The sequence below is a fragment of the Aeromonas sp. 603757 genome, assembly GCF_049171255.1.
Lineage (GTDB): Bacteria > Pseudomonadota > Gammaproteobacteria > Enterobacterales > Aeromonadaceae > Aeromonas > Aeromonas veronii_A.
In genome coordinates, this window is the sequence record NZ_JAAKOE010000007.1 from 1 (window position 1) to 56,507 (window position 56,507).

General features: G+C 61.1%; 51 protein-coding genes and 1 pseudogene. 22 read left to right on the forward strand and 30 right to left on the reverse strand.

Annotated elements, in window-relative coordinates:
* The first annotated feature begins 469 nt into the window (after positions 1–469).
* Entirely contained in the window at positions 470–787 is a 318-nt protein-coding gene (gene tmaR, locus G5332_RS08470; RefSeq protein WP_005336024.1) for a PTS system regulator TmaR, read from the forward strand.
* Between the two features lie 208 nt (positions 788–995).
* Entirely contained in the window at positions 996–4,079 is a 3,084-nt protein-coding gene (locus G5332_RS08475) for a transglycosylase domain-containing protein (protein WP_075116006.1), read from the forward strand.
* Between the two features lie 109 nt (positions 4,080–4,188).
* Here the strand turns inward: G5332_RS08475 and yidA are convergent, their stop codons facing one another.
* The 4 genes from yidA to G5332_RS08495 all read right to left on the reverse strand — a co-directional run bounded on the left by yidA (position 4,189) and on the right by G5332_RS08495 (position 9,457).
* A complete protein-coding gene (yidA, locus tag G5332_RS08480; RefSeq protein WP_005363212.1) occupies positions 4,189–4,998 on the reverse strand; it encodes a sugar-phosphatase in 810 nt (269 codons plus the stop codon).
* A 101-nt stretch (positions 4,999–5,099) separates the two neighbouring features.
* A complete protein-coding gene (locus G5332_RS08485) occupies positions 5,100–6,767 on the reverse strand; it encodes a DUF342 domain-containing protein (RefSeq protein WP_201937921.1) in 1,668 nt (555 codons plus the stop codon).
* 249 nt (positions 6,768–7,016) lie between these two features.
* On the reverse strand, positions 7,017–8,165 hold the full coding sequence (locus G5332_RS08490) for a competence/damage-inducible protein A (protein ID WP_201937852.1): 1,149 nt from the start codon (positions 8,163–8,165) through the stop codon (positions 7,017–7,019).
* Positions 8,166–8,218: 53 nt separating this feature from the next.
* Positions 8,219–9,457, reverse strand: coding sequence for an HD-GYP domain-containing protein (locus tag G5332_RS08495; protein WP_201937853.1), 1,239 nt, complete (start codon positions 9,455–9,457; stop codon positions 8,219–8,221).
* Positions 9,458–9,601: 144 nt separating this feature from the next.
* Here G5332_RS08495 and metA point away from each other — a divergent pair, with 144 nt between their 5' ends.
* The gene (gene metA, locus G5332_RS08500; RefSeq protein ID WP_042053667.1) at positions 9,602–10,549 is read left to right on the forward strand and encodes a homoserine O-acetyltransferase MetA; all 948 of its coding nucleotides are present in this window, start codon (positions 9,602–9,604) and stop codon (positions 10,547–10,549) included.
* On the opposite strand, the gene G5332_RS08505 is transcribed toward metA, so the two are convergent.
* A complete protein-coding gene (locus tag G5332_RS08505; protein ID WP_421311224.1) occupies positions 10,550–11,068 on the reverse strand; it encodes a cyclin-dependent kinase inhibitor 3 family protein in 519 nt (172 codons plus the stop codon).
* A 143-nt stretch (positions 11,069–11,211) separates the two neighbouring features.
* Here G5332_RS08505 and G5332_RS08510 point away from each other — a divergent pair, with 143 nt between their 5' ends.
* Entirely contained in the window at positions 11,212–11,682 is a 471-nt protein-coding gene (locus G5332_RS08510) for an Lrp/AsnC family transcriptional regulator (protein ID WP_421311225.1), read from the forward strand.
* 91 nt (positions 11,683–11,773) lie between these two features.
* Here the strand turns inward: G5332_RS08510 and G5332_RS08515 are convergent, their stop codons facing one another.
* Entirely contained in the window at positions 11,774–13,738 is a 1,965-nt protein-coding gene (locus tag G5332_RS08515; RefSeq protein ID WP_421311226.1) for an LTA synthase family protein, read from the reverse strand.
* A 258-nt stretch (positions 13,739–13,996) separates the two neighbouring features.
* Between G5332_RS08515 and G5332_RS08520 the strand changes: the two genes are divergently transcribed.
* Positions 13,997–14,254 (forward strand): DUF2442 domain-containing protein, encoded by a 258-nt coding sequence (locus tag G5332_RS08520; protein ID WP_005335997.1) that lies wholly within the window; start codon positions 13,997–13,999, stop codon positions 14,252–14,254.
* A 17-nt stretch (positions 14,255–14,271) separates the two neighbouring features.
* On the opposite strand, the gene G5332_RS08525 is transcribed toward G5332_RS08520, so the two are convergent.
* Positions 14,272–14,511: a hypothetical protein gene (locus G5332_RS08525; protein WP_421311227.1), complete on the reverse strand. Its 240-nt coding sequence runs from the start codon at positions 14,509–14,511 to the stop codon at positions 14,272–14,274.
* Between G5332_RS08525 and G5332_RS08530 the strand changes: the two genes are divergently transcribed.
* Both G5332_RS08530 and G5332_RS08535 read left to right on the forward strand, forming a co-directional pair.
* Entirely contained in the window at positions 14,500–16,467 is a 1,968-nt protein-coding gene (locus G5332_RS08530; RefSeq protein WP_421249516.1) for a TonB-dependent copper receptor, read from the forward strand. The genes G5332_RS08525 and G5332_RS08530 overlap by 12 nt on opposite strands.
* Before the next feature lie 109 nt (positions 16,468–16,576).
* The gene (locus G5332_RS08535; RefSeq protein ID WP_421249517.1) at positions 16,577–18,205 is read left to right on the forward strand and encodes an alpha-amylase family glycosyl hydrolase; all 1,629 of its coding nucleotides are present in this window, start codon (positions 16,577–16,579) and stop codon (positions 18,203–18,205) included.
* 83 nt (positions 18,206–18,288) lie between these two features.
* Here the strand turns inward: G5332_RS08535 and G5332_RS08540 are convergent, their stop codons facing one another.
* On the reverse strand, positions 18,289–19,728 hold the full coding sequence (locus G5332_RS08540; RefSeq protein WP_201982819.1) for a RimK family protein: 1,440 nt from the start codon (positions 19,726–19,728) through the stop codon (positions 18,289–18,291).
* 186 nt (positions 19,729–19,914) lie between these two features.
* On the opposite strand from G5332_RS08540, the gene G5332_RS08545 reads away from it, so the two are divergent.
* From G5332_RS08545 to G5332_RS08555, 3 genes are read left to right on the forward strand one after another with little or no spacing between them, the layout of a single operon-like run.
* Positions 19,915–20,436, forward strand: coding sequence for a GNAT family N-acetyltransferase (locus tag G5332_RS08545; protein ID WP_005363198.1), 522 nt, complete (start codon positions 19,915–19,917; stop codon positions 20,434–20,436).
* A 31-nt stretch (positions 20,437–20,467) separates the two neighbouring features.
* Complete coding sequence (locus G5332_RS08550; protein ID WP_042053656.1) at positions 20,468–20,713, forward strand: DUF3624 family protein; 246 nt, start codon at positions 20,468–20,470, stop codon at positions 20,711–20,713.
* Positions 20,714–20,769: 56 nt separating this feature from the next.
* Positions 20,770–21,516: an SDR family oxidoreductase gene (locus tag G5332_RS08555; RefSeq protein WP_064335364.1), complete on the forward strand. Its 747-nt coding sequence runs from the start codon at positions 20,770–20,772 to the stop codon at positions 21,514–21,516.
* A 61-nt stretch (positions 21,517–21,577) separates the two neighbouring features.
* Here the strand turns inward: G5332_RS08555 and G5332_RS08560 are convergent, their stop codons facing one another.
* Entirely contained in the window at positions 21,578–23,050 is a 1,473-nt protein-coding gene (locus G5332_RS08560; RefSeq protein ID WP_421249518.1) for a C69 family dipeptidase, read from the reverse strand.
* A 474-nt stretch (positions 23,051–23,524) separates the two neighbouring features.
* On the opposite strand from G5332_RS08560, the gene G5332_RS08565 reads away from it, so the two are divergent.
* Positions 23,525–23,980 (forward strand): hypothetical protein, encoded by a 456-nt coding sequence (locus tag G5332_RS08565; protein WP_150389782.1) that lies wholly within the window; start codon positions 23,525–23,527, stop codon positions 23,978–23,980.
* A 143-nt stretch (positions 23,981–24,123) separates the two neighbouring features.
* The gene (locus tag G5332_RS08570) at positions 24,124–25,275 is read left to right on the forward strand and encodes an iron-containing alcohol dehydrogenase (RefSeq protein WP_421172279.1); all 1,152 of its coding nucleotides are present in this window, start codon (positions 24,124–24,126) and stop codon (positions 25,273–25,275) included.
* A gap of 89 nt (positions 25,276–25,364) precedes the next feature.
* Here G5332_RS08570 and G5332_RS08575 read toward each other — a convergent pair whose 3' ends face one another.
* The 4 genes from G5332_RS08575 to G5332_RS08590 all read right to left on the reverse strand — a co-directional run bounded on the left by G5332_RS08575 (position 25,365) and on the right by G5332_RS08590 (position 29,056).
* Entirely contained in the window at positions 25,365–25,823 is a 459-nt protein-coding gene (locus G5332_RS08575) for a methylglyoxal synthase (RefSeq protein ID WP_287975221.1), read from the reverse strand.
* A gap of 88 nt (positions 25,824–25,911) precedes the next feature.
* The gene (locus tag G5332_RS08580) at positions 25,912–28,023 is read right to left on the reverse strand and encodes a DUF885 domain-containing protein (RefSeq protein WP_227341873.1); all 2,112 of its coding nucleotides are present in this window, start codon (positions 28,021–28,023) and stop codon (positions 25,912–25,914) included.
* Between the two features lie 202 nt (positions 28,024–28,225).
* A complete protein-coding gene (bfr, locus tag G5332_RS08585) occupies positions 28,226–28,705 on the reverse strand; it encodes a bacterioferritin (RefSeq protein WP_005335967.1) in 480 nt (159 codons plus the stop codon).
* 144 nt (positions 28,706–28,849) lie between these two features.
* Complete coding sequence (locus G5332_RS08590; protein WP_421267754.1) at positions 28,850–29,056, reverse strand: bacterioferritin-associated ferredoxin; 207 nt, start codon at positions 29,054–29,056, stop codon at positions 28,850–28,852.
* A gap of 136 nt (positions 29,057–29,192) precedes the next feature.
* On the opposite strand from G5332_RS08590, the gene G5332_RS08595 reads away from it, so the two are divergent.
* Positions 29,193–29,504, forward strand: coding sequence for an HlyU family transcriptional regulator (locus G5332_RS08595; RefSeq protein ID WP_421267755.1), 312 nt, complete (start codon positions 29,193–29,195; stop codon positions 29,502–29,504).
* Positions 29,501–31,567, forward strand: a complete 2,067-nt coding sequence (locus G5332_RS08600) for a tRNA(Met) cytidine acetyltransferase TmcA (RefSeq protein ID WP_421311228.1) — start codon at positions 29,501–29,503, stop codon at positions 31,565–31,567. The genes G5332_RS08595 and G5332_RS08600 overlap by 4 nt, the downstream gene beginning before the upstream one ends.
* Here the strand turns inward: G5332_RS08600 and G5332_RS08605 are convergent.
* The gene (locus G5332_RS08605) at positions 31,554–32,273 is read right to left on the reverse strand and encodes an SDR family NAD(P)-dependent oxidoreductase (protein WP_227341876.1); all 720 of its coding nucleotides are present in this window, start codon (positions 32,271–32,273) and stop codon (positions 31,554–31,556) included. The two genes, G5332_RS08600 and G5332_RS08605, sit on opposite strands and share 14 nt — an antisense overlap.
* Positions 32,274–32,474: 201 nt before the next feature.
* On the opposite strand from G5332_RS08605, the gene G5332_RS08610 reads away from it, so the two are divergent.
* The 3 genes from G5332_RS08610 to G5332_RS08620 all read left to right on the forward strand — a co-directional run bounded on the left by G5332_RS08610 (position 32,475) and on the right by G5332_RS08620 (position 34,779).
* Entirely contained in the window at positions 32,475–33,491 is a 1,017-nt protein-coding gene (locus tag G5332_RS08610; protein ID WP_227341877.1) for a chemotaxis protein, read from the forward strand.
* Positions 33,492–33,667: 176 nt separating this feature from the next.
* Positions 33,668–34,147 (forward strand): hypothetical protein, encoded by a 480-nt coding sequence (locus G5332_RS08615; protein ID WP_421249519.1) that lies wholly within the window; start codon positions 33,668–33,670, stop codon positions 34,145–34,147.
* Between the two features lie 17 nt (positions 34,148–34,164).
* Positions 34,165–34,779 carry a superoxide dismutase gene (locus G5332_RS08620; RefSeq protein WP_064341604.1) on the forward strand — a complete coding sequence of 205 codons (615 nt, stop codon included), beginning with the start codon at positions 34,165–34,167 and terminating at the stop codon, positions 34,777–34,779.
* 83 nt (positions 34,780–34,862) lie between these two features.
* On the opposite strand, the gene G5332_RS08625 is transcribed toward G5332_RS08620, so the two are convergent.
* The 9 genes from G5332_RS08625 to G5332_RS08665 form a co-directional block, all read right to left on the reverse strand.
* Positions 34,863–35,810 carry a SanA/YdcF family protein gene (locus G5332_RS08625; protein WP_227341879.1) on the reverse strand — a complete coding sequence of 316 codons (948 nt, stop codon included), beginning with the start codon at positions 35,808–35,810 and terminating at the stop codon, positions 34,863–34,865.
* A gap of 185 nt (positions 35,811–35,995) precedes the next feature.
* Positions 35,996–38,755 carry a collagenase gene (locus G5332_RS08630; RefSeq protein ID WP_421249520.1) on the reverse strand — a complete coding sequence of 920 codons (2,760 nt, stop codon included), beginning with the start codon at positions 38,753–38,755 and terminating at the stop codon, positions 35,996–35,998.
* Positions 38,756–38,973: 218 nt separating this feature from the next.
* Positions 38,974–40,401: an AMP-binding protein gene (locus G5332_RS08635; RefSeq protein WP_421172275.1), complete on the reverse strand. Its 1,428-nt coding sequence runs from the start codon at positions 40,399–40,401 to the stop codon at positions 38,974–38,976.
* Positions 40,394–41,323, reverse strand: a complete 930-nt coding sequence (gene menC / locus G5332_RS08640; RefSeq protein ID WP_216950106.1) for an o-succinylbenzoate synthase — start codon at positions 41,321–41,323, stop codon at positions 40,394–40,396. Before menC ends, G5332_RS08635 begins: the two co-directional genes overlap by 8 nt.
* Positions 41,323–42,183, reverse strand: coding sequence for a 1,4-dihydroxy-2-naphthoyl-CoA synthase (gene menB, locus G5332_RS08645; protein WP_005354934.1), 861 nt, complete (start codon positions 42,181–42,183; stop codon positions 41,323–41,325). Before menB ends, menC begins: the two co-directional genes overlap by 1 nt.
* Positions 42,176–42,301 carry a hypothetical protein gene (locus G5332_RS08650; RefSeq protein ID WP_258224330.1) on the reverse strand — a complete coding sequence of 42 codons (126 nt, stop codon included), beginning with the start codon at positions 42,299–42,301 and terminating at the stop codon, positions 42,176–42,178. Before G5332_RS08650 ends, menB begins: the two co-directional genes overlap by 8 nt.
* Positions 42,294–43,091, reverse strand: coding sequence for a 2-succinyl-6-hydroxy-2,4-cyclohexadiene-1-carboxylate synthase (gene menH / locus G5332_RS08655; protein ID WP_421311229.1), 798 nt, complete (start codon positions 43,089–43,091; stop codon positions 42,294–42,296). Before menH ends, G5332_RS08650 begins: the two co-directional genes overlap by 8 nt.
* Positions 43,051–44,808 carry a 2-succinyl-5-enolpyruvyl-6-hydroxy-3-cyclohexene-1-carboxylic-acid synthase gene (gene menD / locus G5332_RS08660; RefSeq protein ID WP_421172274.1) on the reverse strand — a complete coding sequence of 586 codons (1,758 nt, stop codon included), beginning with the start codon at positions 44,806–44,808 and terminating at the stop codon, positions 43,051–43,053. Before menD ends, menH begins: the two co-directional genes overlap by 41 nt.
* Before the next feature lie 32 nt (positions 44,809–44,840).
* Positions 44,841–46,163: an isochorismate synthase gene (locus G5332_RS08665; protein WP_374996365.1), complete on the reverse strand. Its 1,323-nt coding sequence runs from the start codon at positions 46,161–46,163 to the stop codon at positions 44,841–44,843.
* Positions 46,164–46,371: 208 nt separating this feature from the next.
* Between G5332_RS08665 and G5332_RS08670 the strand changes: the two genes are divergently transcribed.
* A complete protein-coding gene (locus G5332_RS08670; RefSeq protein ID WP_216980055.1) occupies positions 46,372–47,277 on the forward strand; it encodes a 1,4-dihydroxy-2-naphthoate polyprenyltransferase in 906 nt (301 codons plus the stop codon).
* A gap of 75 nt (positions 47,278–47,352) precedes the next feature.
* On the opposite strand, the gene G5332_RS08675 is transcribed toward G5332_RS08670, so the two are convergent.
* Positions 47,353–48,747 (reverse strand): PepSY-associated TM helix domain-containing protein, encoded by a 1,395-nt coding sequence (locus G5332_RS08675; RefSeq protein WP_421206075.1) that lies wholly within the window; start codon positions 48,745–48,747, stop codon positions 47,353–47,355.
* A gap of 268 nt (positions 48,748–49,015) precedes the next feature.
* Here G5332_RS08675 and G5332_RS08680 point away from each other — a divergent pair, with 268 nt between their 5' ends.
* On the forward strand, positions 49,016–49,423 hold the full coding sequence (locus G5332_RS08680; protein WP_337073192.1) for a hypothetical protein: 408 nt from the start codon (positions 49,016–49,018) through the stop codon (positions 49,421–49,423).
* Positions 49,424–49,450: 27 nt separating this feature from the next.
* On the opposite strand, the pseudogene G5332_RS08685 reads toward G5332_RS08680, so the two are convergent.
* The 3 genes and pseudogenes from G5332_RS08685 to dbpA all read right to left on the reverse strand — a co-directional run.
* Positions 49,451–49,543, reverse strand: a pseudogene (locus G5332_RS08685) (YkgJ family cysteine cluster protein); the annotation flags it as partial.
* A 52-nt stretch (positions 49,544–49,595) separates the two neighbouring features.
* Complete coding sequence (locus G5332_RS08690) at positions 49,596–49,886, reverse strand: YkgJ family cysteine cluster protein (protein ID WP_005363120.1); 291 nt, start codon at positions 49,884–49,886, stop codon at positions 49,596–49,598.
* Between the two features lie 89 nt (positions 49,887–49,975).
* Complete coding sequence (gene dbpA, locus G5332_RS08695) at positions 49,976–51,355, reverse strand: ATP-dependent RNA helicase DbpA (RefSeq protein ID WP_421311230.1); 1,380 nt, start codon at positions 51,353–51,355, stop codon at positions 49,976–49,978.
* 544 nt (positions 51,356–51,899) lie between these two features.
* Here dbpA and G5332_RS08700 point away from each other — a divergent pair.
* Positions 51,900–53,105 carry a NupC/NupG family nucleoside CNT transporter gene (locus G5332_RS08700; protein ID WP_216952829.1) on the forward strand — a complete coding sequence of 402 codons (1,206 nt, stop codon included), beginning with the start codon at positions 51,900–51,902 and terminating at the stop codon, positions 53,103–53,105.
* Positions 53,106–53,169: 64 nt separating this feature from the next.
* Here the strand turns inward: G5332_RS08700 and G5332_RS08705 are convergent, their stop codons facing one another.
* Entirely contained in the window at positions 53,170–53,670 is a 501-nt protein-coding gene (locus G5332_RS08705) for a metal-dependent hydrolase (RefSeq protein ID WP_216980260.1), read from the reverse strand.
* A 125-nt stretch (positions 53,671–53,795) separates the two neighbouring features.
* A complete protein-coding gene (locus tag G5332_RS08710; protein WP_005335916.1) occupies positions 53,796–54,245 on the reverse strand; it encodes a YaiI/YqxD family protein in 450 nt (149 codons plus the stop codon).
* A gap of 139 nt (positions 54,246–54,384) precedes the next feature.
* Between G5332_RS08710 and zntB the strand changes: the two genes are divergently transcribed.
* Positions 54,385–55,350, forward strand: a complete 966-nt coding sequence (zntB, locus tag G5332_RS08715; protein ID WP_162895478.1) for a zinc transporter ZntB — start codon at positions 54,385–54,387, stop codon at positions 55,348–55,350.
* A gap of 13 nt (positions 55,351–55,363) precedes the next feature.
* Positions 55,364–55,876, forward strand: a complete 513-nt coding sequence (locus G5332_RS08720) for a mechanosensitive ion channel domain-containing protein (RefSeq protein ID WP_005354921.1) — start codon at positions 55,364–55,366, stop codon at positions 55,874–55,876.
* Positions 55,877–56,018: 142 nt separating this feature from the next.
* Here G5332_RS08720 and G5332_RS08725 read toward each other — a convergent pair whose 3' ends face one another.
* Positions 56,019–56,432 (reverse strand): hypothetical protein, encoded by a 414-nt coding sequence (locus G5332_RS08725; RefSeq protein ID WP_216952830.1) that lies wholly within the window; start codon positions 56,430–56,432, stop codon positions 56,019–56,021.
* Positions 56,433–56,507: the final 75 nt, after the last annotated feature.

Here is a 56,507-nt window from a genome sequence, read left to right on the forward strand (position 1 = left end):
TTAGAATACCGGCCTGTCACGCCGGGGGTCGCGGGTTCGAGTCCCGTCCGCTCCGCCACTAATTTGAAGGCCTTCCCGATTGGGAAGGCCTTTTTGCTATGGGCGGTTTTACCCACTGACTCCGATGGTTGCACACCAGAATGAACGTCAAAGCCCAGTCTCACGACCGGGCTTTGGTGTTTTTAGCGTGTTAAACAGCCAGTGTTAGCATTTATCTGAAGGAAGAGAACTAAAACCCTGTTATCTCCTCCATTTTCTATCTATATCAAGCTCTTATCTGATGGATTACTGGCCATTTTAACTGGTTTACTTTTGGCCAAACTCTGTTCATGGCGCGCGATTAGGGTTGTATCTCGTTTATAACTCGGTAGAGTAAGGGCATCTTGAGTTTGCCTGTCCCGCGCTGAGTGTGTCGGGCTCCAGGTGTAACTTGGCCAGTTTTTATCAACCTTAAGTCAGTGGTATCGATATGGAACAAGTAAATAAGTCCACCTTCAGCGATGTACTGGAATATGTGCGTATGTCCCGTCGCCAGAACAAACTCAAGCGTGAAATTGCGGATAACGAGAAGAAGATCCGTGACAACCAGAAGCGCGTGCTGCTGCTCGACAACCTGAGCGACTATATCAAGCCGGGCATGAGCATTGATGATGTGCAGGCGATCATCGCCAACATGCGTGCCGACTATGAAGAGCGCGTGGATGACCACATCATCAAGAACGCCGAGCTCTCCAAAGAGCGTAAAGAGCTGAGCACCAAGCTGAAGGGCATGAGCTCTCACAAATAAGCGTTGCGCTTTCGCTTAAGAAACACCGGCCACTGGCCGGTGTTTTGTTATCAGCTCGGATCTCTGCCACTCCTGCAACAATCGGCTCCCCTTTTTAGAATTGCCCTGTTACCATCACTACAAAGCGGTCAATAGTTTCAAGCCATTGACTTGAAAAGACTAAGCTTGAGTGAAACACAATAAATTGCGCAACCATGGTGGGGCTGATATGGGCGCATCAGAACAGACGGATTTGACACAAGTGGCATCTCAAGATTCATCTGTCCAGACCTCGGACGGGAACCCAAAGCGCAAGCGTCGTCCCTGGTGGCGTTGGCTGTTCTGTTTTCTCTTTTTATTGTGCTTGGGGGCGGTGATCGCTCTGGTTGGCTATGAGATGAAAACCTCGAAGCTGCAATCTCAGGAGATCTCCCGCTATGCCGCCAAGCTCACCTATCAGGTCGAGCCAGGCCAGAGCAAGCAGATCGCTTTCCCTGAGGATGGCCCGTTCGACAAGCGGCTCGGCTATGTGCAACTGCCGATGATGCAGGAGCGTTTGCTTCAGCGGGGCTATGAAGTCAGCAAGCAGGTGCATTTCTCCGACGCGCTCTATGACTACGCCAGTCGTGGCTTCTTCGTGCCCTATACCGAGAAGGTGCAGGCTGGCCTGACGTTGCACGATTGCCGCGCAGAACCTTTCTATCAATTCAAGTATCCGACCCATCACTATCCGGATTTTGACTCCATTCCGCCTCTTGTCATCCAGTCGCTGCTGTTTATCGAGAACCGCGACTTGCTGAGCAACGAAGAGCCGTTGGCCAACCCGGCGGTCGACTGGCCCCGTTTTGCCAAGGCCGCGCTCTCTCAAGTGGGCAAGGCGCTCGATATGCAGGATCAATCTGCCGGTGGCAGTACCCTGGCGACCCAGGTGGAGAAGTACCGCCACTCGCCGGATGGCCTGACCCTGTCGCCGACCGAGAAGATCCGTCAGATGGCCTCTGCCAGCGTGCGGGCTTATCGTCTCGGGCCGGAAACCCTCGAAGCGCGCAAACTGGTCGCCTGGGCCTACCTCAACTCGGTACCGCTCTCGGCTGCGCCGGGATATGGTGAAGTGCATGGTCTGGGAGATGGTCTCTGGGTCTGGTTTGGTGCCAATGTCGATGACGTGAACCGTCTGCTGGACCCCGCCCGAAACCAGAACGCACCGCTGGCCGAACAGGGGCTTGCCCTGCGTCAGGTGGTCTCGCTGATGATTGCGCACCGCCGTCCCTCTTACTATCTGGCTCAAGGGCGAGAGGCATTGGCTACCCTGACCGACAGCTACCTGCGCCTGTTTGTGCAGGAGGGAATGATCACGCCACCTCTGATGGAGGCGGCGCTCAAGGCCAAGATTACGTTTCGTGACTTCCTGCAGTCCCCGGCTATCACCCGGGTGAACAACAACAAGGGGTTGCAGGTTGCCCGTACTCGCCTGAGCCGTCAGCTCGGAGTACAGCTCTATGACCTCGACCGGATGGATCTGACCGCCGATACCAGCCTCAACATGCCGCTGCAGAACGAAATCTCCCGTTATCTGCAACAGCTGGCCGACCCGACGTTTGCCGCTCAGGTAGGGCTGTTTGGTGAGCGCCTGCTCTCGCCGGAGAAGACCGGCGATGTGCGCTACAGCTTCACCCTGTTCGAGAAGTCGCCGGAAGGGTTCAAGGTGCGGGTGCAGACCGACAACACCGATCAGCCGTTCGATATCAACGAAGGTTCAAAGCTGGAGTTGGGCTCAACCGCCAAGTTGCGGGTGCTGACCACCTATCTGGAGATCGTGGCCGAGCTGCACGACAACTATGCCGGGATGCCGGTCGAGAATCTGCGCAAGCTGGCTGCCGTCTCTCAGGACAACCTCAGCCGTTGGGCCATCTCCTATCTGATGACGGCTCAGGACAAGAGCCTGCCTGTGATGCTGGAAGCGGCGCTGGATCGCAAATACTCCGCCAGCCCCAACGAAGGGTTCTTTACCGGTGGCGGCATGCACACCTTCAACAACTTCCGCCGCGAGGATAACAATCGTATTCCGACGTTGCGTGACTCTTTGCGTGAGTCGATTAACTTGCCCTTTGTGCGGCTGATGCGCGATATCGTGCGCTACAGCCTCTACAAGGAGGGCAACCGTGCCCAGTTGCTGAAGGATGACAAGGATCCCCGTCGTCAGGAGTATCTGGCCAAATTTGCTGACAAAGAGGGCCAGACCTATCTGCTGCGCTTCTGGCGCAAATATCGCGGCAAGACTCCCGAGGAGCAGCTCGATACCTTCCTTGACGGTCTCAAGCCGAGTGCGGTACGTCTGGCGGCGGTTCACCGCTACCTGATGCCGGAAGCCAGCGAAGCCGCATTTGCTGCCTTCCTGGCGGAGCGGTTGCCGCGGGAGAAGTTGAGCGCCAAGCGGGTCAATCAGCTCTATGTGAGCTATGGCCCGGGCAAGTATTCACTGCCGGATCAGGGCTACATCGCCCGGGTTCACCCGCTGGAGCTGTGGTTGCTAGCCTATCTCAAGGAGTTCGACAAGGCGACCTTTGCCGACGCGGTGGCGGCCAGTCGTGACGAGCGACAAGAGGTCTACAGCTGGCTGTTCAAGACCCGTCATCGCAGTGCCCGTGACAGCCGGATCCGCACCATGCTGGAGGTTGAAGCCTTCCTCGATATCCATCAGCGCTGGGCCAAGCTCGGTTACCCGTTCGACCATCTGGTGCCTTCGCTGGCGACCGCGTTGGGTAGCTCCGGCGATCGCCCGGCTGCACTGGCCGAGCTGATGGGGATTATCCAGAATGGCGGTGTCCGCTCGCCAACCCTGCGTATCGAGCACCTCTCGTTCGCCAAGGGGACGCCCTTCGAGACCGAGTTTGAGCCGCAGCACACCGAGGGTACCCGGGTGATGCCGGCAGAGGTGGCGGCCGCCCTGCGCAGTGCGCTTTCCAAGGTGGTTGAAGGGGGCACGGCAAGACGTATCGCCGGTGCCTTTACCCTGCCGGATGGCACTGTGCTGCAGATGGGGGGCAAGACCGGGACCGGGGATAACCGGATTGAAACCGTGGGTCGTTATGGCAACGTGACCAGCTCGCTGGCGCGCAACCGCACCGCGACCTTCGTTTTCTATCTGGGTGAGGATCACTTCGGTACCCTGACCGCCTATGTACCGGGTAGCCAGTCTGACAAGTTCCGCTTCACCTCGGCGCTGCCGGTGCAGGTGCTCAAGGGGATGGCTCCCCTGCTGACGCCTTACCTGCAACCGGGCTCCCATACCCAGTGTCTGGCGAACCAGTGATGTGAGCGAATTACCGCTCATCACGCAGATAACTGACCAGAAAAAACGGGGAGGCTGACAGCCTCCCCGTTTTTATTTCCTTATCGGACGCAGCGGCGCTCGATTGCGGTCAGGCGTTCAGTACGAACTGTTCGATCACCTGAGCTACGCCATCTTCATCGTTGCGGGCAGTGGTGTGCTGGGCGAGAGCCTTGATCTCGTCGGTGGCATTGCCCATCGCAACCCCGAGGCCTGCGTATTCGATCATGTGGCGATCGTTGCCCGCATCCCCGACGCAGATCACCTGATCGGCGGTCAGGCCAAGGTGCTCGGCCAGTGCGGCCACGCCGGTTCCCTTGTTGCTCTGCTTGTTCATGAACTCGAGGAAGAAGGGGGCGCTCTGTACCACGGTATAGCGCTCATAGAGCTCTGCAGGCAGTCGCTCGATGGCGCGGGAGAGCTGGGGCGGCTCGTCGATCATCATCACCTTCATGATCTGCTCGTCGGCAGGCAGGGTGGCGAAGTCGATCAGATTGATCGGCATGCCGATCAGGCGGGATTCGTGCTCGGTGTAGGTACTGACACGGGGACTGATGAGGCCCTGGGTGACCGAGAAACCGTGAACGTTCACCTCCAGCTCGTCAGCCAGTTTGGCGACGGCGCTGGCGTCACTGCCGGTCAGCAGCTGGCTGCGGATGATGCGCTGATCGGCCACCTGTTGCACCAGGGCGCCGTTGTAGCAGATGACGTAGTCATGCTCTGTGGTGAGGCCGAGCTCTTCCAGATAGCGGCTCATCCCTTCCAGCGGGCGGCCGGAGGCCAGCACAACGGTTACCCCTTTGGCGCGCGCGGCGCTGATGGCGGCGTGGGTGCGGGGAGTAATCTGGCCCTGCGGGTTGAGCAGGGTGCCATCCATATCCAATGCGATCAGCTTGTACATCTCTCACTACCTGAGTCTGGCTGGCCCACCCGGTGGGGCCAAGGAAGTGGCGAGTGTAGCGAAAATCGACGGCGGGATCACGGTCGATGCGGATGGTTCACCTAGCTGTGCCCCTCGTAAGGGGTCATCTCCAGCTGCTCGTCGTGAATAGTCAGGCGGGTAGGGCCTCGGGTAATGGTAACCTTGCGTTTGAAGCTGGCCATCTCGACCTCGATGCCGGAGTAGAGGTGCTGGGTGGCAATGACCTCCATCTGAGCCATCAAGTTTCGCAGCTCCTCCTGGTTGGCGGTGAGCTGCTCATCGAGCTGGGCCAGTTCGGCCAGCTGATGGTCCCGGATCGGTTTGAGCTTGCGCAGGGTATCCGGATTGCGCTTGTCACTGGGCAGTTGCAGCAACTTCATGACCAGCTCCTTGATTTTCTCCAGCTGGGCCTGACACGCCTGCTGGCGCAGCTTGAGCTGGTGTTCCTGCTCCTTGTGGGTGAAGTAGCCGCCAAGGATCTGCAGCCGGGTATGGTTGGCTGCCTCGGCCCCCAGGCTGGGGGCCATGATCAGGCGATTGGCAATGCTGGTGCCCCCTAGCAGAGTGCCTTTGCGCATGTTGCTATCGCCCACCTTGATGTCTTGTCCGCTGCGGGAGTAGCAGTGGCTGAGCTGGCTCTGGATCTGGATATCCCCCCCCGCTTCCAGCTGGGCATACTGGGCGTAGCTGGCGTGGATCTCCCCCTGCGCATTGAGTTGGCAAAGGTACTCCCCCTGCTCGTTGCGGCGGCCAATGATGCCGTGGCGTACCGTGATGCTGCCCCCTGCCTCGATCCAGCCCCCTTCGATAAAGCCGCCAATCACGATGTCACCGCTGACCCGGATCTTCATACCCGGGTTGACGTCGCCGCTGACGATTAAGCCCCCTTCAAAATCAATGTGACCGTGGCGGGCATCCACCTGTTTGACGCTGAGCACCTCGTCCACTTTCATGCCCGCTTTCTCCTGACAGGGCAGGCCCGCCCGACCGGCAATCAGCAGGTCGGGATCGTCGGGGGAGATGAAGGTGCCCTCACCAGCACTCATCGGACTGTCTTTACCATCCTTGGCGGGCAGGTCCTGACCGGTCACGGTAAAACCGGGCACCCCGACGGTGGCCGGATGACGGCGCATCAGCGGAGCGCCGGCCTTGACGGTGACGATGGAGCCGAGATCCCGCAGGTCGACCTTGCCATGACCCAGCTCCTGTGGTTTGAGGATCCGTTCGGCCGGGGTCTCCACCAGCCGCTCATAGCGAGTGTCCTGACCATTGACGGCTGGCTGGCCGTTGGCAATCACCAGCTTGAGCTGGCTGCCGGGGGCGGCTTCCTTGGCTGACTGGATGGCAGCGGTGAGCAGTTGCTCACTCACCCCCTGTTTGATTTCGCTGATGGCGATCGCCTCTTTCAGCTGTTCCAGCGTCACATACTTGCCCCCCCAGTCGGCAGTGATCTGGGCGATGGCGCTCATGCGATCCTTCTCCACGATTACGGCGAGTCGGGCATCCTGACGCTTGCCGATGGGGATGGGGTTGGCAGGGACGGGGGCGGCAGGGTTGGTGAGCAGGGTATTGAGCAGGCTGATGGCCTGTTTGATCCCCTCGGGCAGCGGCTGATAGCGGCGACAGTTGGAAGCGAGCAGCAGAGCCTGCACATCCTGTTCCGTGACAGGTTTGGTGAGACCGGCGGCAATCCGCAGGCAGACCAGTTCCATATCGCTTGATAGCAGCAACCACTCTTTGCTTAACACCGCATCTCCTTGCTGGATGAGAACGGAACGATCGGCTCGCTCCTCTACTGTCATTTAATCTCTCAATGATTAATAAAGCGAGTCGCCAACCCTGAGAGTGGGCAGTATTCAGATATTTCCTCTGAATGGTCAATGAATTGAAGTCAAATCGGTGATGGCGGCCAGATAAATGTGGGCGCTGTTTGGAAACGGAGTGAAAAGGCGGATCGCAGCGCCAGCGACATAAGGTCGCTGGCAGGGGGGGGGTTATCAGCTGCGCTGGGCTGTTCTGGCCAGGGTGAGGTAATCGCCGAGCACCGGCTCACCCAGCATATGGCGGCGCAGCATGTCGAGGGCGGCAAAGGCGAGGATCTTGCGGCGGCTCTCCGGGTCGGGGTGGCGGACCTTGACCGTCTGACCGATGTGCATGCCATCGGCACAGAGCAGCAGTGGTACACCCTCAGTGCCCTCGCGCCCTATGGTCAGTTGCAGGCCCGCATCGGCGGTCGGCAGTTGCGCCAGCTCATCGGCCAGTTGCGTGCTGAAGCGTGCTTCCAGCTGGGGATGGCCGTGACAAAGCGCCAGCAGCGCACCTCCACTCTCCCCCTCCAGCAGAGTCAGCGGTTTGTCTTGCAGCAGCGCAAGGATCTGCTGCGCCGGTTCCGTATCTCCGCTGCCAACCAGCCAGGGGCGGATCGTATCCAGCAGTCGGCGCTCGGCACTCTCCATATCAGCGGCACTGGCGCCGTGGCCGATCAGTTTCAGCTCGATAAGGGGCATGGAGGAGCGGTAACCCAGCTCGATGCCGGCTGGCCAGGGTTCGGCATCCAGCATATCGCTGAGGGCCGACTCCGAGATGCCGAAGGTGTAAAAGCGACGCAGCTCGGTATCGATCTGCGCACCGGCCAGCTGTTTGAGGCGCGGCAGAATTTGCTCACGCACCATCTGTTTGAACTCGAACGGCACGCCCGGGGTGAAGAAGAGCTGACTCTGGCCACTTCGCACCACAAAGCCGCAGGCGGTGCCGACCGGGTTGTCGAGGATCTCGCACCCCTGTGGCAGCCAGGCCTGTTTGGCATTGCTTTGTGCCATGGGGCGGCCACGGCTGGCGTAGCGCGCTTCGATGGTAGCGAGCCAGTCGGGGAAGAGGGTGAGCGGTTGGTCAAAGGCCTCGGCTGCCGCCTGAGCGGTGAGGTCGTCGGCGGTGGGCCCGAGCCCGCCACACACCAACACCACCTCGGCGCGGCGGGCACTCTCTTGCAGCACCGTTTTCAGGTCGGCGAGGTTGTCCCCTACCGTCAGGCGACGGCGCACCTGCCAGCCCTGCTCCAGCAGCAGAGCGCTGAGCCAGGCCGCGTTGGTATCCACCACCAGACCCGTCACTATCTCGTCTCCGGTACTGATGATCTCGATACGCATGGCAGGCTCCTTGGATTAAACGGGTGGCAACGGTTGGCCTTGGGCCAACACAATCAGGCTTTGTTGTGCTCGAAGTAGTAGCTGATCCGGGTACGCGGATTGAGGTACTCGAACACGGCGGGCGGCAGCCGTTTGGGGTGGATCACCTTGGCGATCGACAGTTCGGCTTGCTGCAGGTCGATGATGGCGGCTTCCTGACGGGGAATGCGCGGATCGTACACCAGCACCGAGGGGTAGAGCAGGCGGGAAGCGTTGACCGACATTACCAGCCCAACCTGACCGTTGGAGAGTTGCACCACGCTGCCGGGGGGGTAGATCCCCATCAACCGGATCAGCATGCTGAGGTACTCCGGATTGAACTGCGCCTTGCGCTGCTTGTAGAGGCCGCTCAGGGCCGAGTAGGGCACCTTGGCCTGCATGTGGCAGAGGTTATCGTACTCGTTGATCAGCGACACCATCTGGGTGAGCTGATCGAGCTGGCCGCCCTTGAGCCCTTCCGGCCCGCTGCCATCGAGATATTCGTGGTGGTGCAGCACTATCCCCTTCGCTTCCGACGGGAAATCCTTGGCCAGATTGAGCAGATCCAGCCCGTAGCGCGGGTGCTGGGCCATCAGGTTCTGCTCCGGCCTGGTGAGCGGCTCGGTCTTGCGCAGGATCTGGCTCGGGATCTTCAGTTTGCCGATGTCGTGGAACAGGGCCCCCATACCGATATGGCGGATCTGGTCGGCCGACATGTTGCACTCCTTGGCCAGCAGCATGCTGAGCACGCTGACGTTGAGGGAGTGGAAGTAGAGGTTGTTGCCATCCTCGCTGTCGGAGACCAGGTGCAGCACCATCTCGTCCACCGAGAGCAGCTGTTCTGTCATGGCGTTGACCAGCTCCTGCGCCTCGCCGATGGCATTGAGGGGGCGGGACTGGAGCTTGCTCATCACGCTGCGCACCTGGGCCAGCGACTGCTGAAACTGTTTCTCGCACTGCTGCAGGTTGCGACGATACTGCTGCAACTGCTCGATGCGGCGGTCCTTCTCCTGCTGCATCTGAGCCTGGCGCTGGGCGGCGTCTGCGCTCTCTTGTGGTTGAGGCTGTACCTGATTGAGGGGCTTGGGCGGAACGTCGCTCTTGTCGGGAATGATGGTGACCAGTTTCAGACCGAGTCGGCGGATCAGCTCGATCTCCTCTTCATTCTTGATCTTGAAGCTGGAAAACAGGAACGGGTGTTCGCGCCACCCCAGTGGCAGGGAGACATAGTTGCCGACTTGCAGTCGATCTACGGAAATCTTGATACCGGTCATTATCTTGGATGCAGGGGAGATACTGAGCCGTATGCTAGTCAAAGGCGAGAGTGAATACAAAAGGTATCTGATGACAGGGTGGGAGCTTTATTATAGGCTTCTGGATGTCCAGACATATTTACCGATGCAGTACAGGGAGTAAGCATGCCGATCAAGATCCCGGATCAGTTGCCCGCAGCCGAAGTGTTGGGGCAGGAGAACATCTTCGTGATGACGGAATCCCGGGCCGTCACCCAGAACATCCGCCCGCTGCGGGTACTGATCCTCAATTTGATGCCCAAGAAGATTGAGACCGAGATCCAGCTGATGCGGATGCTCTCCAACTCGCCGCTGCAGGTGGATGTGGATCTGCTGCGCATTGATGACAGGGAGTCAAAGAACACGCCGCAGGCCCATCTGGAGAACTTCTATCACGACTTCGAGCAGGTGCGTGGCAACAACTACGACGGCATGATCATTACCGGCGCGCCGCTCGGGCTGGTGGAGTTCGAGGAGGTGGTCTATTGGCCGCGTATCGTCGAGATCATCGAGTGGTCCCATCAGCATGTCACCTCCACCCTGTTCCTCTGCTGGGCGGTGCAGGCGGCGCTGAAAGCCTTGTATGGTATGGAGAAGCAGACCCACGGCGAGAAGCTCTCGGGGGTTTACCGCCACCATCGTCTCGATGAGCATGAGCCGCTGCTGCGTGGTTTCGATGACGAGTTCGTCGCCCCGCACTCCCGTTATGCGGCGTTTGATGGCGATCTGATCCGTGCCCAGACCGACTTGCAGATTTTTGCCGAGTCAGAAGAGGCGGGAGTCTATCTGGCGGCGACCAAGGATTGTCGTCAGGTGTTTGTCACCGGGCACCCGGAGTACGATGCCCTGACGCTGGACGGGGAGTATCAGCGGGATCTGGCGGCGGGGCTCGACCCGGCCATTCCGGTCAACTACTACCCGAATAACGATCCGAGCCGGACGCCGCGCGCCAGCTGGCGCAGCCACGGTCATCTGCTGTTTGCCAACTGGCTCAACTACTACGTTTATCAGCTCACCAGCTATCGGGTGGAAGATATCGGCAAGGTCTTTACCTACGACCAGGGAGGCAAGTAGTCAGTCGCCCTGCGCCAGCCGCTCGGCCAGCTGGTCGAGCCACTGGCGGTGGCAGGCCAGGGTAAACGCCTTGGGTCTGTGGGCCTTGATGGCGGCCATCGCCTCTTGCTGTGGCTGGCCGAGGGTCATCAGCAGCGCGGCGGCGACCAGACCGGTACGACCGCTGCCCCCTTTGCAGTGGATGACCAGATGTTTGCCATCTCCCAGCAGCTCGCGCAACTGCGGCAGCGCCTGTTGCCAGGCAGCCTCGAAGTCGGTGTCGGGGGCCAGATCATCCTCGATGGGCAGATGGAACCAGCGCATCCCTTCGTGTTCGACCTGCTGGCCGAGCTGCGCCAGTTCGAGTCGGCTCAACTCGGCGCTTGTCATCAGGGTCACCACTCCGTGGGCACCGGCCAACCGCAGTTGATCGAGCGCCAGGGTCAGCGGCACCTGCTGGGTGCCGGGGCAGGGGGTCAGCAGCAGCTGACCATCGACACGGGGAACCTCAAGGCTCCAGAAGGGGTGATACGGGTGCATGGCGGATCCTCGCGTGGTGGCCGCAGGGTTGCGGCCGGTGAATGGTGCCAAGGATAGGCGGGGCAGGGGGGATGTCAATGGCCGTTGTGTTTGCCCCGGTTTACGGGCAGAGTCTAAAAAATTGAGCGGTTCAAGGAGTTAAGATGAGAAACCTGGATCAACTGGATTTGGATATCCTGGCCCATCTGTTTCGGGATGCGGGCATGACCAACAAGGATCTGGCCGCGCTGGTCGGTGTTGCCCCCTCCACCTGTCTGGAGCGGGTGCGCAAGCTGCAGCAGGATGGCGTGCTCAAGGGAGCGCACTGCGAAGTGGATTATCAGGCCCTCGGTGGCCACATTCAGGCCATGGTCTCCCTGCAGTTTGCCCGCCACAGCCGCCAGATCATCGATGCCTTCCGAGATGCCATTCTGGCGCTGCCCGAAGTGATCAGTCTGTTCCACATGGGGGGCAAGGATGATTTTCTGGTGCACCTGTGTGTCTCCGATACCGAGCACCTGCGCAACTTCGTCTTTGATCACTTCACCTCCCGCGAGGAGGTGGTGCACCTCGAAACCTCGCTGGTATTCGAGCACAAGTTCAGCCGCTCCCTTCCCTGCTTTCCCCAGCCATAACGGCCAGTGGGCCGACAGTATGGATAGATAGAAAAAACCGCCAGCTGGCGGTTTTTTCCATTCTGCTATGGGTTGAAGCAGCACGAGCGGCTCAATTGGCTGCGGTGCGTTCATCCTTGGCCGTCTGATAGAGACTCTTCTGATAGGCCATGCTGCCCCACAGGGCAAGACCAAGCGCATCCTCCTTCAAGGCGTCCGGCTGCGCTGCCAGGGTCAGCTTCTCGCTGGCATTGTCGTAGACATAGCCCTCTGCCGCCCGCTCCGGTTGCAGGATCACCACATCCTTGCCGCGCATCAGGGCGAAGTTCTTGTCGTACTGCATGATGGCGCGCCCCGGCCAGTCGGCGGGCATGCGCGTCAGATCCTTGCCGAGCATGGGGTAGTCGGCACTGATCCCCATCAGGGAGAGCAGGGTCGGCGCCATGTCGATCTGGCTGACGATGCGCGGATCCTTCCTCGGTGCAATGCCGTCACCGATGATGACGCCGGGGATATGGAAGCGGGGGATGGGCACCAGACTGGCGCCACCGACCCGGCTGTCGTGGTCGGCGATGACCAGGAACAGGGTGTCTTTCCAGTATTCGGACTGTTTCGCCCTCTTGAAGAACTCGCCGATAGCGTAATCCGCATACTTGGCCGCGTTGTTGCGGGTCTGCTTGGGCTGCTCGAAGAGTTCGATCCGGTTGTCCGGGAATTCGAACGGATCGTGGTTGCTGGAGCTGAACACCAGACTGAAGAAGGGTTTGCCCTCCTTGTGCAGCGCCTTGAAGGTCTCGTCGGCCTTGGCCATCAGATCCTCGTCGGAGGCGCCCCAGGAGCCTTTGAATACCGGATTGTCGAAATCCTTCTGTTCGACAATGGTGGTGAAGCCGTTGCCGAGGAAGAAGCTGCGCATGTTGTCGAAGTGACTCTCGCCGCCATAAATAAAGCTGGTGTCGTAACCCCGCTGCTTAAGCAGATCAGCGATGGTGAAGAAGTTGGTCTGGCTCTTGCCGAGTTTGACCACCGCCTGTGCTGGGGTAGGCGTGAAGCCGGTCAGTACTGCCTCGATACCGCGCACCGAGCGGGTGCCGGTGGCGTAGAGCTGCTCGAAGGCCCAGCCCTGCTGCGACAGGGCGTCGATGTTGGGGGTAAGCGGCAGGCCGCCGAGGGAGCCGACAAACTGGGCGCCCAGGCTCTCCTGCAGCAGGATCACCAGATTCTTCGGTTTACCCTGGAAACTCGCCTCATTGAAGGTCTGGCTGGGCAGCAGCTCGGAGTTGAAATCACTGGCCGGACGGCCACTCTCCTTGCGCATGACCTCGAGCACCTTCTGCTCCGTCATCTCGCCGTAAAACTGGCCGGCATCCTCCTCGGCGCCCATCTGCTTGATGGCAAAGAAGAGGGAGTAGGCGGAGTTGACGGTGAGCGAGTTGACCAGCGGATCTTCGGCAAAGGCGACCATGGCCGGGTTCAGGGCGCGGTGGCCGAGACTGGAGCGGGCACCGAGAAAACCTATGGCCAGAATGAGCAGGGCGAAGGCAGGACGCAGATACCAGCGGGGGAAGCTGAGGCCACGCACCAGACGGCCGCTCAGCCACCAGCCACCGGCCAGCACGGCGCCACTGAAGAGTACCGCCAGCAGCAGCTCGGCTTTGCGGCCCGCCCACAGCATGGCGAACACCTCTTTTGGATAGATGAGGTACTCCACATAGAGGCGGTTGGGACGCACGCCATACTCGGTGACAAACGAGGGGGTGGAGATCTCGAGGAACAGCATCAGCCAGAGTCCGACGGTCAGCCAGACGCGCATCAGTTGCAGCCAGCCCCGGCCGATGGCATGGGGGCCTGCCAGCAGCAGAGTGAGCATGGCGGGGACACCCCAGACCCAGCAGAGGGTCGCAAAGTCGACCCGGATCCCTTGCAGCAGCATCTCCTGCCAACCGGCCACGGCATCCACCCGTTCCAGTTGCCAGAGACCGAGGGCGATTCGGCTGAAAGAGAGAGAGAAAAGCGCGAGCGTGCAGAAGATGGCGAAGGGCCAGAACGGGCCGAGTCGCTGTTTTAGATCTGTCATTTTTGTTCCTGAATGAGACTGTAAGCGCCTGTCCACAGACGTTTTTTACTTGTTGTGAGGTTATGACAGATCGAACTGGTTAAGGTTGCATTCAATTTTGTTAAAAGCCGGAATTAACACATTTATCATCTAAAAATGTGATGTCGCGCGCTTAATGAGCACAGCATAACCTGCTGGATAAAATGTGAGCCAAAGCGCGTATGGATGGGGGATGGGTGTTTATAATTGCCGCGAATTATCTCAATCGGAGCCGAAGGGATGCCGGTCTTTATCGATGTCGAGTATGTGCGGGGATGGCGCCTGTTTCTGGTGTTATCGGATGGCACCACGGGGGTGCTGGATCTGACCCCCTGGCGAACCCAGCCGCTGTTTGCAAAGCTGGAGAGCGAGCGTCACTGCGCCCGGGTCTTCATCAACCGTCACCACCAGCTGGAGTGGCCTGTTGGCTGCACGCTATCCGCTCATGAGGTCTATCACCTCATCTCTCCCATTGATGAGCGGGAAGCCTTCAGCTAATCCCCATTTTTTGTGAGCTAACTCCAGGTTCCTGTTACTGGAATGTTTGCCTGTTTGCCTTTCTGAGCCAACTTGGGTAAAACCTGCGCAACATTTTGCCAACTTGCCTTCGCTTCACCTGACAGAGGCTTGCCGCTTTCGCGCCGCAGGCCTTTTTTGCGGCCTGACGGCAAACCTTTCCCTTGCTGAAAGGTTTGATTGGTTGAATGAAAATAACAAAACAAACAAATACATAAGGAAAATGTATGGCTTGTCATATGCGCACACCCCTTGCCCTGCTGGTTGGTGGACTCGCCTGTCACGGCGCTGCCGGTCAGGAATCGGTGCAACAGCTGGATCCCATGGTGGTGGTGGCAACCCGCCCCGCCAGCACACTTGAAGTGACGCTGGATCCCAAGAAGCCCGGTTCCCCCATGCCCGCTGCCGACGGCGCCGGTTATCTGAAGAATGTCACCGGCATGAGCATGGTGCGCAAAGGGGGGCTCGGTGGCGACCCTGTGCTGCGGGGGATGGGGATGTCCCGTCTCAACGTGCAGATGGATGGCGGCATGCTGGCCGGTGGGTGTGGTGGCCGGATGGACCCGCCCACGGCCTATGTGTTCCCCCAATCCTTTGACCGGATCCGGGTGCTGAAGGGGCCGCAATCCCTGGAGCAGGGGGCCACTCTGGCGGGAACCGTGCTGTTCGAGCGGGACAGACCCGAGTTCACCGCACCGGGCCTCAAGGCCGATGCCTCGGCCCTCTTTGGCAGCTTCGGCCGCGATGACCAGATGGTGGATATGACGGCGGGTTCGACCGATGGCTATCTGCGCGGTCAGTTCACCCACTCCGACAGCGACGATTACCGCGATGGTCACGGTAACAAGGTGCGCTCTTTCTATCGCCGCGAGAACGGCACCGCCCAGCTGGGCTGGACGCCGGGGGAGCACACCTGGCTGGAACTCACCGCCGAGCGCAGCAATGCCCGTGCCGCCTATGCGGATCGCACCATGGATGGCCCCATGTTTGATCGCGAATCCTTCGGGCTGAAGCTCAAGCAGGAGCAGATCACCACTCACTGGCAGCGCAGCGAGCTGACCCTGTGGGACAACTACATCGACCACATCATGGACAACTTCAGCCTGCGGCAAAACAGCGGCATGAAGATGCTCTCCAACCCGGATCGCCGCAACACCGGCGGTCGCTGGGCCAACGACATCGCCTTGCCAGCAGACTGGCTGCTGACCGCCGGGCTCGACAGCAACCGGGATCAGCACCGCAGTCGGAGTGGGGTCGACTATGCCACCAAGGATCGCCAGCGCACCCTGCGTTTCGAGCAGCAGGGCGGCTTCGCCGAACTGGGTCGTCAGCAGGGGGCTCACAGCTACAAGGGCGGTTATCGTCAGGATAGGGTCGAGACAACTCGCTATGGCGCCGGTGAACAGACCCTCTACAGCGATACCCTGAGTCTTAACAGCGGGTTTGGCCGTTACGAATATCAGTGGTCGCAACGCTGGTCCAGCTATCTGGCCTGGGGGCAGGCAGAGCGGGCGCCGGATTACTGGGAGCGCAGCAAGGACAGCACTCCGTTCACCCTCAACCCGGAGCGCAGTCGCCAGTGGGATGCGGGGTTGGCCCTGCGCAGTCGCGAGCTGGACTTGACCCTCTCTATCTTTAGCGCCGATATCAAGGACTACCTGCTCTACAACAGCAAGTCGAACAAGGTGCGCAATATCGATGTCCAGACCCGGGGTGGCGAGTTGGAAGGGGGCTGGCAGTTTGCCGAGCAGTGGCGTCTCGATGGTGGTCTGGCGGTGGTCTACGGCGAAAACCAGAGCGACAACAAACCGCTGGCCCAGATGCCACCGCTCGATGGCAAACTGGCGCTGGGCTGGCAGCCGGACGAAGCGCTGAGTTTCACCCTGCTGGGGCGCGCCGTGGCGGCGCAGGATCGGGTAGATCTCTGGTCCGGCACGGTCGCCGGTCAGGATCAGGGCGAGACCCCGGGCTTCTTCACCATGAACCTGAGCGGCGCCTGGCAGTTTGCCAAGGGGTGGCAACTCTCGGCCGGGGTAGACAACCTGTTCGACACCTTCTACTACGAGCACCTCTCCAAGTCAGTGCACGCCAGTCAGGCGGGGCTGGGCTATGAGCAGAGCGGCCGCATCCCCGAGCCGGGTCGTTCCTACTGGCTCTCTGTCAACTACCGCTTTGCCTCGGCCGGTGTGCTCTAACCAGTTGAGTCAGATAACGTTTTCAGTCACAGACACCGCTGTGTGAGCATCGCTATCATGGTGAAAAACAGGCGTATCAGACGCCTGCTCTCACAGCGGGAACATAACAATGAAACAGGGAACGTTACGCTATGGCGGCCTGCTCGGGGCCGCCCTGTTACTTGCGGCTTGCGGCGGCAGCGGTAGTTCAGGTGGAGAGAGTTCTCCCCCCGTCGTCAATCCGCCGGTCACCCACCCTCCGGTCGCGACGGCCAGTCGTGCCTGCTATGGCGACGATCAACCCGCCTGCAACCTGCGCATCTATCAGGTGATGGTGGAGTCGTTTGCCGATGGTGACGGCAGCGCCAACTACGGCGTCGGCTATGGCCCCTCCCAGCACAACGGCGATCTGCAGGGGATCATCGATAGTCTCGACCACATCAAGAGTCTCAACGTCAACGCTATCTGGCTCACCCCGGTGTTCGACTCCTGCGCGGGGCAAGGCGGCGATAACAAGCTCGATGCCACCGGCTACTTCGCCTGCGACTTCTTCAACGTAGACCCCAACTTCGGCAGCAATGCCAAGCTCAAACAGTTGGTGGATGGGGCGCACCAGCGCGGCCTCTATGTCTTCCTCGACGGGGTGTTTGGCCACGTCAACAAGGTGGGGGTGAGCAAGCCCTCGCCAGAGGGGCGTCTGCCAGCCCTCACCAGCGGCGGTGCGGGTTATCCCGGCCAGCTGGTGGATTACAGCAAGCCGGAGAGCCTCGCCTACTTCAAGGAGGTGGCCCGCTATTGGGTCGAGCAGTACGGTATCGACGGCTGGCGCCTCGATCAGGCCTATCAGCTTGGGCTGGATGATTGGCGCGCAATTCGCAGCGAGGTGGAGCAGGCCAGCGCAACGCGCAAGGCGGCAGGGCAGCAGTGGGGCACCCTTGGCTACATGGTGGGCGAGGTGTGGAAGGGGGCTGACGACATTCGCGCCCAGGCTTACGGCAGCAGCGACAATCCGGCGCTCTCCTCGGCCTTTGACTTCCCGTTGCGCTACGGCATCGTGCAGGCGCTGGCGGTGGAGGAGTCCGGCAAGGGCGGGCAGGGGGCCAGCGTGCTCGATGCCAGCTGGAACAAGGTGGAGAACTACCCGAATCATGCCATGCCGAACCTGATGCTGGGCAACCACGATCTGGTGCGTTTTGGTGATCTGCTGGAGCGCGGCAACTTCAAGTTGACCGAGTACTGGCAGCGCCACAAGGCGGCCTTCAGCTTTATGGCGGCTCGCTCCGGCCCGATTACCTTCTACTATGGCGAGGAGTTTGGCGACGAGGTGCCGGGCTTTGCCGCCAAGGTTGGTGGTGACTGCGCAGCGCAGGGTTTGTGCGACGATCATGTGGCCCGCAGCGATGGCAAGGTGCCCGCTGTCACCGGCTTTGTGCCGGGTAGCGAACAGGCCGAGCTGAAAGAGTGGCTGGCCCAGCTGCTGGCAATGCGTGCCGCCCACCCCGCCCTCTATCAGGGGGAGCGAGTCAAACTGGTGGCCGAGGGCAGCCTCTATGGTGACATCAAGCAGACGGCGGGGGAGCAGATAGTCTACCTGCTCAACCTCTCCACCACGGCGCTCAGCTACAACCTGCCGACGGGCAAACTGCGCAGCGGCAGCGCGCTGGTGGATCTGCAAAGCGGCGAGAGTCTGGCTATCGGCGGCAGCAGCGTAACGGTGGAGATACCGCCCTTGAGCGGGCGTTTCCTGCGTCTGCAATAAGTCAGCCACAGCACGCTTTGATATGAGAGAGGGCCCCATCGCGGGGCCCTCTCTGTCATTGTGGGTGACAAAGTCATGGCGGGTTATGCGGTGGTCTGGCCCCGGTTTTCCAGCCGCTGGCGGAAGGCGCGGGCCAGTCGCTCGTAGAGATCTTGCGCCTCCTTGTCTTCGATATCGCCGCGGATCCAGGGGTTGTCGACGATCTCCAGCAGCACGCAGTCACGCCCTTGCTGGCGCAAGTCGAGCCCGTAGAGGCCATTGCCGAGCTGATGGACGGCGCGGCGGGCGGTCTGCAGTACCCGCTCCGGCACCTCGTTAAGCGGCAGCGCCTCGATCCGGCTCATGTCGAGAGGGTGCTTGCGGCGGCGGATGCGGTTGCCGGGCTCGGGCCGGAAACGGCGGCAGGCAAACAGCGGAGATCCATCGAGAAAGCCGATGCGCCAGTCGAACTCGGCGGGGATCCGGCTCTGCACCAAGAGCAGGGCGGAGCGGCCCAGCCCCTCGTCCAGCAGGCGGGCCAGCTGTTGCTCGTCGCTGGCCATGGCGAGATCGCGCCCCTGTGCCCCGTCGGGCACCTTCACCATCAGCGGCAGGCCGAGCCGCTGTACCAGCTCATCCACATGGTGGCGGCCGCGGCGGGTGACCACCATGGTGGGCGGCATGGGCACGCCGCTGCGCACCATCAGCTCGTAGAGGTAGAGCTTGTTGCTGCAGGCGAGGATGGCGCGGGAGCTGTCGATCACCGGCATCTTCAGCTGTTCGGCACGGTGGGCAAATTCGAAGGTGTAGTGGCCGACCGCGGTTTCGGCGCGCAGCCAGAGGGTGTCGAACTCCGGCAGCCGCTCTATGGCTGACGGTGGCAGGATCTCGGCCCGGATGCCCTGGGCGGCAGCAGCCCGGATAAAGCGCTCCAGCGCCAACCCGTCACTGCTGGCACGGCCATCATCGGGATCCACCAGAATGGCGAGCTGGTAGAGCGGCGCCGCCTGCTCCTCGTCACCGGTCCCCACCAGTGCCTGGGCGTGGTGCAGCATCAACTCTTTCTCGCTTGGGCTCAGCTCCAGCGGTGACAGGCTCTGCTGCTGGCGCACCGACCAGCCGTGGCGGCCGCGCTTGAGGGTCAGCTCCTGCAGCGGCAACTGGCTCAGGCCATAGTAGTAGCGGGCCAGCCCCGCCAGCTCGCTCTGTTCACACTGGCCGAAGATGGCGCGGACTCTAATCCGATCCTCGCTCTGCTGGGCCAGCCACCCTTGCGCTTTGCGCCACAGCTTGGCCGGTGGCTGCTGGGGTTGCAGTCGGCTGATGGCCTGCAGACCCGGCAGGCAGTGGTGGCCGCGGGCCTGGGCCAGCAGCGAGCAGTAGTAGCCTGCGCTAAGGTGTTCCAGATTGCGGCAGAGGTTGATGATGCGGGGCCTCCCGCCGGTGGTCGGCACGCCATGTTGCAGATAGGTGCGGGCGGTCAGCAGATAATCGGCATGGCAAGGCCAGTCGCCCAGCTCTTCGACGATGACATAGGTACTCATATTTTCGGCTCCACAGATCAGACTGCCTGAACAGGCAGGATCCCCAGTGGGCTTCGATGCACCGACAAGCACGACAATGGCGCGAGGGGAAACAAGAGGTTACAGTGCCTAATATGACGCCTTGGTAACTTGTGATACAAGTCGCATTTTTGGTGCTGAGGATAAATAACCGAACAAGGACTCCCCGTGTTGACCGTACGTGCGGCCCGAACCGATGATCTGGGCGCCATCGTTAATCTGGAACGCTACTGTTTTCCTCCCGAAGTCGCCTTTGGCCGCAGCCGCTGGCACTATCTGCTGGCCCACGCCAAGGGGCGCACCCTGTTGCTGCTGGACGAGAAACATCAGCTGATGGGCTATCTCTGCCTGCTGGAGCACAGAGGCTGGGATCGGCTGGTCATTCAGGCGCTTGCCATCCGCTGGACGGTGCGTCGTCTGGGCTGGGCCCGCCGTCTGCTGGAGCAGGTGATCCGCGAGGGCAAGGCCGCTGGCTGGGGGGCGATTCGCCTCGAAGTGGGGGACGCCAACGAAGAGGCGCTGGCGCTCTATCAGGGATTGGGATTTCGTCCCCAGCAGCGGCTGGCGGACTACTATGGCCGCGACCAGCACGCCCACCGGCTGGTGCTGCCGCTGGTGAGCGACGAGGAGCGTGAGCGGCGCAGAGTGGCTCGCACTCAGGCGCGCAAGCCCTCTGCGCAGGCCAACTGATCATGTTGAACGAGCAGAATCGAGGAGCAGGATGAGCTGCGACAACTGTCTTGCCACCGCTATCAGAGCAAAGCTGGGGCGCTGTCCGGTCTGCGCCATCCAGACCTTCATCATCGGCCTGAGTGGCTGGCTGGTCTGGTGGTGGTGCGGTGCCGACACCTCGGTCAACGCCCTCACCGGCCTGCTGTTTGCGCTGGGTGGCTCGGGCTTGTTGCTGCTCCATCTGGTGGTATTTGTCTGGCGCAAGGCGACCGGACGTGAATTGAGCGATGAATGAATCTTAATAGATTCAAATAGATAAATAACAATATCGGTGTAGATATGGAGGTTCAGATGATTGCAATGGTAACGGGCGCCTCGTCCGGTTTTGGTGAAGCCATCAGCCGCCAGCTGGTGCAGGCAGGCTACAAGGTGATCGGTACCGGTCGCCGTGCCGAGCGGCTGGCTGCGCTGGCCGACGAGCTGGGCGAGCAGTTTCTGCCGCTGGCGTTCGACGTGCAGGACAAGGCGGCCACCCGCGCCGCCATCGCTGGCCTGCCAGCCGCCTGGAGCGAGGTGGATCTGCTGGTCAACAACGCCGGTCTGGCGCTGGGGCTGGAGCCGGCCCACAAGGCGGATCTGGAAGATTGGGAGCAGATGATCGCCACCAACATCAGCGGTCTGACTCTGCTCACCCGATTGCTGCTGCCGGGCATGGTGGCGCGCAATCGCGGCCATGTCATCAACATCGGTTCGATCGCGGGCACTTACCCTTACCCGGGCGGCAACGTCTACGGCGCCACCAAGGCGTTCGTGAAGCAGTTCAGCCTCAACCTGCGCGCCGATCTGGCGGGCACCGCCATCCGCGTCACCAACGTGGAGCCGGGCCTGTGCGGCGGCACCGAGTTCTCCAACGTGCGCTTCCACGGTGACGATGCCAAGGCGGCCTCCGTCTATCAGGGGGTGGAGGCGATCCAGCCGGAAGATATCGCCAATACCGTGCTCTGGGTGAGCCAGCAACCGGCCCACGTCAACATCAACAGCATCGAGATCATGCCGGTGGCGCAGACCTTCGGCCCGCTCAATATCAGCCGTCGCTGATGGCTGCTGCGGATGAAATAAGAGAGGCTCCCAAGGGAGCCTCTTTGCATTGGCGAGCCAATTAGAGGCTCATGATCTTCTTGAACTCCTCCGGCGAATACTTCTTCTCGGTGCGCTTGGTGAGATCCGTCATCAGCTTGTAGCGCAGATCTTTGGCCATCTGATAGGTCTGCTCCAACTGGCCATAGGAGTAGTCGGCGGCCAGCCCGATGGCGGTAGCCTTGTCGCTGGCGTAGGCCTGTTTCAGGCTCTTGTCGAGCAGGGCGACCTCCTTGTAGAGCTTGTTGCTCTCCTTGCTCCAGACGCCGCGCAGCAGCGGCAGGTATTTGTCCGGATCGGCGCTGGCCAGCGCAGTCAGGCTGCGGAACTGCCAGTAGGCGGAATCATCGGAGTAGCTGTCGCTGCCGGTGCGATAGGGCAGGGGATAGTTTTCCAGGGTGTTGTAGAGCGGCACCATCACAGATTCGGCCAGCACGCCGTAGCTCTGCCAGATCAATCCCTGCAGCTCTTTGGGCATCTCCTTGCGCAGCTGGATGACGTGGGATTCCAGCTGGCGATCGACGCGGATAGGCCGCTCCGCCTTGCCCGCCAGCGGCGTACCGTCATAGGTGGCGCTCAGCAGCCTAGCCACGTCCGGCACGGCGATGGGGGCATCCGGCTTCATAAAGAGCGGATATTGCGCCTGCCGGGTCGCCTGTTTGTGGGAGGCGGTCAGCATTTTTTGGCCGAGCCACTCCCGATCCACATTATATGGGTCAGCGATGACCCCGAACGCCTTGGCGAAGTTGAACTCTTTCGGGTCGGCGTTATCCAGCAGTTTGTGTTCACGCACGAACTCCAGCAGCTTGGGCGAGTGCAGCACATCGGCGCTGTCGAGATTGACGCCGTGGATCCGCAGGCCGTTGGCCACCATGGCGTAGCTGTCGTCCGGCACCCGCACCGCGATCCAGTGGTGGCCGGAGCCAATTTCCATCAGCCAGGCTTCGTTCACATCTGCCAGATAGAGGCTGTTGCCCTCACCGGCGCCATATTGCTCCACATAGCGGCCGAGCAGCTCGACCCCCTCTTTGGCCGTTTTGGCCTGTGGCAGGATCAGGGTCGGGATGATGGCTTCAATCACTCCCTTCTCGATCAGCGGATCGGCTTTCTGGGCCTTGTCGTTGACCTCGGCACTGGTGGTGGCCGAGATGGCGACGTTGAACTCGTTGATGCCGCGCTCCTCATAATATTTGCCTGCCGGATCGCTGGTGGTGGCATCCCAGTCGTGGATGGCGGAGTAGGCGAAAAATGCTTTGGGCATCGGCACTTCCAGTCCGTTGCCCAGTTTCCAGACTTTGCCCTCGTTCTGCTGCGCGGGCCGGAAGGCGAGGTACTTGTTCCAGTTGTTGACGCCAAAATCCTCGTTTCTGGCGATCATTACGCTGCCGTCCAAGCTGGCTCCCTTGCCGACGATGAGGCCGGTACAGGCGTCGGCACTGGTGCCAAGCAGGGTGAGCAGGGTGGCGGAGAGAAGACTCAAGGTGTGTTTTTTCATAGGTGTACCCGAAGGGTTGCGGTGAGTGAGAGTCAGACGAGGGGATGAGGTGTGGGGAGGCTGCAACTCCGAACTGGCAGCGGAGTGAGCACGGCAGATTGGTCTGCCTGTTATTGGTTTGACGAACAGATCATCCATGACACGGCTGGCTGGTTGTGATGTGCGCCAAAATTGTATTCCTGAGTGGTTGTTTATTTTGTGATCGAGCTGCGGTTCCTGACTTTTCTCTGGCATCGTGGCGCGTGGACGGCGAAATGTGCCAAAACAGCGTGAGCCGACAGCAGATGAGTCATGATTCTGACGTCAGCCTTGCGTGGGGGGCGTGCTGAGATCCGCCATAGCGCGGGATCTTGCACCATCTGACAAGTTGGCCTGTAACTTGCTGGTTTAATTGATAATGGTGGGGCCTGACGCCCCATGTGACCGGATCAGCCTGTGCCCATTGCCGCAGATGCGCACTGAATTGGAGCCCCCATGGATATCAAACCCTACAGCCAGCAGCTTGCCCAAAGCGCATCCAACAACCGCGCCCTCGCCACCCTCAACAGTGCCAGTAGCGGCGGTCAGGGTGGTGGCTGGGAGGAGATGGTCAGCCTCTCCACCCAACGGATGACCGGTCAGGCCCAGCAGGTGCTGACCTACGAACATCTGGCCAAGAACAACAAGCTGCCGCCGGCGCTGGATATGAGCTCCGACAAGGGGGGCGTGGTGCAGCAGTTGGTGGACAAGGCGCTTGGTTTCGATCGCAAGAAGTTCAACGAGATCGAAGATAAGCTCAAGACCATCGCCGATAACAAGAAGCTGACGCCGGAAGAGCGGGCGGAGCAGAGCAAGCCGCTCAACGAGCAGCGAGAGGCGATGCTCAAGGAGGCGATGGATCGCCTGACCGGCAAGAAGAGCTCATCCAAAGATGAGGCCAAAACTGCCTGATCCTGCCGTTGTTCTGAGATCTACCCGGTCGGCACCGATGGGCCAGTGTCGACCGCCGATGGGCAAGCTTCTGCCACCTCTTTTGACCTCACCTCCCCACAGGCGCACAATGTCCGCGCATTGAGCCAGTCGAGGAGTCCGCCGTGTACAACTTCCAATATGCCAATCCGACCCGTATCTGTTTCGGCGAGGGGCAGATCGCCAGCCTGCCCGAACTGATCCCACCCGGCAGCCGGCTACTGGTGCTCTACGGCGGAGGCAGCATCAAGCAAAACGGCGTCTATGAGCAGTTGACCCGGGCGCTGGAGGGGGTGACGTGGCAGGAGTTTTCCGGCATCGGCGCCAATCCCAGATACGAGCTGTTGATGGAGGCGGTGGCTCAGGTTAAACGCGAGCGCATCGACTTCTTGCTAGCCGTCGGCGGCGGCTCGGTAGTGGATGGCACCAAGTTTGTTGCGGCGGCCGCCTGCTACGAGGGGGATAATCCCTGGGATATCTGCGGTAAACAGGCAAGTGTGCACAAGGCGCTGCCGATGGGCTGTGTGCTGACCCTGCCAGCCACCGGCTCCGAGAGCAATCCCACCTCGGTGGTGAGCCGCGGGGATGTGAAGATCTCCTTCAGAAGCCCGCTGGTGCAGCCGCAATTTGCGGTGCTCGACCCGACCACCACCTACAGCCTGCCGCCGCGCCAGACCGGTAACGGAGTGGTGGATGCCTTCGTCCATATTGCCGAGCAGTACCTCACCTTTCCGGTGGGAGGCGAGGTACAGGATCGGCTGGCAGAAGGCCTGCTGCAGGTGCTGGTGGAGAATGGCCCCAAGGCGCTGGCGGAGCCGACCAACTATCAGGTGCGGGCCAATCTGATGTGGGCCGCCAGTCTGGCGCTCAACGGTCTTATCGGCTGCGGGGTGCCGCAGGATTGGGCCTCTCACGCCATCGGTCATCAGCTGACGGCACTTTACGGGCTCGACCACGGCCAGAGTCTGGCCGTGGTGCTCCCTTCGCTGCTCCGTGAGCGGGCGAGCCAGAAGCAGGACAAGCTGGCCCAGTTTGCCGAGCGGGTGTGGCATTCGACCCGCGAGGACAAGGCCCTGCGCATCGAGGAGGCGATCATCCGCACCGAACAGTTCTTCCAGAAGATGGGACTGGGGACCCGGCTTGCCGACTATGGCCTCAGCGAAAGCTGCATTCCGGCGGTCTGCTCCAACCTCAAGCGGGTGGGGCGCACCGGACTCGGGGAGCAGCAGGATATCGACCCGGATCAGGTGGCGCGGATCCTCGCCCGCGCGCTATAAGCCGGCGCCGGTTTGTGTCCCTGGCTGATTCATTTTCCCAATTAAAGAGGGCCGCTTGTTGCGGCCCTCTTGCATCACGGGTTAGCCGATCACTCGGTGCGCGCCTTGAGATAACCGGCGTAATCCGGGATCTGCACGCTGAAGGCCTGGCGCATATGGGGGCTGTCCATGATGAAGTCGGCGGTCGCCTCGTTGGTGGCGACCGGGATGTTCCAGACTGCCGCGAGGCGCAGCAGTGCCTTCACGTCCGGATCGTGGGGCACCGCATTGAGGGGATCCCAGAAGAAGATCAGCACGTCAATCTTCCCTTCGGCAATCAGGGCGCCGAGCTGCTGGTCGCCCCCCATGGGGCCGGAGAAGAGGCAGGTGATGGGCAGTTGCGCCTTCTTGCCGAGCATGGTACCGGTGGTGCCGGTGGCGTAGAGGTGGTGGAGTTTGAGCTCCTCCTTGCGCCGCATCACCCAGTTCAGCAGGGGGGTCTTCATGTTGTCGTGAGCCACCAGCGCCACTCGCTTGTGGGCCGCCATCTCACGGGCGATCTGTTCCATGGACATCATCCGTAGCAGTGTTGTTTGAATAGAGCCGTATCCTAATCGAAAGCGGCGCCCGTTGCCTTGCTGGGCGCCGTAACTGTGATCACTTCGACTGTTCAATCCACTGCTTGTTCTTCTGCTCCAGCACCGAGATGGGCAGCATGCCGTATTCCAGCACATGGTGGTGGAACGCCTTGAGGTCAAAGCCTCCGCCCAGTGCCTGCTCGGCCGACTCCCGCATCCGGATCAGCGCCAGCTGGCCCGCTTTGTAGGAGGTCGCCTGGCCAGTGTAGGCCATGTATCGCGGTACCTCGGAGCTGATGTCCCCAGCACCCAATGCCGAGTTCTCCTTCATGTAGTTGACGGCCTGATCGTGGCTCCAGCCATACCAGTGGATACCGGTATCCACTACTAGCCGCATCGCCCTGAGCATCTCCTCGTTGAGGCGGCCAAAGTATTGCAACTGGTTGTTGAAGGCGGAAGACCCCTCGACCTTCACGTCTCCCACCGCCGGATCGTAGAGACCGCGCCCCTGATAGAGCCCCATGTCGTGATCCGCCAGATACTCGGTGTAGAGCGCCCAGCCCTCCGCATAGGAGGTGTAGGAGGCGTTAGCCACGTACTGCGGGAAGTCGGGATCCTTGGCGGCTAGCTCCTGGGCGATGGTGATCTGGAAGTGGTGACCCGGCGCCGCCTCGTGGGCCAGCAGGGTGCTGATGTTCCAGCTCTGCAGACCATAGGGGTAGTATGTGTTGAGGAAGAACTGCCCCTTGCGGCCGGTCTGCGGGTTGCCGTCCTGATACCAGGCTACCCCGCCGTATGGCGCATCTTCATAGGAGACGGGCACCACCTCGTAATCCAGTTTGGGAATGGTACGTTCGGCATCGAAGAAGTCTGGCAGCACCAGTGCTGCTTTGCTCTTGAAGACGTTGTACTCCTGCAGTGCCCGCTCGTGTTCGGCCAGCGCCTGCTGCTGTGGCCCGCTCAACGTCGCCCTGGCTGCATTGTCCGGGTTGAGGCCGGCGGACCAGACCTCTAGCGGGTTCTGATAGAAGAAGGTCGGCTCGTTCAGATAGCGGAAGAAGGCGTAGATCTGGCCGCTCTGCTTGCTCTGGCTCACGTCGTCGCTGTCACACTTGCCGACGGAATGGCATACCTTGACCATGGCAGCGAAGATCCGCTCTACCTCGCTCAATCCCAGCTCATGTACCTGCTCGGGTGTCATATTGGTGGTGGTGTGCTTCTTCAGCAGCCAGCGATACCAGTCTCGCCCGTTGGTCATGCCGCAGAAGCCATCATCACACTCGCCACTACCCAAGCGCACTGCATAGGCGCCGCCATGCTGGTAATCCAGATAGTCGCGCAGCGCCAGATAGCGGGTGTTGATGCTGTCCAACACGGCTTTGTAGTCTGCTCGCAGTGTGGCATCGGCATCCCCCGGCAACTGCTGCCAGCCGAGGTTGGAGCCGGCGATCGCCTCCCCATCCAGCTTGCTGTTGAGCTGGGCCAGCAGCCGGTCTACCAGCTCATCAGGCAAGGTGTTGCCTTGAACACTGGCCAGCTCGAACTGGTGTTTCACCTCGGCAAGATAGACATCATAGGCCTTGAGCCAGGTGAGGTGTTCCTGATACCAGGCCAGCGGGGTCATTGTTGTCTTTGCTCGAGTTGCCATTGCAAGTGCCGGAGCTGTGTCTGTGCGGTCGAGATCCCGTCGCCATGCGCCATCACCCGGCGTGACCCTGTCGGCCGAGCTGTGCTCGAAATAGTCGAAGTCACCGCTGACGGTGCGAGCCGCTTTGCCGCTGGCAGGGGCTGCTCCGACGTCATCTGCCAGATCCACCACGCGGTTGCGGAAGTGATGGATCGGGATCTGGGATTGGGGTAAATCGTATCCTTCAAGATTGATCTGCAAGTCCCAGCGGATCATGTCGTAGAACAGCCGATCCCGCTCACTTAGCACCGTGGGATCCAGAGCATTCAGTCGTTGGAGCAGTGAGCTGTCGAGTGCTTTGCGCTTGGCGATGCTGGTGGCATCGATGGCAAAACCGTAGGGGTCGAGCGACTGGCTCTCTCGCAGGGCTTCATCCATGGTCTGCATCAGGGATGCCTTGGTGGCTGCGGGATCTGCAGGTGCGTTCGAGCTGTTGTCATTGCAGGCGGCAAGAGACAGGGCAATGGCGCAGGCTAGCGCGAGCTTGTTGGGTAGGAAGTGCATGATTTAGTCCTTTCACATGTTGTTATTGTATGTCCCTGTGAGGGGCCCCAATAGTGCAACTCCCAAGCGTCTGTTTTTGCGATCTGAATAGCAAAAATACGCTTATTTTTCATGCTGATAAGTGGCGTGAAAAGCTATGCAGCCAGACATTAAAAAACCCGCCTGAGCGGGTTTTTTAACCGTTTTTTCATGCCATAACTATTCAGGATGAACCATGGTGCAGTTGCGACTGCTGGTAGTTCTCCAGCCCGATGCGATCGATAAGGTCTAGCTGGGTCTCCAGCCAGTCCACGTGTTCCTCCTCATCCTCCAGGATCTCCTGGAACAGGTCGCGGCTGATGTAGTCCTGCACCGACTCGGCATAGGCGATGGCTACCTTGAGGTCGGGGATGGCATCCATCTCCAGCGAAAGGTCGCAGCGCAACATCTCTTCGACGGTCTCGCCGATGCGCAGCTTGCCCAGATCCTGCAAATTGGGCAGCCCTTCGAGAAACAGCACGCGCTTGACCAGCTCGTCGGCGTGTTTCATCTCATCGATGGACTCGTGATACTCCTTGTGCCCGAGCGCCTTGAGGCCCCAGTCATCGTAGATGCGGGCGTGCAGGAAGTATTGGTTGATGGCAATCAGCTCATTGGCCAGCACCTTGTTGAGGTGGGCAATGATCTTGGGATCTCCTTTCATCGACAGTGCTCCTTGGTTCGTGCCTGAGGCTTCGATCGTTAGAGCTTAGTCCAGAAAAGTGACAACAAGAGGTCTGGCGAGCCAGCTCGCCTGAGAAAAGGGGTGACCCTGTTGTCGGGTCGCATCAGAAAAGAGGTGTCCGGATCAGGCCACTTCGTAGTAGAGCACGGGTTGCTCCTGCTCCATCTTGTCGAGTTCGGCGGCGATGATCTCCATGGTCATGCGCACGCATTTGCCACATTGGGCGCCCAGCTCGAGCGACTGCTTGAGCTGGCGGAATTCGCTTTTACCTGACTGCACCGCTTTGCGGATCTGGGTATCTGTGATGCCGCGGCACAAACAGACGTACATGATGGTCACCTCTTGTGGAATGAGATGAAATCTAAATGAGAATGGTTCGTAGTGCAAATAACCATTGGTAATAAGATCCCCTGCTTGCCACTGTGCAACCCCTTGGGGACAATGCTGGCAACCAGAGGAGATCACCATGCTCAAGAAACTGTTCAGCGCCCTGTTCGGGGGCGAGCCGACCAAGGCGCCGGAAGTCACTCCCACCGAATATGCCGGCTATCTAATCTATCCGGAACCCATGGCAGAAGGTGGCCAGTACCGACTGGCGGGCCGCATCACCAAGGAGCTGGACGGCGTACTGCTGACCCACCGCTTTATCCGCTCCGATCTGTTTGCCAATCCGGCCGATGCCGAGCGTTTCATGGTGCAGAAGGCCCACATCTTTATCGATCAGATGGGAGATCGCATGTTCGAGCCCCGCAAACCGGCTGACAGCCAAGCTTCATGACACTGCAAGAGGTCACCCTGCTGCGCGAGGCGCTGGCCCGCGCCGGTGAGCGACGCCTGATCTGGCTGGAGGGGGAGGAGGCCGACTGCATTGCCCGCGCTCAATCCCTGCTCGGCGAGACCGTCTTCTGGCTGGGCGCCGGGCCCGAGCATTATGCTCCGCAACCCGCCGCCAAGGCGCTGCAGCGGCTCGGTCAGGAGTGCGACACGCTGGTGTTCAATGCCTTCAGCGGCTTTCATCCCGACGCCTTCGGGGCGCTGGCGGGTACTCTGTGCGCCGGTGGCTTGCTGTTGCTGCTGACGCCGCCCAGAGAGAGCTGGCCCGCATGGCCGGATCCCGACCGGATTCGGCTGGTGGCCCAGCCGGAGGAGGCCGGTCGGGCTGGTCACGGCTTTATCGCCCGGCTGGTGCGGTTGCTGGCGGGGGAGCCAGCCCTCTCGCTGGAGCCGCCGGTTTGCTCGCAGCCGTGGCAACCGATTGGGCCCGAGCGCAGGCTGAGCAGCGATCAGGCACGGGCACTGCCCGCCATCCACAAGGTGTTGCATGGTCATCGCCGTCGGCCGCTGGTGCTGAGCGCCGACCGCGGTCGTGGCAAGAGTGCGCTGCTGGGGCTGGCTGCCGCCGAGCTGCTGCGCCAGCAACCCTCGCTGAACATAGTGGTGACGGCCCCCTCGCAGGCAACGGTAGCGACCCTGTTTGCCCACGCAGCTCGCGGGCTAGATACCACGCCTGAACAGCTGGCCGGACTGAGCTACTGCTCGCCGGATCGGCTGGTGCACGAGGCGATGAATCCCGATCTGCTGCTGGTGGATGAAGCGGCTGCCATTCCGACCCCGCTGCTTGAGGCTATGCTGGCCCGACACAGCCGCATTGTGTTTGCCACCACCGAGCACGGTTACGAAGGGACGGGGCGCGGTTTTCACCTGCGCTTCAAGCGTGTGCTCGATAGCCAGACCCCGGAGTGGCAGGAGATCCGCCTCTCTGAACCCATTCGCTGGAGTGAGCGTGATCCACTGGAGCCGCTGATTTTCCGCCTGCTCGGCCTCAATGCCGAAGTCGCAACTCCCTTGCCGCCGACCAGCCCGAGCTGGCGTCTTATCTGTCAGGAGGCGCTGGCGAGCGACGAGGCGTTGCTCAACCAGCTGTTCGGCTTGCTGGTGCTGGCCCACTACCAGACTACGCCGAGCGATCTCAGATCCCTGCTGGAGAGTCCGGATCTGGACATCCATCTGCTGGAGCAGGATGTGTGCCTGCTGGGAGTGGCGCTGGTGGCGCGGGAAGGGGAGATAGATCCCGAGCTGGCCGAGGCGATCTGGGCCGGGCGTCGTCGTCCGCGCGGCCATCTGCTGCCCCAGTCGCTGCTAGCTCATGCCGGTTTCAAGACTGCGGGGGGGCGCAGCTACGCCCGGGTGATGCGTATCGCCATCCACCCCGAGCTGCAACGGCACGGTCTGGGTTCACTGCTGCTTGGCAAGCTTGAGGAGCACTATCGCCAGATTGGCACCGACTACCTCGGCTCGGCCTTTTCGGCCAGCGCCGACCTGCTCCCCTTCTGGCGCAAGGCAGGGCTGGAGGTGCTGCGCATCGGTCTGCAACGGGATGCCGCCAGCGGCTGCCACGCAGCCCTGCTGCTAAAGGCGCTGAAACCCGAGCATGAGCCCGAGCTGGATCAGTGGCAGCAGCGTTTCATTCGCCAGTTGCCTACCCTGCTGGCTGGTGAGTTGAGCGAGCTGGATCCCGAGCTGGTATGGCAATGTCTGCAAGGCAGTACCGCTACCGCAGCGGAGCTTGGCGAGTTCGAGCGCGACGAGATTGAGTGCTTTGCCCTGCATCACAAGCCGTTCGAACTGAGCCAGTCGAGCTTGCAGTTATGGCTGGCACGCCATCTGGCTGTGCTGGCTTCACTGACTCCTGACGAGCGTTATCTGCTGATAGCAGCCATCTGGCAATATGCCGACTGGGGAAGACTGGCTGCGAGGTTGCAACTGGCGGGCAAGCCGGCCGTGATCAAGAGTTTGCGGGCGCTGCTGGCGCGTCTCTTGAGTTCCTCTACCACTCGATAGGGTTGCCCTGCCAGTCGAGAAAGCTCAGTTCGCCATCCGGTTGTAGCCGGTTCATCAGGTTAACCAGATGGTTGGCTACCTGCTCGGGACTCTGCACGTTTCCCGCCGGTACATTGGCGTGAAACGGGCGGGAGAGCGGGGTATCCACTGTGCCGGGATGGAAGGCCAACAATTTGACGCCTGGGGCCCGCCGGGCCAGCTCGATGGCGGCACACTTGAGCAGCATGTTGAGGGCAGCCTTGGATGCGCGATAGCCATACCAGCCGCCCGCTCGGTTGTCGCCAATGCTGCCGACCCGGGCACTGAGAACGGCCAGAGTGCAAGGCTCGCGGCCAAACAGCGGTAACAACTGGCTGAACCAGCACAGCGGCAGCAGTGCGTTGGTCTGGTAGAGACGGGTCATGGCATCAAGATTGAGTGATTCGAGCCGCTTCTCCGGCTGGATCTCCCCCTGATGCAGGATGCCGTTGCAGATCACCACCCTGTGCGGTTTCGGTGCCAACTCCGCGATGCGGGCTACCGCAGTTGCCATCTGCTCATCGCTGTAATCACAACATAGCCAGTGCAGGGCTGGCGAAGAGGCTCCTGCTGGTGCGGGCTGACGGCTGATGGCAATCACTGGCCCGACACCCGCCGCCAACCAGTGTGTCACCAGAGCCGCCCCGATCCCGCCAGAAGCGCCAATCACGACGATACCTTCACTCATCTCAGGTTCCTTGTAAGTACATGATGGATTTCACCATCCGCCAATGTTGTCCTGATTGGCAGATACGATCCCGCCAGCCTGCGGGATCAAGCGGTTAACGATGCAATCTTGCCGAGATCCGAGCCGTTGGGTGAATTCCATTCCTATACTGAGGGAAAACCGCAGCGGTCTGCTGCCCGCGCAACCAGAATGAGAGTCACCATGATGTCCAAAGATGGGGAAGAGCGTAAATCTATCCTGACCGAAAGTGGCACCAACGAGCTTGAGATCATCGAGTTTCACCTCAAGAAGCAGCTACCGGACGGCCGTGAAAAAACCGCTTATTACGGGATCAACGTCGCCAAGGTGCGCGAGGTGATCCGGGTGCCGGAGACCACAGATTACCCCAACGCCCAGCGTCATATGGTGGGGGTCTTCTCCCTGCGGGATCGCCTCATCCCGCTGGTGGATCTGGCGGGCTGGCTCGGCATCAAGACCAACCCTGACCCCAGCCACAAGGTGGTGATCGTCACCGACTTCAACAAGATGGCCAACGGCTTTCTGATCGATAGCGTCAGCAGGATCCACCGGGTATCCTGGGAGGATGTGGAGTCCCCCAGCCAGTTTCTGGAGGCGGGGGAGAACGACTGCGTGGTGGCCGTGGTCAGGCGCGATGGCAACCTCATCATGATCCTCGATTTCGAGAAGATCATCGCCGATATCAACCCCGAGCTCAGCATGGAGAAGTACGACGTCACCCAAGATCGCAAAGTGCTTATCGACGATCGCATGATGGCGCTGCGACAGGGCAAAACAATTCTGGTGGTGGACGACTCGGCCTTTATCCGCAAGATGATCGAGACCACCCTGCGCACCGCTGGCTACAACGTGATCACGGCCAAGGACGGGGGAGAGGGGCTGGAGATGATGACGGATTTCGATCGTCTGGCCCAGGAGGAGAGAATGCCGGTGACCGGCTTCGTCAATGCGGTGATCACCGATGTGGAGATGCCGCGCATGGATGGTATGCACCTGCTCAAGCGGCTACGGGATACCCCCTCCTACAAGGATATGCCCATCGTGATGTTCTCCTCTCTGATGAGCGATGACAACCGCCAGAAAGCGCTGCAACTGGGGGCCAACGATACCATCACCAAGCCCGAGATAGGGCGCATGGTGGGGATGATGGACCATATGCTGCTGGGGATCGCCCCGCCTTCGCCAGCCAACAACATCTGACCTGCCGTTAACTTGCCATTGGCCGGTCGAATCCACTGACCGGTTGCCTCAAGCGGCCACTCCTTGCCAAGGGGTGGCCGCGCTGTTTTGGCTGTTTGCTGCGATTCCAGACGCCCCTTGTCTCCCGGATATGATTTATGTAATGATAATTATTATCATTTGTTGGTGTGAAGTATATGACAGCAACCTGGGTGAAGGGGTGGGTCGAGTCAACCGAAGGTGGCAGCAGCATGAGTCACTGGAAACAGCAGACTCGAGAGGGTAACCGGCTGTTTGACTGCGGCGAGTATCATCAGGCGTTGGCCCATTATCAGCAGGCGCTCTGGCTGGCTCGTCAGCAATTGGTGCAGTGGCATGACGCCGATGAGGCGGTGGCTGCGCTGGTTGTGGCTCACCACAATCTGGCGGATCTGCTGGTGGCCATGACTCTGTCCGATCGCGCCGCCGACCTGCTCTGCTATGTGCACGACTGCCTGCTGGCGACCTGTCACTCCCCCGCTTGCTCCTCTCGCCTGCGAGAGGCGGCTTTGCGCCATACCCGCACAACCAGTGCCGAGTTGCTGACGTTCGTACAGCGCCACGGCAGCCACGCCGGGATCATGCGTTCGCTCGGTCACTGCCTGTGTCAGAGCGAGCCCTCATCCCGGCTCCATTAATCCGAACAGAGGTCATCATGAGCCATACCCTGCCTGCCCTGAACTATGCCTACGACGCACTGGAACCCCATATCGATGCCCTGACCATGGAGATCCACCATAGCCGTCATCACCAGACCTATATCAATAACCTCAACGCCGCACTGGAAGGGGCGCCAGAGCTGGCTGCACTGCCGGTTGAGGATCTGCTGCGCCGCTTCGATACTCTGCCCGCCACCTTGCAAGGGGCGGTCCGCAACCATGGCGGCGGCCATGCCAACCACTCCCTGTTCTGGCTGGTGATGAGCCCGCAGGGGGGCGGTGAGCCAGGCGGTGAGCTGGCGCTGGCCATCGAGCGGGAATTGGGGGGATTCGATGCTTTCAAGCAGGCCTTCACTCAGGCGGCCCTGAGCCGCTTTGGTAGCGGCTGGGCCTGGCTGGTGGTGGACAAGGCGGGCAGATTGCAGGTGGAGAGCAGTGCCAATCAGGATAGTCCCCTGATGCATGGCCATACCCCGATCCTGGGGCTGGATGTGTGGGAGCACGCCTACTATCTCAAGTACCAGAACAAGCGTCCTGACTATATCGCAGCCTTCTATCAGGTGGTGGATTGGGCCGAAGTGGCCCGCCGCTATCAGGCGGCGCGAGGCTGACCTGTCGCTGGGTATGGGTGTGCAGGCTCACCGCCACAACCCGCGCTGTAATAGCAAGACCCGCCAGTTGGCGGGTCGTCTGTTTATGGTGTGGCTGTGCTGGCGCTGGCGGCTGAAGAGGCCACCGGCAACGTGGGCAAGGCCGCGCTGGGCATCTCGGCGGCGGTTTCTGCCGCGGATTTGGCGGGAGTGACCGGCTCAGTCGTTGCCGCAGCGGATAAAGCTAGCGTGACTTGTTCCGTCACGGCCGAGGCTGATGGAGTAGCAGACTCGGTGGCAACCGCGGCAGAGACTGCCGCTGGCTTTGCCTCATCCACAGCCGGTTTGGGCTGTTTGAGGCAGGGTTGCAGGCTGCCGATGGTGCTCAGTGACTGGCAAGGCACAGGCAGACCGATGGGGACCGGTGCCCCGAGAAACTTGGGCCCCTTGTCCAGTACATAGAGGTCGAGCAACCCCATCAGGCGGGCAAAGACTTCCCGCACCCGGGTGCGGATCCCCTGATAGGCGCTGGGGTCCTCGGCATTGAAGCCGACCGCATCGATACCGAAATGGCGGGCGATGAAAATGGCCCGCTCGTTATGAAAGCCCTGGGAGACCACGGTAAAGCGCTCCTGGCCGAACACCTCCTTGGCGCGAACCACTGAGTCGAGGGTGCGGAATCCGGCGAAATCCATATAGATGGCGGAGGCGGGGATGCCCGCCTTGATCAGGGCGCGGCGCATCTGGCGTGGCTCGTTGTACTGCACGGTGGCGTTGTCACCGGAGACGATGATGAAGTCCACCTTGGCATTGTTGTAGAGCTCGGCCGCCGCCTTGATACGGTATTTGAAGTAGTGGTTGGGGCCGCCACCGGAGAGATATTTGGAGGTACCCAGCACCACCGCAACCCGGTTGTAGGGCACCTTGTCCACCCGATCGTAGGTGTAGTGACGGGCATCCGAGACGATCCACTCGCTGTAGCCCAGCAGCATGGCAATCAGGGCCAGCAGCAAAACGAGGCAGGCGAGGAGGATCTTGGCAAACTTCTTCATGCGCGGTGCGGTCAGGGTCTGAAGTTGGGAATGGCTATCGGCATTCTATTACAACTCGGCCGCTGGCGTCAGGCTTGATAACGGGCGGGCACCTCATTCGGGCAGAGGTTGTCGCAGCAGAGGAGGGAGTGCGGGGGAAAAAGCGAGGGGCTGCGGTGGCAGCCCCTCTTTGTGTTGGATGTCTATCAGTGGGCGGAGTCGTTACCCTTGCAGGCGTCTGACTCCTTGTTTGTTTGCCACCAGGGCAGCAGATCCCGGGCGAGCCACGCCTGATAGGCGTCGCTGTCGTTGGCGATCAGCCGGTCCAGCACCCCTTCGAAGTCGCTCATCGCCTGCTGCCGATCCGGGTTGCGAAGCGCCTGTGCCAGCGCCAGCCAGCAGGCGCCGCGACCGGTATCGTTGAGGAAGCGGTGCACGGTATAGGACCAGGAGTAGACCATCTCGCCACCCTGCTCGTAGTCAAGGTGGAGGATCGCCGCCAGTGTCGGGCGCTGGTTGGCAGGGCGGTTTGCCACGTTATCCAGACCCCGGGCAAAGCACTGGCCGTGAGCGATGTACTCTGCAATCCCCTCGGCCCACCAGGTAGTGCGGTTGAGCGGATAGTGGCCGAAACTGCCGTACTGGTTGAAGCGGCCATCCAGATAGTGAACGTACTCGTGGCGCAGGTTCCACACCTGGAAGGCAGGGCGTTTCCACTCCGCCTCATAGGCGAAGAAGCGGGCCTGATTGCCGGGGCGAGCCGGATCCCCCTCAATATAGATGCCGCCATTGTCGGTGGATACGCCAAACAGCGCGCTGCCGTAGCGGCCCCAGTCGGCGGAGGAGTTGAAGATCACCAGCTCCAGCGCCTCGTTGTGATCATCGGCCACCGGTTGCCAGCCTGTCTCCATCTGCTGGTGGAAGCGCTGCTCTTCATCACCCAGCTCGCGGCAGATCCCTTCGGCCTCAGCCTGGGTCAGATCCTGGGCGCGCAGACGCAGGGTTGGCGAGCAGGTGTGCTCGAACGGCAGAATATCTTCCATGCGGATCGGGGTACAAAGCCCGGCGAACTCGCCACTGACACAGGCTTCGCTGGTGCGATCCGTGTAGGTGAGGTAGTAGCTGGAGAGGGTCAGGGAGACCTCTTCCAGCATGGCAGCCGGATGCTGTCCACCCGGGATCAGCCCCTGCTGGCGCATGATGGCGATGACATCGCGATCCAGCTGTTGGCGATAGGCAATCGCCTTATCCGGACTGGTGTGATGGAGGTAGCGCATCATCTGGTAGAGGCGGCTGTGGGCATCGAGGATGTTGTTGAAGATAAACAGATCCCGTGAGCCATCGCGCTGTTTCCAGAGGGCCAGTTCGCTCAGGCCCAGTTGCAGCAGGCTCTGGCGCAATGCAGCCTCCTGCTGCAGCACAGCTGCGCTGAAGTCAGCCTGCTGACCGTAAGAGGCGCTCTGATCGACCAGATTGAGCAGCTCGAACAGGCCGTCGGCCCAGGGTTTGTGGCCATTGATCTGTGCCGCATGTTGCACCGCATAGCCGAGCGCCTGGTTGAGCTGGGTCAGCATGGGGGCGGCACTCTGGCGGAAGGCGGCTTGGCCAAGTTGGCCCTGCGCTGCCACGCTCCAGGCTTCCAGCACTGTGCCAGCCTGATCCTGTGGTTCAGCTCCCAGCAGCAATGGGTGGTTGAGCAGATCAATCATCACCCCGGCCAGAGCCCGGGCGGCCTGATCACTCTCTTTGCCAACGCCGCCGTGGTAGTTGTGGGCGCGCACATAGTAGAGCAGCTTGTCCATTGCCGGATGGGTCGGTTGGTTGGCCGCCAGCAGGGCACGCATGCCGCGCACCACCGCCATCAGCTTGGCGTCATCGTGGCCGTAATCCGCCTGCCAGGCAGGACTGTTCTGGCCGCTCACGTCGGCCACCAGTTTGGCGGCATCGCTGTCGAGCAGATCCACATCGGGCTGCTCTGGCTCCGAGCAGAGACGACCGTTGGCACGGCGGCACTCCAGCTGCTCCTCCTTGCTGGCCAGCACGATGGGGCGATTGAGCACCCGGCTCTCCTGCCACTCTTTGCTCTCTGGCAGGGGTTGCCACTCGCCGCCGGCGACCGGGTATTGGTAGCCGCTATCTTGCAACGTTACCTGAACCTCGCTGCCAGCGGGGATCACCTGACGGCAGATGCGATAGCGGATGGTGTTGCTCCCCTCCTTGCGCTCCTGCGGCTCATCACACTCCTGTTGAGGCGTGAGTTGATCCAGCTGCCACTGATAGCGGCGCCAGACATGGAGCTCGCTCACCTGAGCGGCAGCCTGACTGCCTGCCACCGGTTGCAGACGGAAGAAGATCTGCTCCAACCGGCCATCCCGTTCACTCGGGGTCTCTTCAAGTACCTGCAACTGCTGCCAATCCTGCGGCTGATAGTGCCACTCCGACTCGGCGCAGCGGCCCTGCGCGTTGAGCTCGCAACGATCCAGCTCCCTTTCGCTCTGACCCAGGATGATGGCTTGCGGCAGCGGCAGACGATCCTGCCGCTGGGCGGTCGGCGTGCCCGCCAGCTGCTCCCAGCGACCCTGCTTGAGGCCATAACCGAAGTCATAACTGCTGGCGGGAATGAGCTTGCCCGCTGGAATCCGATCTTCACAGCGCACGAAGCGGATCTGCCAGCCCGCATCTACCTTGAGCTGCGGCTCGCCACACTGCTGTTCGGCGAGGGCCGCGAGATCGCTGTTCTGCCAGTCGAAGCGACGGTAGACCCTAAGCTGCTGGTAAGGAGCATTGCTGCTGCGCGCCTTGAGCTCGTAGGTGATCTCGGTGATGCGCGCGGCCAGTTGCCGGCTCGATTCGCCAGTCAGCTGATACTGTCGCCAGTCATTGGGGGAGTAGTTGGCTTGCGCCGAGGATGTAGCCAAAAGCAGGGGGCCTGCCAGCAGCAGCCACCCGGTACCTGAGCGGTTCATTTTTATCCCTTTGTTGTTGTTTGTGTATTGTCTTGCGAGTAATCGCAAGGCAATTTAAACAGTTCCAAAAGGATATCAATTGCCAATTAAAAATCAGATAAATCAATAAGATGGTGGCTTTTTGAGCCTGATCGAATTATCGTGGGTTGGCGCCGCAGTGAGGACTCACATGTTTCTTTTTTGTTTTCAAAGAAGATCGGGAAATTGTGAGTCCGATCTCATTCAGCTTGTCGTGCCCGAGTGGTTTGTTGTCGGGCTACCTTGCCCAGCAGTTGGCGGGAGGGTTTGAGATTGCCGCCAAGATCGGGACAGGGGAGCCAGTGGTCGGGCACCATAAAGCCGGGCAAGGCGCTGCGGATCCAGGCTGCCAGCTCGGGGTAGGGAACCGGCTCACCGTGCCAGTCGATAAAGGCGGCGGGGCGTTGCCCCCACTCATCGCTCGGTACCGGTACCACCAGCGCCTGGGCGACAGCGGGATGATCCACCAGTCGCTGCTCGATGGTTTCGGGCTGGATGTTTTCGCCACCCGAGATAAAGAGGTTATCGAGCCGCCCCTCTACCAGCAGTTCCCCTGCCGCAGTGAACCTCCCCTTGTCGCGGGTATGAAACCAGCTCTCGTCATCGAGGGGCAGTTCCAGCTCGCCATCTCGGTAGTAACCGGCAAACAGGGTGGCGCCGCGCACGCAGATCTCCTGCTCCCTGATGCACACTTCCCGTCCCGGTAGCGGTTTGCCAACTACGCCTGTATCGCCGGGTATAGCGGTGCAGACCTGACTGCCCATCTCGGAGAGACCATAACTCACCTTGGGTTCGAGCCCCATGGCGCAGAGGCGGCTCACCAGCGGTTGCGGGATGGCGGCACCGCCGAGCAGCAACTCGCGCAGGCGGGTACGGGCGGGATCAAAACCCTCTGCCAGCAGGCGCCAGAGCTGGGTTGGCACCAACGAGAGGTGAGTGATGGGCTGGCACTCCAGCCGCTCCTTGAGGGAGCGTTCACGTTGATCCAGCACCAACGTGGCGCCCGCCAGAAAGACCCGAAACAGGATGGCGTAGCCGCCCACATGGAACAGCGGCAGGGAGAGTAGCCAGCCGCAGGCCTCATCGAGGGGAATGAGGGTGGCAGAGCCGCGTGCCGAGGCCAGGTGGTTGCAGAGCCGGTGCACCACCGCTTTCGGCGTGCCGCTGGAGCCCGAGGTGAGGATCATATTGTTAAGCTGGGTCGATTCCAGCGGCCATGTTTCCTCGCTTGCCGGCAGTTCGTGCGTGAAGTCGAGGCACAAGGGTTGCCAGTTGCCTGCCGGGATCTCCCCTGCCGACCAGAAGGCATCGGCATCGAGTTGCACCGCCAGCTCGCGCTGCTTTTCGAGAGGAAAGGCGGGGTTGAGCGGGCAGAACACCACGCCGCTGCGCACGCAGGCCCATGCCAGCAGCACATCTTCCAGCGCACCGCGCACCACCGCCGCCAGATGAGCGCCACGACGCACTCCGGCTTGTTCCAGCTGTTGGCACAGGCTGTTGAGGCGAGCATCGAGCTGGCGATAACTGAGAGGCGAGGCGGCGTGGATGGCAATGCGGTTCGGTGCTGTGATTGCCCGGTGGCGTACCGGGCAAGGTGTCTGTTCGGGTGAACGGGAAGGGTCAATCACGGTAATACAGTTGCTCCAGTCGGCTCAGATCCGGTTTGCCATCTTCCCCCAGCAGATTGCCCGCCATCCAGCGGCGGGTATCCAGACCTGGTGCCTGTTCGGGAGCCCATTCGCCAGCCAGATGAAACAGCTGGTTCAGGCCCAGATCCGATTCGAAGCAGGAGGATATGATCACCTTGAGCCGCAGTTCGCGGGCGCGGGCGATCAGCGCTTCGCAGTTGGCCAGCGAACCGAGTAGGGTGGGTTTGAGTACCAGCGCTCGCAGTTGCGGGATCGGCTCCCACGGCTTGCCTTGCGCCAGCAGTTCGTCCAGCGCCACCGGCATGCCGGTGCGGTTGGCGACAAAGGCGATGTCGGCAAAGTCGGCGCAGGGGTCTTCCAGATACTCGATGCGATTCGGGTCGAGGTGGCCGCAGAAGGTCCACGCCTCCTCGCGGGTCCAGCCCTGGTTGGCATCCAGCACCAGCTTGAGGGAGGGGAGGCGATCGCACAGCAGGCGGATCAGCGCCAGCTCGTCACGCATCGGGTAGCGTGCCACCTTCAGCTTGGCCTTGCCGGGCGTGCGGTGCAGCCACTCTTTCCAGTTGCGCAGCAGCTCCTGGGGGGAGCCTTGAATGAGGGGATAGGGCTCCGGCAGCGGGTTGCGCTGCTCGGGCCATGTCCGGCGCGCGCAGTCGAGGCCAAATTGCACCGACGGCAGCACGGGGTTCGGGGTGTCGCCGGCGGCCAGGGCCGCCAGCGCGGCAAGGGCTTCTGCCTCTGCCTGTTGCAGGCTCTCTTTCGAGAAGCCGGGCAGGGGGGCGATTTCCCCCCAGCCGTCGTTGATGCGCACCAACAGCCCCTCTCGCGCCACCTCCACCTTGCCGTGAAAGGTCAGGGGCTGGGTAAAAGGCAGTTGATAGCGATACAGGGCTAGTGTCATCAGGGGTTCCGCTTGTATTTGGAGAAGTCGGGGCGACGCTTTTCGTTGAAGGCGTTGCGGCCTTCCTGACCCTCTTCGGTCATGTAGAACAGCATGGTGGCATTGCCCGCCAGCTCCTGCAAGCCCGCCTGACCATCACAGTCAGCGTTGAGCGCCGCTTTCAGGCAGCGCAGCGCCATCGGGCTGTTTTGCAGCATTTCACGGCACCAACGCACGGTTTCGCGCTCCAGTTCTGCCAGTGGCACGACGGTGTTGACCAGACCCATGTCGAGGGCTTGCTGGGCATCGTACATGCGGCAGAGGAACCAGATTTCGCGGGCCTTCTTCTGGCCGACGATGCGAGCCATGTAGGAAGCACCCCAACCGCCATCGAAGGAGCCGACTTTCGGGCCGGTCTGGCCAAACTGGGCGTTGTCGGCGGCGATGGTCAGGTCACACATCATGTGCAGCACGTGGCCACCACCGACCGCGTAACCGGCCACCATGGCAACCACAGGTTTCGGGCAGGTGCGGATGTCGCGCTGGAAGTCGAGCACGTTGAGGTGGTGAGTCCCCTCGTCATCACGGTATCCACCGTAGTCGCCACGGATCTTCTGGTCGCCGCCGGCGCAGAAGGCTTTCTCGCCAAAACCGGTCAGGATGATGGTGCCGATCTGATCGTCATAACGGGCATCGGCCAGCGCCTGCAGCATCTCTTTGACGGTGCGGGGGCGGAAGGCGTTGCGCACCTGGGGACGGTTGATGGTGATCTTGGCAATGCCATCGTTGGACTTGTGATACAGGATGTCCTCGTAACCGGCGGAGCAATCCTGCCACTCAACCGGAGCGTACAGTTCCGCTTCCGTCATTGCTTCAATCATGGTTTTTTCCTTCTGATCTGGGAGAGTGCAGTTGAGCACCGAGTTGAACACTGAGTTGAGCAATCCCGGCATGTTGAACAGGTGCATACAGTTCAGCTTCCGTCATTGCTTCAATCATGACTCGTCTCTTCTTGTTGGTTGACCCACTCCGCGAGGAGTCGGGCAAAGTTATCAGGCTGATGGGCGTGCAGATTATGGCCGCCATCCAGCACCAAGTGGTTGATTCTGCGATTTTGGTTCGCCAGCTGGCAAGCCAGCTGATGGAATTTGTGATCCCGCTTGCCACTCACATAAGTAACCGGCAGCTGGCTCGCCATGAGCCAGGGGGCGAGATCCGGCTGCTTGCCGAGCGAAGTGGCGCGCAGCGTGGTGGCGATGCCCTGACCGTCGTTGCCAAGGCGGCGGGCGATCTGGCTGGCTCGAGCCGCATCGTCAAGATCGGCAAACACCCCTTGCCGGTACCAATCTGCCAGCACGTCAGCCAGAGGCTCCTGCTCGAAGCGCCGCGCCCACTGTTCATCGTGCTGGATGCGGGCGGCCCGCTCACCGGCTGGCAGCCCCGGGTGGCAGTTCTCCAGCAGCAGTCCCGATAGCCCCGCCGGCTCACGGCTGGCGTGGTAGAGGGCCAGTCGCCCACCCAGCGAGTAACCCGCCAGCAGATAGCGTTCAATATTGCGGCTGGCCAGCGCGGCAACCAGCCACTGGTGGCTCTGTTCAAAGTCGCTGACGTTGAGAGCGCTATGCTGGCCGTGACCCGGCAGGTCGAGGGCGATGCAGCGGATGGCGGGCAGCCGGTCGATCACCGGTTGCCAGTCGCCGCCATCCCCCAGCAGGCCGTGCAGCAACACCAGCGGCACATTGGCATCTTTATTTGCCACGGATGGCGGCCCCCAGCGCCTTGAGATCATCGGCTACCTGCTCGCTCGGTACCCGGATCTCGATCAAGGTAACGCCATGTTGGAGGGCGGCGCTGTAATCGCGTTCGAACTCGGGCAGGGTGGTCGGCGCCCGATAGGCGAGGCCAAACATGGCGGCGGCATGTTCAAAGCTGAGACCGTGGGGCAGCCGGTAGTAGCTCTCCAGCAGCTCCCCTTCGGTGGGCACCGGCAACATGCGAAAGATACTGCCGCCATCGTTGTTGAGCAGGATCACCACCAGCGGTCGACTCGCCTTGCTGAGCAGGGCGAGGCTATTGAGATCGTGCAGGGCGCTGAGATCCCCAAGCAGCAGGGTGGTGGGCTCATCACTGCCTGGCTCGACCGATTGGGCAAATCCGTAGGCGGTGGCGATCAGGCCATCGATGCCGGAGGCGCCACGGTTGGTCATCACCCGGCTCGGCCCCTTGCCCGTTTCGCCGAGCATATCCATCAGTCGGGCCGGCATGCTGTTGCCGACAAACAGTTGCCCTTCGATCAGGCTGTTGAGGCGATGGCAGACCCCGAGCTCGGAGAAGTGCTCGCAGGCAGCGGCGATCTGCTGGCTGGCGTTGTGTTGCAGCTCGGCCAATGTGTGCCAGGGGGCTTGTGTGGTGACCGGATGGGCCGCAGCAAAGGCGCTGGCACTGCAGAGCAGCCGGTTGCGCAGCCGGTAGTCGGGATCGAGCCGCGCCGGTTGCGGATCCACCAGCCAGTAATCCTGCCATGAATGGTGTTTTATGAACTGGCCAAGCCGCTTGGAGACAAGCCGCGCGCCAAATTGCAGCAGCACCTCGGCGCGGCCCAACTCGGCGACGAATTCAGGGTCGTTGAGCGCCAGATCCATGTGGATGAGGTTGCGGCTGTCGAAGCGGATCTGGCTCTGCAGATCTGCCAGCAGCGGCCAGCCGAGTTGCTCCGCCAGCGCGGCGGCGGCCTGTGCCTGATTCGGGTCGGTAATGCGGCCAGCTACAACGATGCCGCGCTGTTGCCGAAAGGTTTCCCACTCCGCCTGAGGTGGGCAGGTCGGCTCGTTTTGCTGCCACGGGCTCCATGGCTTGTGCGAGCCGAGCCAGTCACCCAGGGGGGCCAGATAGTCGGAGAAATCCTGATAGTGCTCGCCCGGATAGAGGGGCTCGGGGTACATGCAGTTGAAGTGCACCACTCCGGGAGTGAGTGCCTGTTTGGCCAAGGCTTGATCTACCGAGCTCAGCACAAACGCCGCCGGAATGGTCGGGGTGGGGCTCGGCAGGTTCTGCTGATAGACGGGGTAGCGGCCGAAGATCCCCTGCTGGTCGATCGCCTGATTGGCGCCGTTGTCGATAAGTTCGTGAGGACGATCGGCGGAGAGAATAATCAGCGGCACGCCGGTGAGCTGGGCCTCAGCCACTGCGGGCCAGAGGTTGGCTACCGCGGTGCCAGAGGTCATGATCACCGCCACCGGCCGGTTGCTCCCCTTGGCTAGCCCCAGCGCCATAAAGCCGAGGCCGCGTTCGTCAAAGTGCAAGTGACGACGAAAGCCCTGATGGGCCGCGGCGGCCATGGTCAGCGGCGCAGAGCGGGAGCCGGGGGCCAGCGCGATATCGCGCACCCCGAGGCGAAAGAGCTCCTCCAGCAAGAGGGAGGACCAGACGTGGTTGAAGGTGGCGTGCTGGCTCGAAAACGGTGTGCAGGCAAACTCTTCGCTGGCAGGCTCTTTACGGGTGGGCATAGGGGCTCTCGTAGCGTGAAAAGGGTGAATGACTATCCCAGCAGGGAGAGCACATTGGCGATCTTGTTGTCGAGTTCGGCCCACTCGGCGACAGGCTCGGAACCGGCGACAATGCCGGCACCGGCAAACAGGGTGACGCTGCCCGGCTGAATGCGGGCGCTGCGAATGGCGACCGAGAACTCGGACGTCTCCCGACTCAGCATGCCGCAGGCTCCGGCGTACCAGCCCCGATCGTAGGGCTCGAACTCGCGGATAAAGGCGAGCGCTGCCTCGCGCGGGGCGCCGCCCACCGCCGGCGTCGGGTGGAGGGCGTCGAGCAACTGCCAGTCGCAGACCCCGGGCTTGAGCTCGGCTTCGATATCGCACTTGAGGTGTTGCAGCAGCCGCAGTTTCAGAATGCGCGGCTCGGTCAGGGTGGCATCGTGGGTCAGTGGCGCCAGACGGCTGAGGATGTCGGCATGTACCAGCCGGTTCTCCAGCCGGTTCTTGCTGTCGGCCAGCAGCTCGGCAGCCAGTTGGGCATCCACCTCTTCATCGCCGGAGCGGCGGATGGTGCCCGCCAGCGCCTCGGTAAAAAGGTGGCGATCTTCCCGGCGGTAGAGCCGCTCGGGGGAGCAGGCGATAAAGGCCTGCTCGGGGGAGAATTGAAAACCGAAGTGGAAGCAGTCCTGGGCGTGGCGGGCCCACTGGTCGAGCATGGCCCAGGGATTGATATCCGCATCATGGTTCGGACTGGTCAGCCGGCTCTCCCGCGACAGCACCACCTTGGGGGTGTGGGCCTGAAAATCGGGGGCAGTGACGCGCTCAACCAGCGTCTGCCACTGGGCGGGGCCGGGGCAATCCTGTCGCTGCCAGGGCTGCTTTTGCAGGGCGGGCAGCGGGGCTTCCGGGCGCAGGGCATCGAGGGCGGCTTCGGCCGCCTGCAGTTCGGCCTCGAGATTGTTTTCATCCAGCCAAAGGTTGAGGCAGAGACTGACGCACTCGCCACGGCGCACCAGCTCGATGCGGGGCAGCACGAAACGGCAGGGGCCAAACCCTTGCCAGCCGGACTGGGCCGGATCGAACGCCAGTCCGCCATAGTAGCGAGGGCTGTCGTCATGATGCTGGTTGGCTGTGTTAGTGCACACCTGCTTGATGGCGTGCGGTTCGGTCAGTTCATGGATGGCGCCCAGCGCGACATACTCGGGACGAGCCTCTCCACGGGCCTGCCAGTAGATGCGGGGATAGAGGGTTTGCGCCGCGAGCCAGCCCAGAAAGGAGCGGATTTCGATCGCCACTCGCAACCGTACGAAGCCGCTGACGTTGCTGTGACGCAGGGCGTCCAGTTGTTGCTTGATATGGGTCTGAGCCAACATGGATTCTTGTCTGAGCCGGGTAGTAACGAGCGATCCGGTAGCTGGATGCCGTAGGTTTATGCCAAAGGGCGATGATTTCCTATATATTATCTGCCCATTCGTCCATGTAAATCGCCCGCGGGAGCTTCACTCTCCGGGGCCAAGTATACCCAAATCCGGTTCGATAACCCTTAACACGATCAATATCCGATTGTTTGGCCATCACAAAATGACAAATACCTTCTCTGTTTGGTTGCTGGCGGCGCGTTTGCGAACATTGCCGCTCGCCTGCTCTTCCATCCTGCTGGGCTCGGGGCTGGCTGCCAGTCGTGGCGCCTTCGATGGCACCATCATGGCGCTCTCTCTGCTGACCGCCATCCTTCTGCAGATCCTCTCCAATCTGGCCAACGATTACGGCGATGCGGTCTCCGGCGCCGACAACGGCGAGCGGATCGGCCCGCAGCGGGCGGTGGTCTCCGGTCTTATCACCAAAAAGCAGATGTGCGTGGCGATGGGGCTGACCGCGCTGGCGGCGGTGGCCAGTGGCCTGCTGCTGCTCGGCTGCGCCTTCGGCGGCCAGTGGCTGCAGATTTTGGCATTTGTTGTGCTGGGTGGCGCGGCCATCGTGGCGGCGGTGACCTACACCGTCGGCAAGACTCCTTACGGCTATCGCGGGTTTGGCGATATCTCTGTGTTCCTCTTCTTCGGCTTGCTGGGGGTGCTCGGCTCCTACTACCTCTTCACCAAGAGTCTGGAGTGGGATCTGCTGTTGCCAGCCACCGCCTGTGGTTTGCTGGCCACCGCCGTGCTCAATATCAACAATGTGCGCGACATCGAGACCGACGCCGCCAGCGGCAAGATCACCCTGGCGGTGCGCCTTGGCCGCAACCGCGCCATCGCCTATCACTGGGTACTGCTGGGGGCGGCGTTGCTGGCAACCATCGCCTTTATCCTGATCCAGCCCGCCAGTTTCTGGCCGTGGATCTTCCTGCCCGCCATGAAGCCGCTCAGCGATGCGGCCCGCACCTTGCGCGAAAGCTACGATGGCGAGGTGCTGACCGGTGCCCTCAAGAAGACCGCCATCAGCGCCTTTCTGTTCAGCCTGCTACTCTCCATCGGGTTGGCGCTCTCCTGACAGCTGGTCGCAGCTCGCCAAGGCGAACAATACAAAGGGCTCCCGAGATGGGAGCCCTTTTTGGTTTTGGCGGGTTTAGCTGGCGCGCGCCACTTTGAGCGTACGGCGGGAAAATAGCAGGGTATCCAGCAGCCAGATGACAACCATGGAGGTGCCCACCAGCGGGAAGGCAATGCCCAGCAGGATCAGCAGGGCGATGGCACCGCGCATCGGCGGGAGTTTGGCGGGCAGTGGCGGCGCGGCGAGACGGCCTTGCGGACGACGGCACCACCAGATCCACAGGCCGCTCACGGCGCTGGCCAGCACCATCAGGCAGATGGTCAGCATGGCTAGTTGATGGGGCCAGCCGTAGAGCTTGCCCATGTGCAGCATGACGCCGCTCTCCACCGTCTTGGCAACCGTGCCGTAATCCTGCCAGCGCACATCGGCCAGCACCTTGCCGCTGTATTGATCGATATGCAGGGTGGCGTCGTTGCGTGGATCGTCGGCAAACAGGGCGATGGTGTAGACGCCGGTGGTGCCGACCGGCGGGGTGATGCTGTACCCCGGACTCACCTTCCGGGCAGTGGCGATATCCAACACCTGTTGCAGCGGGATCCGCTGGCTGGCCATCACCATTCCCTCGTGCTCGCCGTGGTTCATGGCGCCGTGATCGTGCCCCTCATCAACAGGCTGCGAGCTGGGCATGGGAGTGTTCTCCACCGCCCAGGGGACGGTCTGCTCGTGGGCCTGATTGAGGCTGCGAGCCAGCGGTGCCGATTTGGGCACCTCGTTCCACATGGCGGCGGGGAAGCGGTTCCAGACCGCGGCAAACTGATCGCCCCAGAAACCGGTCCAGGTCATGCCGCTCAGCAGCAACAGCAGCAGGAAACCAGCGCCCCAGAAGCCGACCACTGCGTGCAGATCCCGCCACCAGAGGCGTCCGCGCTGGTTCACTCTGGGCCAAAGAATGCCACCCACCCCGGGCCCCTTGCGTGGCCACCAGAGGTAGAGGCCGCTCAGCAGCAGTACTAGCCCCCAGCCTGCCGCCAGTTCGATCAGCCGATCCCCCGTGGTGCCGAGCAGCAGGTCGGCGTGCAGGGAGCGAGCCACCGCTTGCAGATTCCACTTGTTGTCCATGGTGCCGAGCAGGGCGCCGCTGGCGGGATCCATAAACAGGGTCAGTTCGCGCTCCCCCTGATTGACGATGAACTGAGCGCTCAGGTCGGGAGCGGCAGGCGGCAGGTATTTACGCAGGTTGGCATCGGGCATGGTCATCATCGCCTTGGCCAGCAGCTGGTCGGCACTCAGGGTCTGGCTGGCGGGGGCGACCTCCATCAGCTCTGGGTACATCAGGTTGTCGAGCTGGGGTTTGAACAGATAGACGATCCCGGTCAGTGACAGCAGGATCAGGAAAGGGGCGACAAAGAGACCGGCGTAGAAGTGCCAGCGCCAGATCCGTTGGTAATGACTCGAGTCCCTGTTTTTCATTGCACATCCTTGTTGAGGTGCCAAACCTTTCGGCAGGTGGAATGTTTGTGGCGGCGCGGATAATAGCAGTAACGTTTCGTTAACTGCAATCGCACATCTTGAGATCGATTCAGTGCGGGCTGCCGGTAACATGAGGTGCCGACGGTTTGCTGGATAGGATGAGCACGCTTTGGGAAAAGCCTGTTTGCTGCTGGACTTTTCCTTATAAATTATTACCTTGTGGTAACAATTTGCAGGCGATGGTGGTGGTAACGGAATGGGAGCAGTCATGCAGCCACATGGGCAATTTGACATGGAGCGCAGGGGCCAGATGCTGATCTGCCGCCCGAGTGGCCCTTTCAATCTGGCAGGTGCCATGGCCTATGAGGCGCGTTTTCGTCACGAACTGGCCGGATTGATGGATGGCCCCTGGGGGATTGTCGAGGTCGCGACCGAGTTTGAAGCGGCCGGGCCCGAGGTGCTGGCCCGTTTTCGTCGCCAGTTTGGCTGGTGTGCCGAGAGTGGCTGTCAGTTTCTGGCGGTGGTCTTCGTGGGGGGCTTCAAGCGCTATCTGGCGGATAATATCTTCACGGGATTGCCCTTTCGGGCGGTACGTTACTTCGAGCAGGAGGCAGCGGCCATCCAGTGGCTGGGGGAGCAGCTCAACACCGCTCCCTGTGAACCTGCGCACGCTTGACCACCTCGCTCACCGTTTGGACGGGTTTCACTCCAGCTTGATAAACCACTTGTCCCGCTCGTCAACGCAGTCGGGTTCACCCATTTCGAATTCGCGGCAGATCAGCGGTCGCACCTCGTACTCGTACATGGATGGGGCACATCATCGTGGTGAGTGCATTCGAGGATCCTGGTCAATCCAGCTTGATAAACCACTTGTCCCGTTCGTCAACGCAGTCGGGCTCACCCATTTCGAATTCGCGGCAGATCAGCGGCCGCACCTCGTAGATACGGCACATCATGGTGTTGCGGTCGAGGGCGGCGCACCAGCCATCGTCCAGCCGGCGCATGACCGGTATCTCGCCTTCCCGTTCCAGTACATAACGGTCCGGCACGCCGGTATCGGTAAAGAGCATCACTTCGAGGCGGCAGCAGCAGGCTTCGCAGTTCTGGCAGCTCACATCGGTTTGGATTGCTTGGGTCATGGTGCCTGTCTTGCCGCATGGCGGCATCGGAGATATGAAACAGGCGCCTCTCAGGCGCCTGTGGTCTGGCTAACGGCTTGCAAAAAACCTTAGCCCAGTTTGCGGGCACGGTAGCTGCGCCCCTTGATCTTGCCTTCCTGCAGTCGCTTGAGCGCCGCCTTGGCCGCGCCCTGTCTGACCGCGACGTAGGAGTACTGCTCGGCGATCTGGATCTTGCCGACGTCGGCCCCGGCAATGCCGCCTTCGCCGGTCAGGGCGCCCAGGATGTCGCCGGCGCGCACCTTGCTCTTGCGGCCCGCGTCGATGGAGAGGGTCACCATCTGCGGCGCGATCGGCTTGATCTCGCGGCCTATCCCGTCGAGATCGCCAAGCGGCATCGGCGCTTTCTGGTACTCCTCGATAAAGTTGACGCGCTGGGCCTCGTTGGGCTGGTAGAGGCTCAGGGCCAGGCCCTGCTGACCGGCGCGACCGGTGCGGCCGATGCGGTGCACATGCACTTCCGGGTCGTAGGTCAGCTCGTAGTTGATGACGGCGCCCAGCTCCTTGATGTCGAGCCCGCGGGCGGCCACGTCGGTGGCCACCAGTATGGTGGCGCTGCCGTTGGCGAAGCGCACCAGCACCTGATCCCGCTCCCGCTGCTCCAGATCGCCGTTCAGCGCCAGCGCCGAGAAGCCCTTGGCGGCCAGATGGTCGGCCACCTCGTTGCAGGCGCGCTTGGTGTTGCAGAACACCACGCAGGAGCCCGGCTGATAGTGGCTCAGCAGCCAGGTGAGCGCGTCCAGGCGTTGGCCGGCCGGCACTTCGTACAGCGTCTGCGCGATGGCGCTCTCTTCATGGAGCGACTCCACGCTCACCTCGACCGGGTTGCGCTGCACGCCGCGGCTCATCCGGGCGATCCCCTCCGGATAGGTGGCGGAGAAGAGCAGGGTCTGACGCTCGTGCGGGGCATAGCTGATGACACGGTTGATGTCCTCGCCAAAGCCCATGTCCAGCATGCGGTCCGCCTCGTCCAGCACCAGGGTCTGGAGGCCATCCAGATCCAGGGTACCCTGCTCCAGGTGCTTGAGGATCCGGCCCGGGGTGCCGACGGCGATGTGGGCACCGAAGCCTAGGGTGGCCGATTGCGGGGCGGTCGGGGTGCCGCCGCACAGGGTCACCAGCTTGACGTTGGGCAGGGTGCGGGCGAGGCGGCGGATCTCGGTGGCCACCTGATCCGCCAGTTCGCGGGTCGGGCAGAGCACCAGGGCCTGCACTTCGAGCCGGTTGACGTCGAGGCGGGAGAGCAGGCCGAGGCCGAAGGCGGCTGTCTTGCCGCTGCCGGTTTTTGCCTTGGCGATCAAGTCTTTGCCATCGAGTACCAGGGGCAGGCTCTGGGCCTGGATCGGGGTCATCTGCAGATAGCCCAGGCTGGTGAGGTTCTCTTGCAGGGCGGGGGAGAGATTGAGGCTGCTAAATTCGCTGTTGTTCACAAAAGGACTCTATTTCGGAGAAAACGGGGATGCGCGAGCGCTAAGGCCGCGCATCATACCAGAATGTGGCACCGGATGTGGCGGATTTTTGAACGGCTGGCCATGGGGGGCACATTATGGGGGTATTTGTTGCCAGATTGGTTGTGAGCAATATGTGAAAGGATATCGGGGTAATTATTCAAACATGCGTGTAATTATTTATTGCGGATAAACGTTTGCCATTTCTGTTGTTTAAATATAATGGTTGAAAAATATTCTATTGGCGAGTGTGGCATTAAGCACAATGTTGCGAAAATGATATAAAGATATTTTGGAGGGCCATGAAAATGCCATTTTAATTATGTAATATCATGTTTTTTAATGAATTTGTCGTCGTCAAAGTTGTGCGATTAATATCAGGTTGTTGCGTAATTAATTTAAAAACGTTTGTATTATCCTGCATGCATATTATTACACGGGATTGTGATGACTCTCTGATTTTTAAATGTGCAAATGTCTATGATGGCGCCGGTCGAAAATTACAATTCACTCAGGTGCTACAGGTATGGAATACGTTCACTTTGTGCTCGGACTGGTGATGGTCCTCGCTCTTTCTCTGCTGGCTAACCGCCACAACTGGAGACAGATCAAGCTGCGTTATATCGGCCAACTGCTGGTGGTCGAGCTGGCGCTGGCCTGGTTCATGTTGAACTCGGAAGTGGGTCTGGCTGTGGTGGGTGGCTTCGCGGCCGGCTTCACCAAGCTGATGGAGTTTGCCAAGCAGGGAACCGACTTTGTATTTGGCGGCATGATGAATGAAGGTTCATTTACCTTCTTCCTGATGGTGTTGATGCCCATCGTCTTCATCTCCGTGTTGATCGGTATTCTGCAGTACATCCGCCTGTTGCCGCTGGTGATCCGCGGTATCGGTACCGTGTTGGCCAAGATCAACGGCATGGGCAAGCTGGAGTCCTTCAACGCCATCAGCTCCATGATCGTCGGTCAATCCGAGAACTTCATCGCGCTCAAGAACATCCTGCCGCACCTGAACGAGAAGCAGATGTACACCCTGGCGGCGACGGCGATGTCCACCGTCTCCATGTCCATCGTCGGTGCCTACATGCAGCTGATCGAGCCGCGTTACGTGGTGGCTGCGCTGGTGCTCAACATGTTCAGCACCTTTGTCGTGCTGTCGCTGATCAACCCCTACGAGCCGGACAATACCGTGACCGATGCCAAGGCGCTGGCCGAGGGCGACGAGCACCATACGCCGAAGAGAGAGAACTTCTTCGAGATGCTGGGCGAGTACATCATGGCCGGTTTTTCCGTTGCCGTTATCGTGGCGGCCATGCTGGTGGGCTTTATTGCCCTGATCGCCCTGGTCAACTACCTGTTCGAGCTGGCGTTTGGTGTCAACTTCCAGTACGTCATGGGCTACCTCTTCTATCCAATCGCCTGGATTCTGGGTATCCCGAGTGGTGAAGCGCTGCAAGCGGGCTCCATCATGGCGACCAAGCTGGTGACCAACGAGTTCGTGGCCATGATGGATCTGGGCAAGATTGCTGCCGAGCTCTCCCCGCGTACCGTCGGCATCCTCTCCATCTTCATGGTCTCTTTCGCCAACTTCAGCTCCATCGGCATCATCGCCGGTGCGGTAAAAGCGCTGAACGAAGAGAAGGGCAACATGGTTTCCCGCTTCGGTCTGAAGCTGGTCTACGGTTCAACTCTGGTCAGCCTGCTCTCTGCTGTTATCGCAGGCATCATGATCTGATCCTCTAGTGGCATCTGCCACGGTTTGAGCCCCTGACCTCGTCAGGGGCTTTTTTATTTCTGGCTTACAGGCGCCAGCCGCACCACCAGCCGGCAACCAGCAGGGTGAGGGTGCAAAAGCCGGTTTCGATGGCGCCGCCACTGCGCAGCGACCAGCCCGGCAGGCGGTAACGGCGCTTGATGGGCCAGAAGAGCGGAATGCCCGCCGGGGTGAGCCAGTCCCCCAGCAGATGGCTGAGGTAGCCGACGATCAGGGCATCCTTGACCCCCATGGGCAAGGTGTCCGGCGGCAGGCTCTGGTTCAGCCCCCAGACGGCAGCGGCGACCGCCAGCAGACTGTGGGTGAAACCGCGATGGCCGAACAGCCGCGACAGAGGTTTCGAGATCCACGGCAGTCGTTGCCCCAGCACCGATTTGGGGTGGTCGAGGTCGGGCAACAGGGCGCTGGCCAGCGCGGCAGGGATGGTCTGCCACAGACTGGCATCTGCCAGGGCCGGAGTGAGCTGCAGTTTGTGGGCGATCAGGGTGCAGGTAACGGAGAAGAGCAGGTGCCCTTGGGCGGTCATGATGATTACGGCGTGGACAAGATGGCGGCGCATCTTACCAGCCTGACGGTTGTGGTCAGCTCTTATTTTAAAAATCAGGATGTTACGGCGAAAAAGCGCCCAAATTGGGCGCCTTTATAGCCTATTTATAACTTGCCTTTGACCAGCCACTTGTCGAGGGCGTTGGCGAAGCGCTGCTTGTCGGCGGCATTGAAGGGGGCCGGGCCGCCGGTTTGCACGCCGGCCGAGCGCAGCTCTTCCATAAAGTTGCGCATGCCGAGCCGCGCCTTGATGGTCTCGCGGGTGTAGATCTCGCCACGGGGGTTGAGCGCCTCGCCACCGGCATCGATCACCCAGGAGGCGAGGGGGATATCACCGGTGATCACCAGATCGCCGGGCTGAACCTGCTGGGCGATGACATGATCTGCCACATCGAATCCCTTCTCCACCTGCTGGGTTTTGATGAAAGGCGAGGGGGGCACCCGCAATCCCTGATTGGCCACCAGGGTGGTGACGACCTGGGCGCGGTGGGCGGCGCGGTAGAGGATCTCCTTGACCGGAATGGGGCAGGCATCGGCATCAACCCAGATGGGCATGGCATGGTTTCCTGTAGTGAAAGCGGATGAAAACGAGAGCGGCCATGTTAACACAGGCCTCCCCTTCCCGGCGCGGGGCTGAGTCGGCCCCGCCTTTGGTGTAAGCTGGGGCCAGCACATGAAACGAGAAGGAGACGAGATGGATCGGGTGCCCGGTGAAGTGATTTATGCCCTGACCCTGGATGGCAAGGGGGGCATGGCGCCGCTGATGGCGGGAAGCGAAGTCCCGGCGGGACATCCCGGCTGGCTGCATCTGGATTACGGCAATCCCGATTCGGCGCGCTGGCTGTTGCAGACCCCCTTGCTCAGCGAGGCGGCCAGGGAGTCGCTGCTCGGCCAGAGTAATCGTCCCAAGCTGGTGCGGATGGGGGAGACGGTGCTGCTGATCCTGCGCGGCATCAACCACAACAAGGATCACAGGCCCGAAGAGATGGTGGCGCTGCGCATCTTCATCACCCCGGATCTCATCATCAGCAGCCGTCGTCGTCCGCTGCTCTCCGAACAGGATGTGTTCAACCAGCTCAAGCTGGGGGGCGGCGCCGATACCCCGGCCGACTGGCTGGTGGAGATTTGTGATGCCCTGACCGATCGGGCGGGGGAGTTTGTCGAGGAACTGCACGACAAGATCCTCGATCTGGAGGAGATGGTGCTGATGCGCGACATGCCCGCCAATGGCCGCTTGGCGCTGATCCGCAAGCAGCTCATCATGATCCGCCGCTACCTCTCCCCCCAGCGGGATCTGGTGGCGCGCCTTGCCAACGAGAAGATCAGTTGGCTGGATGAGGATGATCGCCGTCGTCTGCTCGATATCGCCGATCGGCTGCGGCGCTGGCTCGACGACCTCGATGCCGGGGTGGCGCGCACCGCTGTGCTGGCAGACGAGATCAACAATCTGATGGCGGAGGCGACCAACCGCCGCGCCTACCAGATGTCGGTGATGGCGCTGCTCTTTTTACCTGCCAGCTTCCTGACCGGCCTGTTTGGCATCAACCTGGGGGGCATTCCCGGGGCCGAGAATCCGACCGCCTTCTGGGTCTTCTGTGGTTCGCTGGTGGCGCTGGCCAGCGGGCTGGCTATCTGGCTCAAACATCGGCGCTGGTGGTAAGGAGGCATAACCCATGTGGCAATCAATTGGTCTGACCCTACTGCTGTTGCTGGGGCATACCCTGATCCGGCGGCTGATTCACAAGAGCCTGCTGGCGCTCGGTCAGAGCAGACAGGTGAGCGAGAACCGGGTGCTCTACGTGGCCCATGTGTTCCACTTCCTGCTCGGCTGTGCCACCTTGCTGGTGCTGGCCGGGGTGTGGGGGCTCGACTTCTCCCGACTGGTGGTGCTCGCGTCCTCCTTCTTTGCAGTATTGGGGGTCGCCATGGTCGCCCAGTGGTCGATCCTCTCCAACATCACCGCCAGCATCACCATCTTCTTCGCCTTCCCCTACAAGATTGGCGACCGGATCCGCATCCTCGACAAAGATGATTCGGTCACCGGCGTCATCACCGAGATTGGCTTGTTCTACGTGCGGGTGCGTGATGACAACGGCGATCTGGTCACCTATCCGGCCAACCTGATCCTGCAAAAGCCGGTCAGAAAGCTGGAGGGCAAGGTGGCGGAACCGCTGCAACCGGAGTAGCAGGACATTTGCTGCCGGGGGGCTGGGCGTAGCGAGGAGTGATGCTCTGGTGTAAATCCACCACGCCTTCATTCGACACAGGCTATTGTGGATGCGTGCTGCGGCCACAATAGCCAGAACGACTCAACAGTTGGCTCCGCAGCTAGATCTCCTGTTGTGAGAGATCGGCCTGCGGCTTGTGTTGCCAGATTGCGCCGAGCAGCAACTTGAGCAGCAGTCCGGGCGGGTTGTCCAGCAGTTTGCCGGACTCCAGCAGCAACTGGCCATCGGCGCGAAATCCGAGGCTGGCATCTATGGTGCCATCCTCCGAGACCACCTGGATCAGGCCATTGAGGGCGGAGCGTTCACCGGGCTGACAGCGCAGCCGCAGTTCGCGGGGTTCCCCCAGCAGAGTGAAGGCGCGGCTCAGCGGGGGTGAGTCTTCATAATCGGGCCAGTTGAAGAAGTGATACTGTTCGGCCAGGGCGCCAGCCTGCTGGCAGAACTGGTCGAACAGCTGCCCGATCGCCTGATACTCCTGATCGAGTCGTCTTGCCTGCTCTTCAATCCGTTTCATTGCTTACTCCTTGTCTATCCACTTGATCAGACATTGCTTTTCTGACCCCGTGACTGCCGTTTTCCAGATATGAGG

Coding starts and splice junctions, on each gene's coding strand:
- G5332_RS08555 (WP_064335364.1), top strand. CDS start 20,770: ATGATTGCAATGGTAACGGGCGCCTCGTCCGGTTTTGGTGAAGCCATC.
- G5332_RS08700 (WP_216952829.1), top strand. CDS start 51,900: ATGGAATACGTTCACTTTGTGCTCGGACTGGTGATGGTCCTCGCTCTT.
- G5332_RS08630 (WP_421249520.1), bottom strand. CDS start 38,755: ATGAACCGCTCAGGTACCGGGTGGCTGCTGCTGGCAGGCCCCCTGCTT.
- G5332_RS08520 (WP_005335997.1), top strand. CDS start 13,997: ATGCCGGTCTTTATCGATGTCGAGTATGTGCGGGGATGGCGCCTGTTT.
- G5332_RS08590 (WP_421267754.1), bottom strand. CDS start 29,056: ATGTACGTCTGTTTGTGCCGCGGCATCACAGATACCCAGATCCGCAAA.
- G5332_RS08475 (WP_075116006.1), top strand. CDS start 996: ATGGGCGCATCAGAACAGACGGATTTGACACAAGTGGCATCTCAAGAT.
- G5332_RS08515 (WP_421311226.1), bottom strand. CDS start 13,738: ATGACAGATCTAAAACAGCGACTCGGCCCGTTCTGGCCCTTCGCCATC.
- G5332_RS08510 (WP_421311225.1), top strand. CDS start 11,212: ATGAGAAACCTGGATCAACTGGATTTGGATATCCTGGCCCATCTGTTT.
- tmaR (WP_005336024.1), top strand. CDS start 470: ATGGAACAAGTAAATAAGTCCACCTTCAGCGATGTACTGGAATATGTG.
- G5332_RS08610 (WP_227341877.1), top strand. CDS start 32,475: ATGATGTCCAAAGATGGGGAAGAGCGTAAATCTATCCTGACCGAAAGT.
- menC (WP_216950106.1), bottom strand. CDS start 41,323: ATGACACTAGCCCTGTATCGCTATCAACTGCCTTTTACCCAGCCCCTG.
- G5332_RS08600 (WP_421311228.1), top strand. CDS start 29,501: ATGACACTGCAAGAGGTCACCCTGCTGCGCGAGGCGCTGGCCCGCGCC.
- G5332_RS08605 (WP_227341876.1), bottom strand. CDS start 32,273: ATGAGTGAAGGTATCGTCGTGATTGGCGCTTCTGGCGGGATCGGGGCG.
- G5332_RS08710 (WP_005335916.1), bottom strand. CDS start 54,245: ATGCCCATCTGGGTTGATGCCGATGCCTGCCCCATTCCGGTCAAGGAG.
- G5332_RS08565 (WP_150389782.1), top strand. CDS start 23,525: ATGGATATCAAACCCTACAGCCAGCAGCTTGCCCAAAGCGCATCCAAC.
- G5332_RS08670 (WP_216980055.1), top strand. CDS start 46,372: ATGACAAATACCTTCTCTGTTTGGTTGCTGGCGGCGCGTTTGCGAACA.
- G5332_RS08505 (WP_421311224.1), bottom strand. CDS start 11,068: ATGCACCCGTATCACCCCTTCTGGAGCCTTGAGGTTCCCCGTGTCGAT.
- menB (WP_005354934.1), bottom strand. CDS start 42,183: ATGATTGAAGCAATGACGGAAGCGGAACTGTACGCTCCGGTTGAGTGG.
- G5332_RS08580 (WP_227341873.1), bottom strand. CDS start 28,023: ATGCACTTCCTACCCAACAAGCTCGCGCTAGCCTGCGCCATTGCCCTG.
- G5332_RS08525 (WP_421311227.1), bottom strand. CDS start 14,511: ATGACAAGCCATACATTTTCCTTATGTATTTGTTTGTTTTGTTATTTT.
- menH (WP_421311229.1), bottom strand. CDS start 43,091: ATGATCTCAAGGCGCTGGGGGCCGCCATCCGTGGCAAATAAAGATGCC.
- yidA (WP_005363212.1), bottom strand. CDS start 4,998: ATGTACAAGCTGATCGCATTGGATATGGATGGCACCCTGCTCAACCCG.
- G5332_RS08705 (WP_216980260.1), bottom strand. CDS start 53,670: ATGACCGCCCAAGGGCACCTGCTCTTCTCCGTTACCTGCACCCTGATC.
- G5332_RS08615 (WP_421249519.1), top strand. CDS start 33,668: ATGACAGCAACCTGGGTGAAGGGGTGGGTCGAGTCAACCGAAGGTGGC.
- G5332_RS08540 (WP_201982819.1), bottom strand. CDS start 19,728: ATGAGTACCTATGTCATCGTCGAAGAGCTGGGCGACTGGCCTTGCCAT.
- G5332_RS08490 (WP_201937852.1), bottom strand. CDS start 8,165: ATGCGTATCGAGATCATCAGTACCGGAGACGAGATAGTGACGGGTCTG.
- menD (WP_421172274.1), bottom strand. CDS start 44,808: ATGCCCACCCGTAAAGAGCCTGCCAGCGAAGAGTTTGCCTGCACACCG.
- G5332_RS08560 (WP_421249518.1), bottom strand. CDS start 23,050: ATGAAAAAACACACCTTGAGTCTTCTCTCCGCCACCCTGCTCACCCTG.
- G5332_RS08495 (WP_201937853.1), bottom strand. CDS start 9,457: ATGACCGGTATCAAGATTTCCGTAGATCGACTGCAAGTCGGCAACTAT.
- G5332_RS08690 (WP_005363120.1), bottom strand. CDS start 49,886: ATGACCCAAGCAATCCAAACCGATGTGAGCTGCCAGAACTGCGAAGCC.
- G5332_RS08595 (WP_421267755.1), top strand. CDS start 29,193: ATGCTCAAGAAACTGTTCAGCGCCCTGTTCGGGGGCGAGCCGACCAAG.
- G5332_RS08665 (WP_374996365.1), bottom strand. CDS start 46,163: ATGTTGGCTCAGACCCATATCAAGCAACAACTGGACGCCCTGCGTCAC.
- G5332_RS08680 (WP_337073192.1), top strand. CDS start 49,016: ATGCAGCCACATGGGCAATTTGACATGGAGCGCAGGGGCCAGATGCTG.
- G5332_RS08625 (WP_227341879.1), bottom strand. CDS start 35,810: ATGAAGAAGTTTGCCAAGATCCTCCTCGCCTGCCTCGTTTTGCTGCTG.
- G5332_RS08675 (WP_421206075.1), bottom strand. CDS start 48,747: ATGAAAAACAGGGACTCGAGTCATTACCAACGGATCTGGCGCTGGCAC.
- G5332_RS08530 (WP_421249516.1), top strand. CDS start 14,500: ATGGCTTGTCATATGCGCACACCCCTTGCCCTGCTGGTTGGTGGACTC.
- G5332_RS08575 (WP_287975221.1), bottom strand. CDS start 25,823: ATGGAACAGATCGCCCGTGAGATGGCGGCCCACAAGCGAGTGGCGCTG.
- G5332_RS08725 (WP_216952830.1), bottom strand. CDS start 56,432: ATGAAACGGATTGAAGAGCAGGCAAGACGACTCGATCAGGAGTATCAG.
- G5332_RS08535 (WP_421249517.1), top strand. CDS start 16,577: ATGAAACAGGGAACGTTACGCTATGGCGGCCTGCTCGGGGCCGCCCTG.
- zntB (WP_162895478.1), top strand. CDS start 54,385: ATGGATCGGGTGCCCGGTGAAGTGATTTATGCCCTGACCCTGGATGGC.
- G5332_RS08550 (WP_042053656.1), top strand. CDS start 20,468: ATGAGCTGCGACAACTGTCTTGCCACCGCTATCAGAGCAAAGCTGGGG.
- G5332_RS08650 (WP_258224330.1), bottom strand. CDS start 42,301: ATGATTGAAGCAATGACGGAAGCTGAACTGTATGCACCTGTTCAACAT.
- metA (WP_042053667.1), top strand. CDS start 9,602: ATGCCGATCAAGATCCCGGATCAGTTGCCCGCAGCCGAAGTGTTGGGG.
- bfr (WP_005335967.1), bottom strand. CDS start 28,705: ATGAAAGGAGATCCCAAGATCATTGCCCACCTCAACAAGGTGCTGGCC.
- G5332_RS08620 (WP_064341604.1), top strand. CDS start 34,165: ATGAGCCATACCCTGCCTGCCCTGAACTATGCCTACGACGCACTGGAA.
- G5332_RS08720 (WP_005354921.1), top strand. CDS start 55,364: ATGTGGCAATCAATTGGTCTGACCCTACTGCTGTTGCTGGGGCATACC.